This window comes from Pseudomonas citrullilanati (assembly GCF_030580855.1).
Classification (GTDB): Bacteria; Pseudomonadota; Gammaproteobacteria; order Pseudomonadales; family Pseudomonadaceae; genus Aquipseudomonas; species Aquipseudomonas citrulli.
On sequence record NZ_JAUQOP010000039.1, the window covers coordinates 1 to 46,483 of the forward strand.

Consider the following 46,483-nt stretch of genomic DNA (forward strand, 5'->3'; position numbering starts at 1 on the left):
CCCTGGAACTGCCGCAACTGCCGGCCCGCGACCAGGTGCGCCTGATCAACACCGTGCCCTCGGCCATCGCCGCGTTGCAGCGCAGCGGTGAAATCCCGGCCAGCGTGCGGATCATCAATCTGGCCGGTGAGCCGTTGAAGCAAAGCCTGGTGGATGCCTTGTACCTGGGTGGCATCGAGCATGTCTACGACCTCTACGGCCCGTCCGAAGACACCACCTATTCCACCTGGACCCGGCGCACCGCTGGCGGCACGGCGAACATCGGCCGACCCCTCGCGCACACCGCCAGCTACCTGCTGGACGCCGACCTGCAAGTCGTGCCCCAGGGCGTCTCGGCGGAGTTGTACCTGAGCGGCGCGGGGATCACCCGGGGCTACCTGGGGCGGGCCGCGCTGACGGCCGAGAAGTACGTGCCCAACCCGTTCACCACCACCGGCGAACGCTTGTACCGCACCGGCGACCTCTGCCGTTATCGCGCCGATGGCGTGCTCCAATACCAAGGCCGGATCGACCATCAGGTGAAGATCCGTGGCTTCCGCATCGAGCTGGGGGAAGTCGAGGCGCGGCTGCTGCAACAACCCCAGGTGCGTGACGTAGCGGTGCTGGCCCAGGACGCCCCGGGCGGCCAGCAACTGGTGGCCTACGTGGTCGCGCCAGCGCTCGACCGCGACGCCAGCGAGGATTCACGGCGCTTGCGCGAGCAACTCAAGGCCGGCCTCAAGGCGCATTTGCCCGACTACATGATCCCGGCCCACCTGCTGTTCCTCGACCAATTGCCGCTGACCCCCAACGGCAAGCTCGACCGCAAGGCGCTGCCGGCGCTGGACGCCGGTGTGTCCCAGGCCGGTTACGTCGCGCCGGCCAGCGAGCCGGAACGGCAGGTCGCGGCGATCTGGGCCGAGGTGCTCACGGTGGAACGCGTCGGCCGGGACGATCACTTCTTCGAGCTGGGCGGCCATTCGCTGCTGGCGGTCAATGCCGTCTCGCGCATGGCACTCGAACTGGGGCTGACGCTGACCCCGCAACTGATTTTCCAGCACCCCGTCCTCAAGGATTTTGTCGCGCAACTCGACACGTCGGACGGGCCAATCAATGAACAGAAACTGAACAAGCTGGAAGCCCTGCTTGATGAAATGGAGGAAGTCTGATGGACAAGAGTGTTGCTTTGAGGATTGCCAAGCGCTTTATCACTCTGCCGCTGGACAAACGCAGGCTGTACCTTGAGAAGATGCTCGAAGAGGGCGTCTCGCCGGCCAACCTGCCGATCCCCGAGGTGCGTTCCGGGTTCGAGCACATCGCGCTGTCCTACGCCCAGGAACGCCAATGGTTCCTCTGGCAGATGGACCCCCACAGCCCGGCGTACCACATTCCCAATGCCTTGCGCCTCAGGGGGCAGCTCGACGTGCCGGCCCTGGAGCGCAGCTTCAACGCCGTGATCAAGCGCCACGAAAGCCTGCGCACTACCTTCAGCGAACACGGCGAACAGGCCGTGCAGGTGATTCACCCGCACCTGCCGCTGCGCATCGCGGTCCACCCCCTGGCCGCCGGCGAGCCGGACAGCGAGGACGCACGCATCAAGGCGTTCGTCGAGGCTGAAACCGCGCGCCCCTTCGATTTGCGCCAGGGGCCGTTGCTGCGGGTTTCGCTGCTGGAAATCGCCGAGGATGACCACGTGCTGGTGCTGATCCAGCACCACATCATCGCCGATGGCTGGTCGATGCAGGTGCTGGTGGATGAACTGATGCGCCACTATGCCTGCCTGACGGCCGCCGACCCTGCCGGCGCAACGCTGGCGCTGCCGGAACTGAGCGTGCAATACGCCGACTATGCGATCTGGCAACGGCATTGGCTCGAAGCCGGTGAACGTGAACGGCAGCTGGCCTACTGGGTCCGGACCCTGGGCGGCGAACAGCCGGTACTCGAACTGCCCCTCGACCATCCGCGCCCGCCGGTACAAAGCTTTCGCGGCGCGCGCCTGGACCTGGCGCTGCCACCCGCCCTGGGAGCGGCACTCAAGCAATTGGCCCACCGCCAGGGGGCCAGCCTGTTCATGGTGTTGCTGGCTTCGTTCCAGGCGTTGCTGCACCGCTACAGCGGCCAGCCGCGGATCCGCGTCGGCGTGCCGGTGGCGAATCGCAACCGGGTCGAGACCGAAGGCCTGATCGGCTTTTTCGTCAACACCCAGGTACTCAGCGCCGACATCGATGGGCAGTTGCCGTTCGACCGCTTGCTCGACCAGGTCAAGCAAACGGCCCTGGCCGCCCAGGCGCATCAGGACTTGCCATTCGAGCAGTTGATCGAAGCCCTGCAACCGGAGCGCAGCCTGAGCCACAGCCCGATCTTCCAGGTCATGTTCAACCACCAGACCGCCAGCGCCGGAGCCGACCGGCAGCGCCAACTGCCGCGACTGAGCATCGAGGACCTGGTGTGGGAAGGGCGCACCGCCCAGTTCGACCTGACCCTGGGCACCTATGAAACCGAGCACGGCGTGGCCGCCGAACTGACCTACGCCACCGACCTGTTCGAGGCACGCACCATCGAGCGCCTGGCCGGGCATTGGCAGAACCTGCTGCAAGGCATCGTCGAGGCCCCTGGGCAACGCATTGGCGAGCTGCCGTTGCTCGATGCCGCCCAGCAGCGCCTGGCCCGGCAGGCCTGGTTCCGCGTGGTCGAGCCTGGCGCGGCTGCCACGTGCGTGCACCAGCGCATCGCCGCACAGGCCCGCAGCACGCCGGACGCCGTCGCCCTGATCGTCGAAGAGCAGGTCCTGACCTACGGGGAACTGGACGCGCGGGCCAACCAGCTCGCCCATCGCCTGGTTGCCTTGGGCGTGACACCTGACCAGCCGGTGGGCATTGCGGTGGAGCGCAGCGCCGAGATGATCATCGGCCTGCTGGCGATCCTCAAGGCCGGTGGTGCCTACGTGCCCCTGGACCCGGCGTACCCCGAAGACCGCCTGGCCTACATGATCGAGGACAGTGGCCTGCGGTTGCTGGTGACCCAGGCCCGCTTGCGCGGCGTGCTGCCGATTCCGGCCGGCCTGCCGACCTTGTTGCTCGACCAGCCCGACGCGGCGCTGCAGGACGCCCCGCGCACCTGCCCGGCGGTGGCGCTGGGCGCCGAGCACCTGGCCTACGTGATCTACACCTCCGGTTCCACCGGCAAGCCCAAGGGCGTGATGGTGCGCCATGGCGCGCTGGACAATTTCATCGGCAGCATGATCGCCCGGCCGGGCCTGGACGCCAGCGACCGCATGCTGTCGCTGACGACGTTTTCCTTCGACATCTTTGGCCTGGAGATCTATGGGCCGTTGTCCGCCGGTGCCTGCGTGGTGTTGACCGGGCAGAACGTTCACCAGGATCCGCAAGCGGTGCTGGCGCTGGTGGAGCGCCACGGGGTCAGCGTGCTGCAAGCCACGCCGTCGAGCTGGCGCATGTTGCTGGACCACGAGCACTCGGCGCGACTGGCCGGACGCACCTTCCTCTGCGGCGGCGAAGCCTTGCCCCTGGAACTGGCGCAACGGCTGCTGGCCCTGTCGCCGAACGTCTGGAACCTCTATGGCCCGACCGAGACCACCATCTGGTCGGCGTTGCACCCGCTGGGCCTGGAAAACAGCCGGCCGTTCCTCGGCACGCCGCTGGACAACACCGCGCTGTACGTCGTCGGCAGCGACCTGGCGCTCAACCCGCCCGGTGCCGCCGGCGAACTGTTGATCGGTGGCGACGGCCTGGCCCGTGGTTATTTCCAGCGTCCGGCCCTGACCGCCGAACGCTTCGTGCCGGACCCGTTCTCCGGCACCGGCGCGCGCCTGTACCGCACCGGCGACCTGACCCGCTACCGGGCCGAGGGCGTGGTCGAGTACATCGGTCGCATCGACCATCAGGTGAAGATCCGCGGTCTGCGGATCGAACTGGGGGAAATCGAGGCGGCGCTGCTGGCCCTCGCCCAGGTGCGTGAAACCGTGGTGGTGGCCCACGAAGGTGCGACCGGCGCGCGACTGGTGGGCTATGTGGTGCCCACCGAGCATCCGATGCCGGACGCGCAACACCCGCACGCGCTGCGCAACGACATCAAGGCCGCGCTGAAGGCGCAATTGCCGGAGTACATGGTCCCGGCGCACCTGGTGTTCCTCGCGCAGTTGCCGCTGACCCCCAACGGCAAGGTCGATCGCAAGGCGCTGCCGGCGCCGGAGGCCAGCCAGCCGCAGGGTGCCTACGCGGCACCACGCACCGCCACCCAGCACACGGTCGCCGGGATCTGGCAAGACGTGCTCAAGCTGGAACGCGTGGGCTTGGACGATCACTTCTTCGAACTCGGCGGCCACTCGTTGCTGGTTACCCAGGTGATGACCCGGGTGCGCCAGGCGCTGAAGGTCCAGGTGCCACTGCGCACCCTGTTCGAACACAGCGTGCTGGAGGACTTCGTCGCGGCCCTGGGCGTCGAGCAGGCTGATCGGGAACCGCCGTTGCTGGCATTGCCCCGAGCGCCGCTGATGCCGTTGTCGTACGCCCAGGAGCGCCAGTGGTTTCTCTGGCAACTGGCGCCTGACAGCACCGCCTATCACATCCCGGCGGCGTTGCGCCTGCGCGGGGCCCTGGATGTGCCGGCGCTGCGGCGCAGCTTCGATGCCCTGGTGGCCCGCCATGAATCCCTGCGCACGCGCTTCGTCGAGCAGGACGGGCAAGTGTGGCAAGCCATCGACCCGGCCGCCTCGCTGGACATCATCGTGCAAGCGCTGCCGGCCGACCTCGACGACACAGCCCTGGCGATGCGGGTGGCCGAAGAAACCCGCGGCCTGTTCGATTTGCACCAGGGCCCGCTGATGCGGATCAAGCTGATGCGCCTGGCGGCCGATGACCACGTGCTGGTGCTGACCCAGCACCACATCGTCTCCGATGGCTGGTCGATGCAGGTGATGGTCGACGAACTGATGGACACCTACGCTGCCTTCAGCACTGGCCAGGCACACGCCTGGGCCGCGCTGCCGGTGCAATACGCCGACTATGCCGCCTGGCAGCGGCAGTGGATGGACGCCGGTGAGCGCGATCGCCAGTTGAGCTACTGGACCCAGCGCCTGGGTGATCTTCCGCCGTTGCTGGAATTGCCCACCGACCGGCCTCGGCCGGCTGAACAAAGCCATCGCGGCGCGCGCCTGGAAATCCCCTTGGAGGCGTCCCTGGTCGCCGACCTCAAGCGCCTGGCCCAGCGGGAAAACGTCACCCTGTTCGTGCTGTTGCTGGCGGCGTTCCAGACCCTGTTGCATCGCTACAGCGGCCAGGCCGACATTCGCGTCGGCGTGCCGGTGGCCAACCGCAACCGGGTCGAGACCGAAGGGCTGATCGGCTTCTTCGTCAACACCCAGGTGCTCAAGGCCGACATCGACAGCCAGCAGAGCCTGCGCAGCCTGTTGCAGCAGGTGCGCGACAGCGTGCTCGGGGCCCAGGCCCACCAGGACCTGCCGTTCGAACAGTTGGTGGATGCCTTGCAACCGGAGCGCAGCCTCAGCCACGGCCCGCTGTTCCAAGTGATGCACAATCACCAGGCCCGTGCGCCGCGCGGGGCCGTGGCGCAATTGCCGGGCATCGATGTCCAGGCCCTGACCTGGGCCAGCGACACCGCCAAATTCGACCTGACCCTGGACACCTACGAGTCGACGGACCAGCTCTGGGCTGAACTGACCTACGCCACCGACCTGTTCGATGCTGCGACCGTCGAGCGCATGGGCCGGCACTGGACCCACCTGCTCCAGGCGCTGGTCGCCGACTGCGGGCAACGCATCAGCCAGGTGCCGCTGCTCGATGCCGCCGAACAGCAGGCCACGCTGCGCCGGTGGAACCCACGGCTGGCCGATTACCCGAGCCAGGCCTGCCTGCACCAGCGGATCGAAGCCCAGGCCTTGCGCGCCCCCGACGCCATCGCGCTGAGTCATCTGGATCGACATGTGAGCTACCAACAGCTCAACGCCCGGGCCAATCGCCTGGCCCATCGCTTGATCGAGGCCGGTGTCGGGCCGGACGTGCGCGTCGGGCTGGGCATGGAGCGCGGCGTGGAGCTGCTGGTGGGGCTGCTGGCCATTCTCAAGGCCGGTGGCGCCTATGTGCCGCTGGACCCGAGCTACCCCGAGGAACGCTTGGCCTACATGATCGCCGACAGCGGGATCGGGCTGCTGGTGACCCAGCGCCCGGTGCTCGCTCGCTTGCCAGTGCCGGACAGCGTGCGCTGCCTGCTGGTGGACGATGAACCGGGCGGCTACAGCGAGGCCAATCCAGGCGTCGCCATGTCCGCGGACAACCTCGCCTACGTGATCTACACCTCCGGTTCCACCGGGCAGCCGAAGGGCACGTTGCTCGCCCATCACAATGTGCTGCGCCTGTTCGAGGCCACTGCGCAATGGTTCGACTTCGGCGCCCACGACGTCTGGACGCTGTTCCATTCCTTTGCATTCGACTTCTCGGTCTGGGAGATCTTCGGCGCGCTGCTCCATGGCGGTCGGCTGGTGGTGGTGCCGTACGACACCAGCCGCTCGCCGGAAGACTTCCACGCCTTGCTCTGCCGCGAAAAAGTCACCGTGCTGAACCAGACGCCGTCGGCGTTCAAGCCGTTGATGCAAGTGGCTTGCGCGGCGGCCCCGGACGGGCCGGCCCTGGCGCTGCGGCAGGTGATCTTTGGCGGCGAGGCACTGGACGTCAAGCACCTGCGCCCCTGGTTCGAACGCTTCGGCGACCGCACGCCGCGACTGATCAACATGTATGGCATCACCGAGACCACGGTCCACGTGACCTACCGGCCGCTGGACGAGGCCGATTTGCAGAGCGAGGTCAGCAGTCCGATCGGCGAGCCGATTGGCGACCTGTCGTGGTACTTGCTCGACGGTGACTTGAACCCGGTCGCCGCCGGTTGCATCGGCGAGCTGTACATCGGCCGTGCCGGCCTGGCGCGGGGCTACCTGAACCGAGCCGACCTGACCGGCCTGCGCTTTGTCCCGGACCCGTTCGGCGAGGCCGGTGGCCGGCTGTATCGCACCGGCGACCTGGCGCGCTGCCGCGCCGATGGCGTGATCGAATACGTCGGGCGGATCGACCATCAGGTGAAGATCCGCGGGTTCCGCATCGAACTGGGGGAAATCGAAGCCCGGCTCCTGGCGCTGGCGTCGGTCCGCGCCGCGGCGGTGCTGGCGATACCCGGACTCAGCGGGCCGCAACTGGTGGCCTACCTGGTGCCGGTGGACGTCGACCTGCTGGGCGATCCAACGTTGCAGGGCCAGTGGCGCGATGCGGTGCGCAGCGAGCTTAGGGCGACCTTGCCCGAGCACATGCTGCCGGCGCACCTGTTGCTGCTGGAGCAGTTGCCGCTGACCGCCAACGGCAAGCTCAACCGCAACGCGCTGCCGGCCCCGGACAGCGGCGCCTTGACGCAGGCTTACCAAGCCCCGCAAAGCGAGCTGGAGCAGCGTCTGGCGAGCATCTGGCAGGATGTGTTGAAACGTCCGCAAGTGGGGCTGGACGACAACTTCTTCGAGCTCGGTGGCGACTCCATCATCTCGATCCAGGTGGTCAGCCGCGCCCGCCAGGCCGGTATTCGCCTGAGTCCCAAGGACCTGTTCCAGCACCAGACCGTCCAAAGCCTGGCGCGGGTGGCGACGCTGGAGGATGACCAGGCCCGGGTCGACCAGCGACCGGTCGAAGGGCCGGCCTTGATGCTGCCGATCCAGCGGCAGTTCTTTGAAGACGCGATCCCCACGCGCCACCACTGGAACCAGTCGGTGTTGCTCACGCCGCGCATTGCCCTGGACGCGGGCACGCTCGAACAGGTGCTGCGCGCATTGGTCAATCATCACGACGCCCTGCGCCTGGGCTTTACCCAGCAACCCTCCGGCTGGGTGGCGGCGTATCGACCTGTCGAGCAGCAAGCCGCCGACTGGCTGTGGCAGGCCGACCTGGCCGACAGCGCGGAGCTGGAAGCCCTGGGCAACCGTGCCCAACGCAGCCTGGACCTGCAAGACGGCCCGCTGTTGCGGGCCGTGCTGGCGAACCTCGCCGACGGCAGCCAGCGCCTGTTGCTGGTGATTCATCACCTGGTGGTGGACGGCGTGTCCTGGCGCATCCTGCTGGAAGACTTGCAGAACGCTTATCAACAGTTGCACCAAGGGCATGCCCTGAACCTGCCGGCCAAGACCAGCGCCTTCAAGGACTGGAGCGAGCGGCTGCAGGACTACGCCGCCAGCCCGGCGTTGCAGCAGGAGCGGGCGTATTGGCTGGACGCCCTGGAGGCTTGCGGCACCGACCTGCCATGCGAGCGCGCCGATGCCGGCCAGCAGAACCGTCTGCAAGCCACGGTCATGACCCGCCTCGATGCGAACCTGACCCGCCAGCTGCTGCAAGAAGCGCCAAGCGCCTATCGCACCCAGGTCAACGACCTGCTGCTGACCGCGCTGGCGCGGGTGATCGGGCGCTGGACCGGGCAGCCGTCGGTGCTGATCCAACTGGAGGGCCACGGTCGCGAAGCGCTGTTCGACGACGTCGACCTGACGCGCACCGTGGGCTGGTTCACCAGCCTGTTCCCGGTGCGCCTGACCCCGCTGCAAGGGCCGGGCGAATCGATCAAGCGGATCAAGGAGCAGTTGCGGGCGATCCCGAACAAGGGCATCGGCTTTGGCGTCTTGCGCCACTTCGGCGACGCCGCCACGCAGCGAGCCTTCGCCGACCTGCCCACGCCGCGTATCACCTTCAACTACCTGGGCCAGTTCGACGGCAGCTTCGAGGGCGATGACGCCGCGCTGTTCACCCCGGCCGGGGAAAACGCCGGCCTCGACCAGAGTGCCGAGGCACCGATGGGCAACTGGCTGACCCTCAACGGCCAGGTGTACGGCGGCGAACTGAGCGTCGCCTGGAATTTCAGCCGCGAGCGCTTCCACCCCGCGACCCTGGAGCGCCTGGCGGACGAATACGCCCAGGAGCTGGCGCTGTTGATCGGCCATTGTGTCGAGCCCGACAGTGTCGGCCTGACCCCTTCGGACTTCCCCCTGGCCGGCCTGACCCAGGCCCAGCTCGACGGGCTGCCGGTGCCGGCGCGGCAGATCGCCGACGTCTATCCGTTGTCGGCGATGCAGCAGGGCATGCTGTTCCACAGCCTCTATGAGCACGCGGCCGGCGACTACATCAACCAGGTGCGCCTGGACGTCGAGGGCCTCGACCCGCAGCGCTTCCAGCACGCCTGGCAGGCCGCCGTGGAGCGCCACGACATCCTGCGCACGAGTTTCGTCTGGCAAGGGCTGGCGCAGGCCGTGCAAGTGGTGCACAAGCAGCTCGCCATGCCCTTCACCGTGCTCGACTGGCGTGAGCGCAGCGACACCCGAGCCGGGCTCGATGCGCTGGCCGAGGCCGAGCAGGCCCGGGGTTTCGACCTGACCCAGGGGCCGCTGCTGCGCATGACGGTGGTGCGACTGGACGAGCGGCGTTGCCACCTGATCTACACCAACCACCACATCCTGATGGACGGTTGGAGCAACTCGCAGCTGCTGGGCGAAGTGCTGCAGCGCTACGCCGGCCAGCCGGTGCCGGCGATGGCGACGGCGGGGCGTTATCGCGACTATATCGATTGGTTGCAGCGCCAGGATCCACAGGCCAGCCAGGCCTGGTGGTCCGGCCAACTGGCCGACCTGCAAGAGCCGACGCGCTTGGCCCAGGCGATCCAGCGGCCCGCCGACGATCGGTCGCGCGGGGGCCACGGTGAGCACCAGCAATTGATCGACGCGGCGCAGACCCGCCGGCTGGGCGAGTTCGCCCGCCAGCAGAAAGTCACCCTCAACACCTTGGTCCAGGCCGCCTGGTTGCTATTGCTGCAACGCCTGACCGGCCAGCAGACCGTGGCGTTCGGCGCCACCGTCGCCGGCCGTCCGACCGAACTGGCCGGGGTCGAGCAGCAAATCGGCCTGTTCATCAACACCTTGCCGGTGATCGCCAGCCCGCTGCCGGCGCAGACCGTCGGCCAGTGGTTGCAGTGTGTCCAGGCGCAGAACCTGGCGCTGCGCGAGCACGAGCACACGCCGTTGTTCGATATCCAGCGCTGGGCCGGCCAGAACGGTGAAGCGCTGTTCGACAATATCCTGGTGTTCGAGAACTACCCGGTGTCCCAGGCGCTGGAGCAGGGCGCCCCCGGGCAACTGCGCTTCAGCCATATCCAGAATCATGAACAGACCAACTACCCGCTGACCGTGGTGGTCAACGCCGGTGAGACGCTGGCGTTGCAGTACAGCTATCGACGCGAGGCGTTTGCCGACGGTGCGGTCGAGCAGTTGAGCGGCCTGTTGGGCAACCTGCTGCGGCAGATGAGCCAGTCGGCGCAGACGACCCTGGGCGAGCTGGCGTTGCTGGATGCCGCGCAGGCACACGTGATCGAGCAGTGGAACGCCACCGCCGAACCGTTCGACCTGGAACAGGGCGTGCACCGCCTGATCGAAGCCCAGGCCCTGCGCACGCCAGATGCCGTGGCCCTGGTGTTCGCTGACCAGTCGTTGTCCTACCGCCAGCTCAACGAGCGGGCCAATCAACTGGCCCACGCCCTGATCGAGCGGCGGGTCGGGCCCGACATGCTGGTGGGCATCGCCATGGAGCGCAGCCTGGAAATGGTCATCGGCCTGCTGGCGATCCTCAAGGCCGGCGCTGCCTACGTGCCGCTGGACCCGGAATACCCGCGCGAACGCCTCGGCTACATGATCCAGGACAGCGGCATCGGCTGGCTGCTGACCCAGGCCCACCTGCTCGACGACTTGCCGCTGCCCCAAGGGTTGCCGAGCCTGTGCCTGACGCCAGCGGGGGAGGCCTTCGCCGCGTACCCGAGCGCGAACCCCCAGGTGCTCGGTCACCCGGACAACCTGGCCTACGTGATCTACACCTCCGGTTCCACCGGCCAGCCCAAGGGCGCCGGCAATGCCCATCGGGCGCTGGTCAATCGGTTGTCGTGGATGCAACAGGCCTACGGGTTGACGCCGGCGGACACGGTCTTGCAGAAGACCCCGTTCAGCTTCGACGTGTCGGTGTGGGAGTTCTTCTGGCCGCTGATGGTCGGTGCGCGACTGGTGGTCGCCGCGCCCGGGGATCATCGGGATCCGACCCGGTTGATCGCGCTGATCGAGCGCGAGCAGGTCAGCACGCTGCACTTCGTGCCGTCGATGCTCCAGGCGTTCCTTCAAGACGCCAACGTCCAGCGCTGCACCTGCCTGACGCGCATCGTCTGCAGCGGCGAGGCGCTGCCGGTGGAGGCGCAGGTGCAGGTGTTCGCCAAGCTGCCGGGCGCCGGGCTGTACAACCTGTACGGTCCGACCGAGGCGGCCATCGACGTCACCCACTGGACCTGCCGCGAGGAGGGCCGCGACAGCGTGCCCATCGGCCGGCCGATCGCCAACCTGTCGACCCACATCCTCGACAGTGGCCTGAACCCGTTGCCGGTCGGCGTGGCCGGTGAGTTGTACCTGGGCGGCGTCGGCCTGGCCCGGGGTTACCACCGCCGCCCGGGGCTGAGCGCCGAGCGTTTCGTCGCCAGCCCGTGGGGCGCCGGCCAGCGCCTGTACCGCACCGGGGATTTGGCGCGGTATCGCGCCGACGGAGTGATCGAGTACGTCGGCCGCATCGACCATCAGGTCAAGCTGCGCGGCCTGCGCATCGAGCTGGGGGAAATCGAGGCGCGCCTGATGGCCCATCCGGCGGTGCGCGAAGCGGTCGTCGTGGCCTGTGACGTGGCGGGCAGCCAGCAACTGGTGGCCTACCTGGTGGCGGTCGATCCGCACGAGCCGCAGCGCAATGGGCAACTCAACGGGCAACTCGACGCCTGGCTGGGCGAAAGCCTGCCGGACTACATGGTCCCGGCTCATCGCGTATGGCTGGCGCAAATGCCCCTGAGCCCCAACGGCAAGCTCGACCGCAAGCGCCTGCCGGCCCTGGAACTGGCCGCCGCCGAACACGTGGCGCCGGCCAACGCCCTAGAGCGCACGCTGGTGGAGATCTGGCAGGGCGTGCTGGGCGTCCAGGCCATTGGCACCACGGACAATTTCTTCAACCTCGGCGCCGACTCGATCATCTCGATCCAGGTGGTCAGCCGCGCCCGTGAACAGGGCATCGACCTGAGCCCGAAAGACATCTTCCAGTACCCCACCGTGCGCCAGCTGGCCGAGCGGGTCATGGCGGCCGGGCCGGCGACTGCACCGGCCAGCGCGCTGGTGGAGATGCCGCTGCACGGCCTGACGGCGCAGCAGGTGAGCCAACTGCCGCTGCCCCAAGGGCGACTGGACGGGCTGTACCGCCTGTCACCGATGCAGCAGGGCATGTTGTTCCTCGGCTTGAACGCGCCGGAGGCCGACCTGTACATCAACCAGTTGAGCATTGCGGTCCAGGGCCTCGACCCGGTGCGCTTCCAGGCCGCCTGGGAGGCGGCGAGCCGCCGCCACGACATCCTGCGCACCGGTTTTCTCTGGCAGGACATGGCCGAGCCGTTGCAGTTCGTCCTTGCCGAGGCGCCGTTGCCCATCAGCCTGCTGGACTGGCGCGGGCAAGACGTGTCGGCCCAAGCCCTGCAACAACTGGCCGACCGCGAACGGGCCAAGGGTTTCGACCTGGATCGCCCGCCATTGCAGCGCCTGTCGCTGGTGCGGATCGGCGCGGACAGCTATCAACTGATCTGGACCTATCACCACATCCTGATCGACGGCTGGAGCAGTTCGCAGTTGATCGGCGAGGTGTTGAGCCATTATTCGGGTCGCGCCGTGCCCGAGGCGGTGCCGTACCGCCGCTACATCAACTGGCTCGCCCAGCAGGATGCCGGCGCCGGGGAAAGCTTCTGGCGCCGGCACCTGGCCGACCTCGACGAGCCGACCTACCTGGCCGATGCCGTGCCGCGCCTGGTTGGGCAGGGCAGCGGGCATGAAGCACTCTACAGTCGCCTGGGCGCCGCCCGGACCGAACGGCTCCAGGCCTTCGCCAGGTCCCAGCAAGTCACCCTCAACACTCTGGTGCAAGGCGCCTGGCTGGTGCTGCTCAGTCGCTACAGCGGCCAGCGTTGCGTGGCGTTTGGCGCCACGGTGGCCGGTCGTCCCGCGAGCCTGCCGGCGTCGGAATCGATCCTGGGGCTGTTCATCAACACGCTGCCGGTGATCAAGGACGTGCGCGCCGAACAAGCGGTGGGGCCATGGTTGCGCGACTTGCAGGACTACAACCTGGACATGCGCGAGCGCGAATACACGCCACTGACCGACGTCCAGCGCTGGGCCGGGCGCGCCGGGCAGTCGCTGTTCGACAGCATCATCGTGTTCGAGAACCATCCCATCGACCAGGCGCTGCGGGAATGGCGCGATGACTCGCTGCGTTTTGGCGAAAGCAGCGCCGCCGGCCTGACCAACTTCCCGATGGATCTGATGGTCACCCTCGAAGACGGGCTGGTGATCGAATACATGTTCCTGCGCGAGCATTTCGACCGGGCCACCGTGGAAGGCATCCGCAGCAACCTGGAAGGGTTGCTGGCGGCGCTCTGCGAAGACCCCGCGCGGCCCCTGGGCGCTATCGGCCTGGTCACCGGCCAGGCACTGGCGGCACCGGCGGTCGAGCCGTTGCCTGCGCCGGTGCCGGTGCACGAGCGCATCGGCCAGTGGGCCGCTCGGGACAGTGAGCAGACGGCGGTCATCTTCGACGGCCAGCGATTCAGCTACGGCCAGATCGATGCCCGGGCCAATCGCCTGGCCCATGCCCTGGTCGCCGAAGGCGTCGGGCCCGAGGTGCGGGTGGGCGTCGCCTTGCCCCGTAGCGAGCAGATGATTGTCGCCCTGCTGGCGGTGCTCAAGGCGGGCGGTGCCTACGTGCCGCTGGACGCGAGCTATCCCCGGGAGCGCTTGAGCTACCTGATGGACGATTCGGGCATCGCCCTGTTGCTCAGCGATTCGTGCCTGGACGCGGTGCTGCCGACCCGGGCCAACCTCCATGTGCTGGCGCTGGATCGATTGGACCTGGATGCCCAGCCGAGCACCGCGCCCCAGGTGGCGGTGCAACCGGAGAACCTCGCCTACGTCATCTACACCTCCGGTTCCACCGGTTTGCCCAAGGGGGTGGGCGTGGCCCACGGCGCCCTGGCGATGCACTGCCAGGCCATCGGCCAGCGCTATGAAATGAGCGCGGCCGATTGCGAGTTGCACTTCATGTCGTTCGCCTTCGACGGCGCCCACGAGCGCTGGCTGACGCCGTTGACCCACGGCGCACGGCTGTTGATTCGCGACGACAGCCTGTGGACCGCCGAGCAAACCTTCAACGCCCTGCATGAACACGGCGTGACGGTGGCCGCGTTCCCGCCGGTGTACTTGCAGCAACTGGCCGAGCACGCCGAGCAACAGGGCAACCCACCGCCGGTGCGGGTCTATTGCTTCGGCGGGGATGCCGTGCCGGTGGCGAGTTTCGAGCTGGCCCGGCGCGCGCTCAAGCCGCGCTACATCATCAACGGCTACGGCCCGACCGAAACGGTGGTCACGCCGCTGATCTGGAAGGCCGGTGCCAAGCAGGCGTGCGGCGCGGCGTATGCCCCCATCGGCACACTCGTGGGGCAGCGTCGCGGCTACGTGCTGGATCGTGACCTCAACCCCTTGCCGGTCGGGGTGGCGGGCGAGTTGTACCTTGGCGGGGCGCTGGCCCGGGGTTACCTGGGGCGCGCCGGCGGCACGGCCGAGCGCTTCGTCGCCGACCCGTTCAGCGCCGACGGTGCTCGCCTGTACCGCACGGGCGACCTGGTGCGGCAGCGCGAGGATGGCACCCTCGATTACCTGGGCCGTATCGACCAGCAGGTGAAAATCCGAGGGTTCCGCATCGAGCCGGGGGAAATCGAGGCCCGCCTCAAGCAACTGCCGGGTGTCCGTGACGCGGCGGTGGTGGCGCGCGATGGCGCCAGCGGCAAGCAATTGATCGGCTATGTGCTGCCTGGCGCGACTATGCCGGACACCGGCTGCGAGGGCTTGCGCGAGCAACTCAAGGCGAGCCTGCCGGACTACATGGTGCCGGCCCACCTGATGCTGCTCGACCGCCTGCCACTGACCCCCAACGGCAAGCTCGACCGCAAGGCGCTGCCAGACCCGGGCGCCGAACAATCGCGCCAGGGCTACGTCGCACCGGACAGCGAGCTTGAAAAAGCCTTGGTGGACATCTGGCAGGAGGTGCTGAAGGTCGAGCGTGTGGGGGTGACCGATCACTTCTTCGAACTGGGCGGCGACTCGATCCTCAGCCTGCAAGTGGTGGCGCGCAGCCGGGGGCTCAAGGCCCAAGGGTTGAACCTGAAACTGCGCGACCTGATGCAGAAGCCGACCATCGCCCAATTGGTGGCAGGCCTGCAGGGCGGGGTGTCGTCGCCGTCCACGGTGTTGGCGATGAACGCCGAGGTGCGGGGCACGGCGCCGCTGTTCTGCATCCATGCCGGGTTCGGCACGGTGTTCGACTATGAGCCGCTGGCCCGGCGCTTGAGCGGTGTGCGCCAGGTACTGGCGGTGCAGTCGGCGATGCTGCTGGACCCGGCGTGGCGCGATGCGTCGCTGCCGGCGATGGCCAACGCCTACGTGGCCCAGATCCGCGCGCGGCAGCCCCAGGGGCCGTATTCGCTGCTGGGCTGGTCCCTGGGCGGCACCCTGGCGCTGCTGATGGCCGCGCAGTTGGAGCGGGAAGGGCAGCAGGTCGAGTTTGTCGGCCTGGTCGACAGCTTCGTGCCCTCGGCCGCAGCGGACCGCGATGCCGTGGATGACTGGCGCGCCGACCTGCGGGACTTCGTGCGGGTGACATTGCCCGACGCCCGCTTGCCGGAGCCGGTCGCGGGCGAGGAGACGGCGGCGAATCTGCGCAGCTTGCTGGCGGCAGCGATGACCGGCGATGGCGTTGGCTCCGCCTACCTGGCCTTGGGCGTCGATGAGCTGGCCCATGTCTTCAGCGTCGCCCGACGTCTCAAGCATTTGTCGCTGCAACTGGATCGTTGCCCGCCGGTGGCGGTGGAACCGACCTGCTGGTGGACGCCGGGGCGCGAAGCCGAAGGGCTGGCGCTGGCGGCGCAACTGGGGCAGCCGGTGGAGGGGGAGCGGATCGATTGCGGTCACTTCCAGATTCCCCGGGATGAACGGTTCCTCGCCAGGGCTGAAGAAATCCTTGCCCAGCTCGTTGAATCAGAAGTCTTGTCCTGAACCTGTCGCCGGTCGGGCGTGGTGCCCGGCCGGCGTGGAGAGTGTGCCCCATGTCGTTGAACCCTGATATCGCTGCATTCCTGGAACTGGTCGGCCATGGTCGCGCCAGCGGAAAACAGGTGCCCATGCACCAGATGAGCCCGGACCAGGCCCGAGAACAATTCGACCAGTCGTCGCGGTTGATGGACGCCGGTGGCGAGGCGCTGGAGGTCGTCGAGCCCGTGCAGGTCCCGACCCGCGACGGCGCCCGGCTGGCGGCCCGGCTGTACAGCGATCGACCGCTGGGGCCGGGGCCGGCCCGACCGGCGCTGCTGTATTTCCACGGCGGCGGCTATGTGGTGGGGAGTCTCGACTCCCATGATTCGCTGTGCCGCAACCTGGCGGCGATGGCCGACTGCGTAGTGGTGTCGGTGGCCTATCGGCGGGCGCCGGAGTTTCGTTTTCCCACCGCTGTCGAGGATGCCCTGGACGCCTGGACGTGGCTGGTGGCCGAGTCAGGCAGGCTCGGCATCGATCCCCGGCGCCTGGCCGTGGGCGGCGACAGCGTCGGCGGCAGCCTGGCCACGGTGCTGGCGGCGCAACCGTTGGCGAATGCGCCGCTGTTGCAGGTGCTGATCTATCCGGTGACGGATGCCAGTCGCGGCAGGCCGTCCATCGAACGCTACGGCGAGGGGCATCTGCTGGAAAAGGCCTCGCTGGAATGGTTCTACAGCCATTACCAGCGCACCCCCGGCGACCGCCACGACCCGCGCTTCTCGCCGCTGCTGGGCGACCTCCCGGCCGACCTGCCGCCGGTGCTGTTGATCCTCGCCGAATGCGATCCGCTGCATGACGAAGGTGTGGCGTATGCGCAGCATCTGCAACAGGCCGGGGTGGCGGTTGAACTCAAGGTGTATGCCGGCATGACCCATGACTTTCTGCGCATGGGCGCCATCGTCGACGACGCCGAAGCAGCCCAGCAACACATCGCCCAGCGATTGAGGGCGGTGTTCGCCCCCTGACCAGACGCCCCGGCATCCAGTGTGGGAGCGAGCCTGCTCGCGAAGGCGGCGATACAGTCGACATCACGGGTTCAGGCACACCGCTATCGCGAGCAGGCTCGCTCCCACAAGGGGATCTGGTGTGGCCCGGGAAATTGTGTCCTGGCCAGATCCCCTGTGGGAGCGAGCTTGCTCGCGAAGGCGGCGGCACAGTCGACATCACTGGATCAGGGGGCACGAACCCTCGGCCACCCCCAGGTCCCCCTGGGGGGCAGCCTGGAGGGGTCAGAGCACCGAGGCGGTCTGGGGCAGTTTTGGTTGGCGGTACAGGTCCAGCAGGACCTGGTCCAGGACGGACGAAGCGCCCCAGGGTTTCGGGTCGTTGAGGATGGCCACCACGGCCCAGGTGTTGCCATTGACGTCGCGGCTGAAGCCGGCGATGGCGCGGACGGTGTTCAGGGTGCCGGTCTTGATGTGGGCTTCGCCGGCCATGGCGGTGGTCTTGAGGCGCTTGCGCATGGTGCCGTCGGTGCCGGCAATCGGCATCGAGCTGATGTACTCGGCGGCATATGGGCTGCGCCAGGCGGCCTGCAGCATCGCCGCCATCTCCCGGGCGCTGACCCGTTCGGCGCGGGACAGGCCGGAGCCGTTCTCCATCACCAGGTGCGGCGCGGTGATCCCTTTCTTGGCCAGCCACTGGCGCACGACCCGCTGCGCGGCCTTGGCGTCGTCACCGTCGGCTTCGTTGCGAAACTGTGCGCCCAGGCTCAGGAACAGCTGCTGGGCCATGGTGTTGTTACTGTATTTGTTGATGTCACGGATGATCTCCGCGAGGTCCGGCGAAAATGCCCGGGCCAGCAGCTTGGCGCTGCTCGGGGTCGCGGCGAGGCGATCCTTGCCCTGGATGCTGCCGCCCAGTTCCTTCCAGATGGCTCGCACGGCGCCGGCGGTGTAGGTGGCGTGGTCCAGCAGCGACAGGTAGGTCTGGGAACTGCACCCCTCGCCGAGCTGGCCGCCGACGGTCACGGTCACGCTGCCGTCCGCCTGGGGCACCGGGTTGTAGCGCACGCCGCCGGTGCATTGCTTGCCGTTGATCGCCTTGACCTGGTTGTCGATGCGAATGCTGGCGATCGGCGGTTCTACCGAGACCAGCACCCGGCCGGCGTCATTGCGGGCGACGAAACGCAACGCCTTGAGGTTGACCAGCAGGGCGTCGGGCTTGACCAGGAACGGCTTGTTCTCGTCGTTGCCGTCGTCGTTGAACTCGGGCAACTGCGGCTGGATGAAGAAGCCGCGGTCCAGCACCAGGTCGCCGGTGACCTGTTGCACGCCATTGGCCCGCAGGTCGCGCATCAGCAGCCAGAGCTTTTCCATGTTCAGCTTGGGGTCACCGCCGCCCTTGAGGTACAGGTTGCCGTTGAGGATCCCGCCGTTGAGGGTGCCATCGGTGTAGAACTCGGTTTTCCACTGGTGATTGGGGCCGAGCATCTCCAGGGCCGCGTAGGTGGTCACCAGTTTCATGGTGGACGCCGGGTTGACCGAGACGTCGGCGTTGTACACGGTCGGGGTGCCGGGGCCGTTGAGCGGCAGCATCACCAGGGACAAGGCATTGTCTTGCAGTTTGCTGGTCTTGAGGGCCTTCTGCACGTTGGGCGACAAGGCGGTGTTGATCGTGGCGGCGCTGGTGGAAGCGGGGAGGGCCAGGGGAAGAAGAAGGCTGGCCAGAAGCAGTGGACGCAAAGATTTGATCATTGAAATAAAACCCTACAGGCGAGGGGGAAAAGACGAGGGCATGAAAATGAACGCCCTCAACGGTCATGAAAGTGTCGGCATTATGCCCCAAGCCGCAGCGACTTGGCCCGTACCCGAGCCCTTCGACACGCTATTTTTTTCCGATGGTCGACCCATACGCCCGAACAGTCGGGCAATTGCCGCACCAAGCTGGTAAAGTGCCGGCCGTTATTACTTATGAGGATTGTTCCAATGGCGACTAACCGTTCCCGGCGTCTGCGCAAAAAGCTGTGCGTGGATGAATTTCAAGAGCTGGGTTTCGAATTGAACCTGGATTTCAAGGACGATCTGGCCGACGAAGCCATCGACACTTTCCTCGACGACTTCCTCAAGCAAGCCATGGAAGCCAATGGCCTGGGCTATGTCGGCGGTGACGACTACGGCCTGGTTTGCCTGCAGAAGCGTGGCTCGGTTTCCGAAGAGCAGCGTGCGGCCGTCGAGGCCTGGCTCAAGGCCCGTCCTGAGCTGACCAGCGTCGAAGTCAGCCCGCTGATGGACGTGTGGTACCCGGAAAAGCCGATCAACGCCAAGGCGTGATGATCCAAGCCGGCAGCCCCTGGGGGCGCCGGCTTTTTTGTGCCTGGCGGTTGGGTTTCCGGTGGCCTTCAGGCCGTTATCGCGAGCAGGCTCGCTCCCACAAGGGGAGATGAATCGCATCCTTCTACTGTGGGAGCGAGCTTGCTCGCGATGCTTTTCAAAGCGTTCAAGCGTTGCGCCAGTTCAGGACCAGCAAGGTCAGCACCCCCGCCACGATCCCCCAGAACGCCGAACCGATGGAGAACAGCGTCATCCCCGACGCCGTGACCATGAAGGTGATCAGCGCCGCTTCTCGTTCCTTCACTTCGCTCATGGCGATACTCAAGCCATTGATGATCGAGCCGAACAGCGCCAGGGCCGCGATGGACAGCACCAGTTCCTTGGGCAGCGCCGCGAACAACGCCGCCAGCGTGGCGCCGAACACCCCGGCGATGCCGTAGAAGATCCCGCACCAGACGGCGGCGGTGTAGCGCTTGTTGCGATCCTCGTGGGCGTGGGGGCCGGTGCAGATGGCGGCGCTGATGGCCGCCAGGTTGATGCCATGGGAGCCGAACGGCGCCAGCAGCAATGAGGCGATGCCGGTGCTGGTGATCAGCGGCGAGGCGGGGACGGTGTAGCCGTCGGCCCGCAACACGGCGATGCCGGGCATGTTCTGCGAGGTCATCGCCACGACGAACAGCGGGATGCCGATGCTGATGGTGGCGGCCAGGGAAAAGTGCGGCGTGGTCCAGACCGGCGTGGCGACTTCCAGGGCAAACCCGCTGAAGTCCAAGAGCCCGAGCAGGCCGGACAGCGCCGTGCCCACCAGCAGCGCCGCCAGCACCGCGTAGCGTGGCGACAGGCGCTTGACGATCAGGTAAGTGAAAAACATCCCCAGTACCAGGCCGGTGCGATGCTGGGTGGCGACGAAGATTTCGCTGCCGATCTTGAACAGGATGCCCGCCAGCAACGCCGCCGCCAGCGACGCCGGGATGCGCTTGACCAGGCGCTCGAAACTGCCGGTCAGGCCGCAGATCGTCACCAGCACCGCGCAGGTGATGTAGGCGCCGATGGCCTCGCCATAGCTCACGCCACCCAGGCTGGTGATCAACAGTGCCGCGCCGGGTGTCGACCAGGCGATGGTGATCGGCGTGCGGTAGCGCAGCGACAAGCCGATGGAGCACACGGCCATGCCGATGGAAATCGCCCAGATCCACGATGAAATCTGCCCGCTGGTCAGCCCCGCTGCCTGCCCGGCCTGGAACATCAGCACCAGGGAGCTGGTGTAGCCGGTCATCATCGCGATGAACCCGGCGACGATGGCCGAAGGCGAGGTGTCGGCGAGCGGACGAAGTGGCGTGGTCGTGACTTCGGTCATGGTGGGCGGCGGTCCTTGTTATAGATTGACTGGGCTGGGCGGCGCCACAGGTGTTCGGTTTAAAGCCTAAACTCAACGCGCTGGCCGATTGCAATACAGCCATGCCCGCAAACAGCCGTACAGTCGTGTTGCCATCAGAGGTTGTGTACAATCGAGGTGTTTTTTACGCGATACTTGCCAGCGACCTGCTGTGCCGTATTACAGTCACGGTCAATTCGCCGCAGTTTTCCCGACTCGAGTGCCCATGAACGAACAGTTGCAGCCCCTCAAGAAACAACCGCGAGCCGGTAAAGCCGGTCGCAGCGGTACCCAGGACGATATCGTCTATGCGCATATCTTCGAGGCCATTCTCGAACAGCGCCTGGCGCCCGGCACGAAGTTGAGCGAAGAGGCACTGGGGGAGATTTTCGGGGTCAGCCGCACGATCATTCGTCGGGCGCTGTCACGCCTGGCCCATGAAGGGGTGGTGCTGCTGCGGCCCAATCGCGGCGCCGTGGTCGCCAGCCCGAGTGTCGAGGAGGCGCGCCAGGTGTTCATGGCCCGGCGCTTGGTGGAGCGGGCCATCACCGAGCTGGCGGTGCAACACGCCACCGCCGAGCAGTTGGCCGAGCTGCGGCAGATGGTCAACGACGAGCGCGACAGCTTCTCCCGTGGCGACCGTGGCGCCGGCATCCGCCTGTCGGGCGAATTCCACCTCAAGCTGGCCGAAGCGGCGAAGAATGCGCCGCTGATCAGTTTCCAGCGCAGCCTGGTGTCCCAGACCTCGCTGATCATCGCCCAGTACGAAAGCGGCAACCGTTCCCACTGTTCCTATGATGAACACACCCAGTTGATCGACGCCATCGAGGCGCGCGACGCGACGCTGGCGGTGGACCTGATGATGCACCACATGGACCACATCGACAGCAAGCTCAACCTCGACGAGGAAAGTGCCTCGGATGATCTGCATGCGGTGTTCTCGCATTTGCTGCAGAGCAAGAAGCCGGGGCGGTCGACGGCCAAGCTGTGAGGGGTTGAATCAGTCATACCGCTAATCGCGAGCAAGCTCGCTCCCACAGGGGCTATGTGAACGACACACATCCACTGTGGGAGCGAGCTTGCTCGCGATAGCGATTCAACAGCCAATAAGCCTCTAGCGCTGATGCACCAACCGGCCAGCCGCATACGTCTGCGCCACCGTCCGGTCATCCCCCAGGGTCATCAGCACGAACAACCGCTCGGCAATGTCCTTGGCCTGCTTGAGACGATAGCCCAGCAGCGGCGTCGCGTTGTAGTCGAGCACCAGGAAATCCGCGTCGGTGCCCGGTTGCAAAGTCCCGATCCTGTCCTCCAGGCGCAGGGCCCTGGCGCCGCCGAGCGTGGCCAGGTACAGCGACTTGAACGGGCTCAAGCGGGCGCCCTGCAACTGCATCACCTTGTACGCTTCATTCAGCGTCTGCAGCAGTGAAAAACTGGTGCCTCCCCCTACGTCCGTGCCCAGGCCGACGTTCACCTTGTGCTTCTCGGCCATGGGCAGGTTGAACAGGCCGCTGCCCAGGAAGAAGTTCGAGGTCGGGCAGAAGGCGATGGCCGAGCCGGTTTCGGCCAGTCGCGCGCATTCGTCATCGCACAAATGCACGCCATGGGCGAACACCGAGCGCTCGCCGAGCAGTTGGTAGTGGTCGTAGACGTCCAGGTAACCCTTGCGCTCGGGAAACAGCTCCTTGACCCACTGCACTTCCTGCAGGTTTTCACTGATGTGGGTCTGCATGTACAAATCCGGGTATTCGCCCAGCAACTGGCCGGCCAGGGTCAATTGTTCCGGGGTGCTGGTGGGGGCGAAGCGGGGCGTCACGGCGTAATGCAGGCGGCCCTTGCCGTGCCAGCGCTCGATCAGCGCCTTGCTCTGGGTGTAGCTGGATTCGGCGGTGTCGACCAGGTAGTCCGGGGCATTGCGGTCCATCATCACTTTGCCGGCGATCATCCGCAGGTCGAGCTGCTCGGCCACTTCGAAAAATGAATTCACCGATTGCGGGTGCACACTGCCGAACACCAGCGCCGTGGTGGTGCCATTGCGCAGCAGTTCCTTGACGAAAATATCGGCCACCTTATCGGCGTGGGCCTTGTCGGCGAACTGGCTTTCGCAAGGGAACGTATAGGTATTGAGCCAATCCAGCAGTTGCTCGCCGTAGGCCCCCACCATGCCGGTCTGCGGCAGATGGATGTGCGTATCGATGAAGCCCGGGGTGATCAGGGCGTCCGGGAAATGGTTGATGTCGATGTCCGCCGCCAGGGTCGGCAGCAGGTCGCTGGCGTGGCCGATGGCGCTGATCTGGCCGTTTTCCACCACCAGCAAGCCGTCCTCGAAGTATTCATAGGAGGCCTCGATGCCGACTTCGGCGGGGTCGGCGAGGCTGTGGAGCAGGGCGGAGCGGTAGGCTTTGCGTGTCAGGGGCATGGGGGTTCTCAACGAGGGTTCAACGGTTCGCCTGGCTGCGGCGCGAGGCCGGCAGCAGCTTGGCAATCGGTTCGGCGCGGGCGGTGTGCTGGCCGAAGTCGGCGTTATAGGTGGCGATGATTTCGCCGGCGATGGAGATGGCGATTTCCACAGGCAACTTGCCTTTGACCTCACCAATGCCCATCGGGCAACGCAGGCGTTGCAAGGTGGCGCTGTCGAAGCCGCGATCGCGCAGGCGATGTTCGAACTTGACCCGCTTGGTCTTCGAACCGATCAGGCCGAAGTAGGCGAAGTCGTTGCGCTTGAGGATCGCGGCGCTCAATTCCAGGTCGAGCTGGTGGTTGTGGGTCATGACGATGCAATAACTGTCGGCGGGCAGCTCGTCGACTTCATCCAGCGGCTCGTCGGTGACGATCTTGCGCACGCCGTGGGGCAGGTGCTCGGGAAACTCGGCTTCCCGCGAGTCGATCCAGTGGACCTTGCAGGGCAGGCTCGCCAGCAACGGCACCAGGGCGCGGCCGACATGGCCGGCGCCGAACACGGCAATCTGCGCCTGCACCTGGCCCATGGGTTCGAACAGCAACACCGTCACGCCGCCGCAGCACTGGCCGAGGCTGGCGCCGAGGCTGAAGCGCTCCAGGTGGGTGGCCTGCTGGCCGCTGGCAAGCATCTGCCGGGCGATCTCCATGGCCTTGTATTCCAGGTGCCCACCGCCGATGGTGTCGAACGTCTGGCTGGCACTGATGACCATCTTCGAACCGGCGTTGCGCGGGGTGGAGCCCAGCTCTTCGATGATCGTTACCAGCACGCAGGGTTCGCCGCGGGTTTGCAGGTCGGCGAGGGCGCTGATCCAGTTGTACATATTTCACCTCAACATTTCTGTTGTCTGTTCGGGCCTCATCGCGAGCAAGCTCAGCTCCCACAGGGATCTTGTTAACCCTGAGATCCCTTGTGGGAGCCGAGCTTGCTCGCGATAGCCGCGCCGCGGTCTTAGAGCGCAGCCAACTCGGTTTCAACAGGCTCAGCCGCAACCGCCCTCAACCCCCGCATCTGCTCACACCCCCACAACACCCGCTCCGGTGTCGCCGGGGCGTCGATCCGCGGTTGGTGCCGGTAATCCCCCAGGCTGGCCACCGCGTCCTTGATGGCGCACCACGCGGCGATGCCGAGCATGAACGGCGGTTCGCCCACGGCCTTGGAGTGGAACACGGTGTCTTCGGGGTTCTTGCGGTTTTCCACCAGCTTGACCCGCAGGTCCAGCGGCATGTCGGCCACGGCCGGGATCTTGTAGCTGGCCGGGCCGTTGGTCATCAGCTTGCCCTTGTCGTTCCACACCAGCTCTTCCATGGTCAGCCAGCCCATGCCCTGGATGAAACCGCCTTCGACCTGGCCGATGTCGATGGCCGGGTTCAGCGAGGCGCCGACGTCGTGGAGGATGTCGGTGCGCAGCATCTTGTACTCGCCGGTGAGGGTATCGACGATCACCTCGGCACACGCCGCGCCATAGGCGTAGTAATAGAACGGCCGGCCCCGGGCCTGGCTGCGGTCGTAGTAGATTTTCGGGGTCTTGTAGAAGCCGGTGCTCGACAACGAGACCTGGGCGAAATACGCCTGCTGGACCAGCGCTTCGAAGGTCAGGATGTGATCGCGCACCCGCACATGGCCGTTGTGGAAGACCACGTCCTCCTCGCTGACCTTGTACTGCCGCGCGGCGAACTCCACCAGGCGCCGCTTGATGATCTCGGCGGCATTCTGCGCCGCCTTGCCGTTGAGGTCGGCACCGCTGGAGGCGGCGGTGGGCGAGGTGTTCGGTACCTTGTCGGTGTTGGTCGCGGTGATCTGCACCCGGTCCATTTCCACCTGGAACACCTCGGCCACCACTTGGGCGACCTTGGTGTTCAGGCCCTGGCCCATTTCGGTGCCGCCGTGGTTCAAGTGAATGCTGCCGTCGGTGTAGACATGGATCAACGCACCTGCCTGGTTGAGAAAGCTGGCGGTGAACGAGATGCCAAACTTCACTGGCGTCAACGCCAGGCCCTTTTTCAGGATCGGGCTGCCTGCGTTATAGCGGCGGATCGCTTCGCGGCGCTCGGCGTACTGGCTGCTGTGTTCAAGCTCGGCGGTCATTTCCTCGAGCATGTTGTGCTCGACGGTCTGGTAGTAGTGGGTGACGTTGCGCTCGGTTTTGCCGTAGTAGTTGGCCTTGCGCACGGCCAGCGGATCGAGCCCCAGGTGCCGGGCGATGGCGTCCATGACTTCCTCGATGGCCACCATGCCCTGGGGGCCGCCGAAACCGCGATAGGCGGTATTGGACGCGGTGTTGGTCTTGCACCGATGGCCGTTGATGGTGGCGTCGCCCAGGTAGTAGGCATTGTCGGCGTGGAACATCGCCCGGTCGACGATCGAGGCCGACAGGTCCGGCGAGCAGCCGCAGTTGCCGGCCAGTTCCAGGGCGATGCCGTGCAGGCGCCCGGTGCTGTCGAAGCCCACGTCGTATTCGATGTAGAAGGGGTGGCGCTTGCCGGTCATCAGCATGTCCTCGACCCGGGGCAGGCGCATCTTGGTCGGCTGGCCGGTGAGGTGCGCGACCACGGCGCACAGGCACGCCGGGCTGGCGGCCTGGGTTTCCTTGCCTCCGAAGCCGCCGCCCATGCGACGCATGTCCACCACGACTTTGTTCATCGACACGCCCAGCACTTCGGCCACCAGTTTCTGCACTTCGGTGGGGTTCTGGGTCGAGCAGTAGACGAGCATGCCGCCGTCTTCGGTGGGCATCACCGAAGAGATCTGGGTCTCCAGGTAGAAGTGTTCCTGGCCGCCAATGTGCAACGAGCCCTGGATGCGATGATCGGCGCTTGCCAGGGCCGTGGCCGAATCACCGCGCTGGTGGGTGTGGCTGTCGAGCACGAAGTGGCGCTTGCGCAGGGCTTCGACCACGTCCAGCACCGGTTCCAGGGCCTCGTACTCGACAATGGCCGCCATCGCCGCCCGGCGCGCGGTGTCCAGGTCCCTGGCGGCGACGGCCAGCACCGGTTGGCCGACGAACTGCACATCGTCGATCGCCAGCAGTGGGTCGCCGGGTAGCAAGGGACCGATGTCCTTGAGGCCCGGGATGTCTGCGTGGGTGATCACGATGCGCACGCCTTCGAAGGCGTAGCAGGGCGCGGTATCGATCTTCAGGATGCGCGCGTGGGCACGGTCCGAGAGCCGCGCATAGACGTGCAACTGGTTGGGGAATTCGAGACGGTCGTCGATGTACTGTGCCTCGCCGGACACATGCTTGGCGGCGCTGTCGTGCTTGACGCTGCGGCCCACCCCGGTAGCCAGGTCGCGGGCGAACAGCTCGGCCAGTTCGGCTTGGGTCTTCTCTACGGCGTGATGGTTAGACATAAGCGGTCACCCGGGTCTCGATGTGCGGCGTTTGCAGTTCGATGAAGTATTTACGCAGCAGGTTGCGGGCGCTGAGCAGGCGGTATTCCTTGCTGGCGCGGAAGTCCGACAGCGGCGTGAAGTCTTCGGCCAGGGCTGCGCAGGCGCGCTCGACGGTGCTGTCGTTCCACTGGGCGCCGATCAGGGCCGCTTCACAGTGCTTGGCACGCTTGGGTGTCGCAGCCATGCCGCCGAAGGCCACCCGGGCATCGCGGACCACGCCGTTGTCGATGCGCAGGTTGAACGCCGCGCAGACCGCGGAAATGTCGTCGTCCAGGCGCTTGGACACCTTGTAGGCGCGAAACGCCTGCTCGGCGCTGGCCCGGGGCACGATGATCTTCTCGATGAATTCGCTTTCCTGGCGGGCGGTCACCCGGTAGTCGATGAAATAGTCTTCCAACGCCAGGGTCCGGCGGACCTGGCCCTTGCACAGGACGAGCTGCGCGCCGAGGGCGATCAGCAGGGGCGGCGAGTCGCCAATCGGCGAGGCGTTGCCGATGTTGCCGCCCAGGGTGCCCTGGTTGCGTATCTGCAACGAGGCGAAGCGCTGCAGCAGGTCGCCGAAGTCCGGGTACTCGGCGTTCAGCGCTTCGTAGCAGTCGGACAGCGAGGTGGCCGCGCCGATTTCCAGGCGATCGTCGAAGCGTTCGACGCGCTTGAGCTCGGCGACGTTGCCGACGTAGATCATCACCGGCAAGGTGCGGTGGAACTGGGTGACTTCCAGGGCCAGGTCGGTGCCGCCGGCCAGCAGGCGCGCCTGGGGGTAGGCGTCGTAGAGCTCGGCCAGGTCGGCCACGGTCAGCGGCACCAGGCAGCGCTTGTCGCCGCTGTTGAGCTCGCCGGTTTGCGTCGGGGCGATGGCCTTGAGGTGGGCGATGGTCTGCGCCTGGCGAGCGTCGAACTGGTCCGGTTGCTTGCCGCAGCAGGCCTGTTCGGCGGCGGCCAGGATCGGCCGGTAGCCGGTGCAGCGGCACAGGTTGCCGGCCAGGGCTTCATGGGCCTTGTGGGCGTCGGGATGTTCGCTGTTCTTTTGCAGGGCGAACAGCGACATGACGAAGCCCGGCGTGCAGAAGCCGCACTGCGAGCCGTGGCAGTCGACCATCGCCTGCTGGACGCTGTGCAACTGGCCCTGGTGCTTGAGGTCTTCGACGCTGATCAACTGCTTGCCATGCAGCGACGAGACGAAGGTCAGGCAGGAATTGAGGCTGCGATAGCGAAGGCTCTCGCCACCGTTGGCGTCGGTGTGCAACTCGCCTACCACCACGGTGCACGCGCCACAATCGCCACTGGCGCAGCCTTCCTTGGTACCGGATTTGCCGAGGTGTTCGCGCAGGTATTCGAGCACGGTCAGGTTCGGGTCCAGGACGTGCTCGCTACGGAGTTCCTGGTTGAGTAAAAACTGGATCACGGAAGGCCTCGCAGACTCATTATTGTTGTATCGACGTGGGCCGAATTTAGCAGGTCTGACTTTTCGGTCAATGATTTTCTGACTTAAAGGTCAGGAAAAATTCGCTTTGTCGATAAGCAACGCTCTATGGACACTGTAGAACCCTGTGGGAGCCGAGCTTGCTCGCGATGACGGCGGTACATTCAGTATGGATGCAAGCTGACAGACCGCTATCGCGAGCAAGCTCGCTCCCACAGGTTCTTCCACGGGTTCTGTTTCAGGATGAGGCTCAAACTTTTTGCTTATATCGTGCCAAAAACCCGGTGCAGGCCCTGCGCCATGACGTAGCGAGTGCGCTACACTGCGCCGCTTGTGCAAATCGAAGAGTTTGAAGGACAACCATGACGTTCAAGGCCCCGGACAGCCTCGCCGAGCAAATCGCCCACCATCTCGCCGAGCGCATCATTCGCGGTGAAATGAAGCCGGGAGAGCGCATCCAGGAGCAGAAGGTCACGCTGGCGCTCAACGTCAGCCGCGGTTCGGTCCGCGAGGCCTTGCTGATCCTGGAACGGCGCCACCTGGTCGCGATCCTGCCGCGCCGTGGCGCCCACGTCACCGAACTCACCGAACACAAGGTGCGCAGCCTCTGCACCCTGATGAGCGAGCTGTACATCCTGCTGGGCAACGCCGTGGCCCACGGCTGGCAGCAACCGGCCGACATGGCGCCCTTCGTGGCGATCCAGCAGCGCCTGACGGACGCCTTCCAGCGCCAGGACATCCGCACTTTCGTCGATGAAAGCTTCAGCGTGATGCGCGCGGCGTACCCGTTCGCCAACAACCCGTACTTGCAGGAAACCGTCGAGAACCTGCAGCCGGCCATGAGCCGTGCCTATTTCCTGGCGCTGGACCAGCGCAAGGCCGAGATGAGCGAGTTCCTCGACCTGTTCCAGCGCCTGCTCGTCGCCGTGCTCGCCCGTGATTTGCCGCAGATCCGCATCGTGCTGACGGCCTATGCCCAGCGCAGCTGCGACCTGGTGGTTTCTGCCCTGACGGCGGCCTGACGTGCGACTCAAGTGCATCAAGTTGGCGGGGTTCAAGTCCTTCGTCGACCCGACCACGGTGAACTTCCCCAGCAACATGGCGGCGGTGGTCGGGCCCAATGGCTGCGGCAAGTCGAACATCATCGACGCCGTGCGCTGGGTGATGGGCGAGAGCTCGGCCAAGAACCTGCGTGGCGAGTCGATGACCGACGTCATCTTCAACGGCTCCACCAGTCGCAAGCCGGTCAGCCAGGCCAGCATCGAGCTGGTCTTCGATAACTCCGACAGCACCCTGGTGGGCGAATACGCGGCCTATGCGGAGATTTCCATTCGTCGCAAAGTGACCCGCGACAGCCAGAACAGCTATTTCCTCAATGGTGCCAAGTGCCGGCGCCGGGACATCACCGATATCTTCCTGGGTACCGGCCTGGGCCCGCGCAGCTACTCGATCATCGAGCAAGGCATGATCTCCAAGCTGATCGAGGCCAAGCCCGAGGACCTGCGCAACTTCATCGAAGAAGCCGCGGGCATTTCCAAATACAAGGAGCGGCGCCGCGAAACGGAAAACCGTATCCGCCGTACCCACGAAAACCTCGCCCGCCTGACCGACCTGCGCGAAGAGCTCGAACGCCAGCTCGAACGCCTGCACCGCCAGGCCGAGGCGGCCAGGAAGTACCAGGAATACAAGGGCGAGGAGCGCCAGCTCAAGGCCCAGCTCTCGGCCCTGCGCTGGCAGGCGTTGAACGAACAGGTTGGCCAGCGCGAGGCGGTCATCGGCAACCAGGAGGTCAGCTTCGAAGCGCTGGTGGCCGAGCAGCGCAACGCCGACGCGGCCATCGAACGGCTGCGGGACGGGCACCATGATCTGTCCGAGCGCTTCAATCTGGTGCAAGGGCGTTTCTATTCCGTAGGCGGCGACATCGCCCGGGTCGAGCAGAGCATCCAGCACGGCCAGCAGCGGCTGCGCCAGTTGCAGGATGATCTGAAGGAGGCCGAGCGCGCGCGCCTGGAAACCGAATCCCACCTGGGCCACGACCGTACGCTGTTGTTGACCCTCGGCGAAGAGCTGGAGCGGCTTACCCCTGAGCAGGAAATCACCAGCGCCGCCGCCGAGGAAGCCGCCGCGGCCCTGGAGGAAGCCGAACTGACCATGCACGGCTGGCAGGAGCAGTGGGACAGTTTCAACCTGGCCTCGGCCGAGCCGCGGCGCCAGGCGGAGGTTCAGCAGTCGCGCATCCAGCAACTGGAAACCAGCATGGAGCGCCTGGCCGAGCGCCAGCGCCGTCTCGCCGAGGAGCGTGCCTTGCTGGCGGCGGACCCGGAAGACGCGGCGATCCTGGACTTGAGCGAGCAACTGGCGACCAGCGAAGCCACCCTCGAAGACTTGCAGGCCAGCGAGGACGCCCAGGTCGAGCGGCTCGAACAACTGCGCCAGGCCTTGCAACTGGCCTTGCACAACCAGCAGCAGGCCCAGGGCGAGCTGCAGCGCCTCAACGGCCGGCTCGCCTCGCTGGAGGCCTTGCAGCAGGCCGCGCTGGATCCCGGCACGGGCACCGCCGAATGGCTGCGCGACCAGCACCTGGCCGAGCGCCCGCGCCTGGCCGAAGGTTTGAAAGTCGATGCCGGCTGGGAACTGGCGGTGGAAACCGTGCTCGGCGCCGACCTGCAAGCGGTGTTGGTGGACGACTTCGCCGGCTTCGACCTGTCGGGTTTCAGCCAGGGCGACCTGCGCCTGCTGAGCCCGGCGGCCGATGGCGTGCGCGTGCCCGGCAGCTTGCTGGACAAGGTCGAGGCCTTGGTCGATCTGTCGCCGTGGCTGGGCCAGGTCAAGCCGGTGGACAGCCTCGAACAGGCCTTGGCCCTGCGCGGGCAATTGGCGCCCGGCGAGACCTTGATCAGCCGCGACGGGTATTGGGTTGGCCGGCATTTCCTGCGGGTGCGCCGGGCCAGCGAAGCCGAGAGCGGGATGCTCGCCCGGGGCCAGGAAATCCAGCGCCTGGGCGAAGAGCGCGAAGAGCGCGAGGCCAACGTCGAGGCCCTGGAAAGCGAATTGCAGAACTTGCGGGCGCAACAGCGCCAGCAGGAAAATGGCCGCGAACACCTGCGCCGGCTGTTGCAGGACGAAGCCCGCCAGCAGGGCGAGTTGAAGGCACAGCTGTCGGCGGGCAAGGCCAAGGTCGAACAATTGGCCCTGCGCCGCACGCGCCTGGAAGAAGAGATCGCCGAACTGAGCGAGCAACGCGCCCTGGAACATGAACAGGTCGGCGAGGCACGCCTGCAATTGCAGGAAGCCCTCGATGCCATGGCCCAGGACACCGAGCAGCGCGAATTACTGCTGGCCCAGCGCGACAGCCTGCGCGAGCGCCTGGACCGGGTGCGGCAAGAGGCGCGCCAGCACAAGGATCACGCTCATCAACTGGCCGTGCGCCTGGGCTCGCTCAAGGCCCAATACGATTCCACCCGCCAGGCGCTGGAACGCCTGGAAATGCAGTCCGAGCGCCTGACCGAAAAACGTGAGCAACTGAGCCTCAATCTGGAGGAGGGCGAGGCGCCGCTGGAAGAGCTGCGCCTCAAGCTCGAGGAGTTGCTCGACAAGCGCATGACCGTCGACGAGGAACTCAAGACCGCGCAGATTGCCCTGGAAGACGCCGACCGCGAGCTGCGCGATGCCGAGAAGCGCCGCAGCCAGGCCGAGCAGCAATCGCAGTTGATCCGCACCCAGATGGAACAGCAGCGCCTGGAGTGGCAAGCCCTGACCGTGCGTCGCAAAGCCTTGCAGGACCAATTGCAGGAAGACGGCTACGACCTCGACGGCGTGCTCGCCACGCTGGTGGCCGGTGCGAATGAAAAAGACGCCGAGGAAGAACTGGAGCGCATTGCCCTGCGCATCCAGCGCCTGGGGGCCATCAACCTGGCGGCCATCGACGAATACCAGCAACAGTCCGAACGCAAGCGCTACCTGGATGCGCAGAACGACGACCTGGTGGAAGCGCTGGAAACCCTGGAAAACGTCATCCGCAAGATCGACAAGGAAACCCGTAACCGCTTCAAGGATACCTTTGATCAGATCAACGGCGGTTTGCAGGCCCTTTTCCCAAAAGTTTTCGGTGGCGGCAGCGCCTACTTGGAACTGACGGGCGAAGATCTACTCGATACAGGGGTGACAATCATGGCGCGTCCTCCTGGCAAGAAGAACAGCACCATCCATTTGCTCTCCGGTGGTGAGAAGGCGTTGACTGCCCTGGCGCTGGTCTTTGCCATTTTCAAGCTGAACCCGGCGCCGTTCTGCATGCTCGACGAAGTCGACGCACCTTTGGATGACGCTAACGTAGGCCGTTACGCACGGCTGGTGAAGGAGATGTCCGAAACGGTGCAGTTCATCTACATCACCCACAACAAGATCGCCATGGAAATGGCCGACCAGTTGATGGGCGTGACCATGCACGAGCCCGGTTGCTCGCGGCTGGTGGCGGTGGATGTGGAGGAGGCCATGGCAATGGTGGATGCCTGAAGGAGCAGCCTGTAGGGCATTTACTTGGAGTGCTGTAGGTATTTTTTACCCTACGCCCTTCACAGATTGGCACGAGGCCATGCGACAGACGGTGTAAAGTTATCTTTGGTCGTGCTAGTTTAATGTCAATTTTTCGTGTGCGTGGGCAAAACGCCAGTCAGAACATAGAGTTGGCGCCACGTTTTAAAGCGGTTTGCGATTAGCTAAGCCCCTTATTTTTCAGCATTTTTATAGAGGCACGGGATTACATGGAAATCGGTCTGCGCGAGTGGCTGATCGTCATCGGCATCATTGTCATTGCCGGTATTCTTTTCGACGGCTGGCGCCGCATGCGCGGTGGCAAGGGGAAACTGAAGTTTCGCCTGGACCGCAGCCTGTCGAACCTGCCGGATGACGATGGCAATGCCGAACTGCTGGGCCCGCCCCGGGTGCTGGACACCCACAAGGAGCCGCAGCTGGATGAGCACGACCTGCCGTCGATGAGCGCCCCTGCGCGCGAGCCCCGGGAGCCCGGCTCCAAGCGTGGCAAGCGCAACAGCGAGCCGTCCCAGGGCGACCTGAACCTCAACCTGGACCTGGACGGCGGGCCGAGCCTGAATAGCCGCGACGATGATTTCCCGGACGAAAGCAAGGCCTCCAGCACCGACAAGGACCAGGCCCAGGCCGAGGAAGTGCTGGTGATCAGCGTGATTTGCCGCGACCCGGCCGGCTTCAAGGGCCCGGCGCTGCTGCAGAACATCCTGGAAAGCGGCCTGCGTTTCGGCGAGATGGACATTTTCCACCGGCACGAAAGCATGGCTGGCAACGGTGAAGTGCTGTTCTCCATGGCCAACGCCGTCAAGCCAGGCGTGTTCGACCTGGACGACATCGATCATTTCAGCACGCCGGCGGTGAGCTTCTTCCTCGGCCTGCCCGGTCCGCGGCATCCCAAGCAGGCCTTCGACGTGATGGTGGCCGCGGCCCGCAAGTTGTCCCAGGAGCTCAACGGCGAGCTGAAGGATGACCAGCGCAGCGTGCTGACCGCCCAGACCATCGAGCATTACCGCCAGCGCATCGTCGAGTTCGAGCGTCGGGCGTTGACCCAGAAGCGCTGAATGATGACCTCGGCTCTCCCTGCACAGAGAGAGCCTCGTCTGGCGAGGGCGCTGGCTCCCGCCGGGGATGCAACGCATCCCACCCCAATCCCCAGCCTTGCACCAGTGAAAAGATCGAGCAGCCCAGGCTGCTCTTTTGCTTTATGAGAGAACACCTATGAAAGCTGCTGAAACCCGCATCCTAGAGCTGCGCACCGAACTGGATCAGCACAATTACCGCTACCACGTCCTCGACGAACCGAGCATTCCGGACGCCGAGTATGACCGTTTGTTCCACGAGCTCAAGGCCCTGGAGGCGCAACACCCGGAGCTGGTGACCAGCGACTCGCCGACCCAGCGGGTTGGCAGCGTGGCGTTGTCCGCGTTCAGCCAGGTGCGTCATGAGATCCCGATGCTCAGCCTGGGCAACGCCTTCGATGAAACCACGATGCGCGAATTCGACCGCCGGGTGACCGAAGGCCTCGACCTGCCGATGGGTGATCTGCTGGGCGGCGGGGCGGCGGTGGAGTACAGCTGCGAACCCAAGCTCGATGGCCTGGCGGTCAGCCTGTTGTACCAGGACGGCGTGCTGGTGCGCGGTGCCACACGCGGTGACGGCACCACCGGCGAAGACATCAGCGTCAACGTGCGCACCGTGCGCAACATTCCCCTCAAGTTGCAGGGCAGCGGCTGGCCGCCCGTGCTGGAAGTGCGGGGCGAGGTGTACATGTCCAAGGCCGGTTTCGAGCGCCTCAACGCCTCGCAATTGGAAGTGGGTGGCAAGACCTTCGCCAACCCGCGCAACGCGGCGGCGGGCAGCCTGCGGCAGCTGGACTCGAAAATCACCGCCAACCGGCCCCTGGAATTCTGCTGCTACGGCATCGGCCAGGTGACCCATGACATCGCCGATACGCACATCGGCAATCTCAAGCAGCTCAAGGCCTGGGGCATGCCCGTCAGTCGCGAGCTGAAGCTGGCCCATGGCATCGAGGAATGCCTGGATTACTACCGCGACATCGGCGAGCGTCGTAACGCGCTGCCGTATGAAATCGACGGCGTGGTGTTCAAGGTCAACAGCATCGCCTCCCAACGCGAACTCGGTTTCCGCGCCCGCGAGCCGCGCTGGGCCATCGCCCATAAGTTCCCGGCCAGCGAAGAGCTCACCGAACTGCTGGACGTCGAGTTCCAGGTCGGTCGCACCGGCGCCGTCACGCCCGTGGCCCGGCTCAAGCCAGTGAAGGTCGCCGGCGTGACCGTGGCCAACGCCACGCTGCACAACATGGACGAAGTGGCGCGCCTGGGCCTGATGATCGGCGATACGGTGATCATTCGCCGCGCCGGGGACGTGATCCCGCAAGTGGTGCAGGTCGTCACCGAGCGCCGTCCGGAGAATGCCCGTCCGGTGGAAATCCCCCAGCAATGCCCGGTGTGCGGTTCCCACGTGGAGCGCACCCAACTGATCAAGCGCAGCAAGGGCCGCGAGACCATCAGCGAAGGCGCGGTGTACCGTTGCGTCGGCCGGCTGGCCTGCGGCGCGCAGCTCAAGCAGGCGATCATCCATTTCGTGTCGCGCCGGGCCATGGACATCGAGGGCCTGGGGGAGAAGAGCGTCGAACAATTGGTGGATGAAGGCCTGGTGGGTTCGCCGGCGGACCTGTATGCCCTGACGTTCGAGCAGGTGGTCGACCTGGAAGGCTTCGCCGAGCTGTCGAGCAAGAACCTGCTGGCGGCGATCACCGACAGCAAGCGCCCGAGCCTGGCGCGGTTCGTCTACGCCCTGGGCATCCCGGACGTCGGCGAGGAAACCGCCAAGGTCCTGGCACGTTCCCTCGGCTCGCTGGAGCGCATCCAGGCGGCCTTGCCGCAGGTGCTCACCTACCTGCCGGACATCGGGTTGGAAGTGGCCCATGAGATCCACAGCTTCTTCGAAGACCCGCACAACCGCCAGGTGATCAAGGACCTGCTGCGCCACGGCCTGGAGATCCAGGACCAGGGCGAACTGGGCGCCGAGTTCTCCGCCAGCACCACCCTTGGCGGTTTCCTGGACAAGCTGCACGTGCCGTCGGTCGGCCCGGGTGGGGCGCAGAAGCTGGCGGACAGGTTCGGTTCGCTTGAAGCGGTCATGGACGCCGACTGGCTGGACATGCGCCAGGCGCTGCCGGAAAAGCAGGCCAACGCCGTGCGCGAGTTCTTCGCGATCGCCGGCAACCGCCAGCAAGCGCAAGCCGCCGAGCAACAGCTACGGGACTTCGGCATGCATTGGCAGAGCGAGAAGAAAGTCGTCGAAGGCTTGCCCGAGGCGGGGCACACCTGGGTATTGACCGGTTCGCTGGAGCTGATGAGCCGCGATGTCGCCAAGGACAAGCTGGAGAGCCTGGGGGCCAAGGTCGCCGGCTCCGTGTCGGCGAAGACCCATTGCGTGGTGGCCGGGCCGGGTGCCGGTTCGAAGTTGACCAAGGCCAATGAACTGGGGATTAAAGTCCTGGACGAACAAGCTTTCGCCAAGTTCCTAACGGATCATGGCATCTCTGTCTGAGTGGACACCCGCTTTTGTGGCGAGGGGATTTATCCCCGCTGGGCTGCGCAGCAGCCCTGGATCTGTCGCTGTATGTGCAGGTGGAGAGTGTCCAGCTTCTTTGGGGCCGCTGCGCGACCCAGCGGGGATAAATCCCCTCGCTACGGTTTTATCGGGGGCTAGCGGCGGATGACGTGGAACGATCAGGGGCGAGGGGGGATCTAGTGTCCTGTCTTGCAGGCTCCAGGGAGAGATCGCCATGTACCGCTTCTTCGAACAACTGAGTTCGCGCATCGCCGCGCCGTTCCTGGGCGATCGCTCCCGTAACAGCAAGGTCTGGCCGTGCCGGTGCGGGCAATCACTGTTTTTTCGCAACAGCCAATGCCTGGCCTGCCTGGCGGTGCTGGGCTATCACCCGGAACAGAGCCTGCTCTCGTCCCTGCAACCGGGCGAGCAGCCCGGCACCTGGAGCCTGGATGCCGACCCCCAGGCCGGACTGTTCCGCCGTTGCGCCAACCTGGACACCCCGGCCGGGTGCAATTGGCTGCTGCCCGCCAACGGACAGGACACCTTGTGCATCGCCTGTCGCCTGAACCGCACCATCCCCGACCTGTCGATCCCGGAAAACCCCGAGCGCTGGCGCAAGGTCGAGATCGCCAAGCGCCGCCTGGTGGCGCAGCTGATTACCCTCGGCTTGCCGGTCATTGCGAAAACCGTCGACGAAAACGCCGGCCTGGCCTTCGACTTCATTGGCGTCGACCCTGACGGCCAGCCGCCGATGACCGGTCATGCCAGTGGGCTGATCACCCTCGACATCAAGGAGGCCGACGACGCCCATCGCGAGTACGTGCGCCAGCAGATGCGCGAGCCCTATCGCACCTTGCTCGGGCATTTCCGCCACGAGGTGGGGCACTATTACTGGGATCGGCTGGTTGCCAGCAGCCATTGGCTCGACGCCTTCCGCACGTTGTTCGGCGACGAACGCGCCAGCTATTCCGACGCCCTGGACCGCCATTACCAGCAGGGCGCGCCGCTGGACTGGCAAACGCACTACGTCAGCGCCTACGCCACCATGCACCCCTGGGAAGACTGGGCCGAGACCTGGGCGCATTACCTGCACATGATGGACGCCGTGGACACCGCGCTGGGCTTCGGCATGAGTGCCCGGGAGATGGACTTCGACTACCAACCGTTCCCGCCCGAGACCTTGTACGACCCGTGGCACCCCGGCGGCGCCGCGTTTCTATCGTTCGTCAACGCCTGGATCGAACTGGCCGGCATGCTCAACGAACTGTCACGCAGCATGGGCCAGCCGGATTTCTACCCGTTCGTCGTGCCTGCGGCGGTGGTCACGAAACTGCACTTCGTCCACCTGGTGATCCAGGAGGCGGGTGGACGGGCGGATGAGGTGTTGTTGTAGCGATGCCCGCAAGCAATGGCGCAATCGACAATCGGTATTGGATCGGGGGAACGGCCTGTTCATTAAAGGACCGACGCGTCAATTGATTCCATTTGTTCAATAGCGCCTGCGCGCGCAAATTTTCCTCTAGGATAAAAAGCCCGCCATGGACGATGGCCTTTTATCAAGGAAGATGCGATGAAAAATCATGAAATGGATGCGATATCAACCATTCCCAACGCGCCCAGGCGACTCTCCCAGGCCGGGCAAAGCAAGTACACGATCATATTGGCGTGGCAGATCCCGGATAACGTCCGGGCTGACCAAGTGGCCGCACACGCATTCAAGGTGACGGCGCTGAGCAGCGGGCAGGGGCAATTTGTCCCTGCGACCACCGTGCGACCGGATCACCGGGGTTGGTACCGACATGAAATACGTGTCAGCGGGGCTGCGCAGCCGGTGTATTTCAATGTCCAAGTCCGAGCCCAGGCCCTTAACGGGCAGTATGGTCCCTATAGCCCGGTGCTGGTTTGCCATACCTCGTCGTGATCGATGGTTGGATATCCGACTCGCCTGGAGGGGTGATTGATTGCGCCGCCGTCATCACGCGCAATTTTTTCCGCGCCAACTGCTTGAACCTCTTGGGTTTTTAATCCGTCGCGAACGGTTGTAACTTCCCGCCAGATAGGTACAATGGCGCGGCTCGCCGTCAGGCGGCGTCGTTATGGTGACCCCATCGGTCCCCCCGCAACGATTACCCGTGAACCTGGTCAGATCCGGAAGGAAGCAGCCACAGCGGGAACATTGTGTGCCGGGGTGTGGCTGGTGGGGTTGCCTCCATAACGCTCCAGGCCTTCGTTCGCAAGGCTTTGCAAACTCCCTTTTTTATTGCCTGATCGACAGATTGTCGTGTCTTGCCGTCCGTACGTTGGTCGGCAGGGTGACAGGCTGCCCGCGCAAGAGCCTGTCGCCTTGTCGGCAACCAGGCTCCTGCGTTTCATGACTGTCTCAAGGCTTGGACAAGGCCTGGTCAACCGCTGCGATCAGCTTTCCCAGATCCTTCGGGGTGGCTTTGTGTATGACACCGAACAGGTACGCCCGCTGTTCTTCTTCATCGGCCATGTCGGTAAAAAAGGCTTTGGGCTGCACATCCAGGACGTCGGCAAGCATGAACAAGGCTTCGACGCTGGGGGTGTAGGTGCCGGTTTCGAAACGGCTGATGGTCTTGGGGTCAAAACCGGTTTTTTCGCCAAGTTCAGCCTGAGTTAGCCCCGCTACTTTGCGATAGCGCCTGATGGCTGGACCCAAACTTGAAATTTGCATCGCTTAATTCCCATTTAGAATCAAGAACTTAACGATAGATTTTCACATTAGGCAACCGCATGATCCATCACCTTGCTTTGCAAAATGTGATGTGTTTCGTAGAATCGGCCTTTGGTATGGGCATTTGGTGACCGGCTTCCGAGGTCGGCATGGGCGAAAAGAAGGCGCCGTGCACGTCAATTTGCGACCAATGACGCGAGGGCGGTCCCTCGGATCGTGCCGCCGGAGCCCGGATCCAGCTTACCTCAAGGTCTTTGAGCCTAGTTGATTTTCGCCTCTGCGAGGGCGGCAACCGCGCGCGCCAAATGAGCCTGACTCATGGATGACTGCTTCGATGGATAAGAAGTACCGCAGAGCCGTTGACGCCGCCGCGATTTTCTCCGAAACCGATTTGAGCGGGCGCATCACCTACGTCAACGACCCGTTCTGCCAGCTGTTCGGTTACTCGCGCGAAGAATTGCTGGGGGCGAATCATCGCCTGCTCAATTCCGGCCAGCACCCGGAGGCGTTCTTCAGTGCCATGTGGCGCACCATTACCCTGGGGCAGGTCTGGAAAGGCGAGATCTGCAACCGGGCCAAGGACGGCACGCTGCATTGGGTCGACACCACCCTGGTGCCGGTGGTCGACGACGATACAGGGCAGATCGAGCGCTACCTGGCGATTCGCTTCGACGTCAGCGAAAAGCGCCGGCTCCTGCATTCATTGCAGTGGCGGGTCAGGCATGACGTGCTGACGGGCCTGCCCAATCGCACCTACCTCTCTGACCTGCTGGACCAGGCACTGGTGTTTTCCCGCTCGGAAAACCTGCCCCTGGCGGTCTGCATGCTCGATCTCGATGGGTTCAAGGCGGTCAACGACGGGCATGGCCATGCCAGTGGCGATCAACTGTTGGTGGAGGTCGCCAGGCGCCTGCGCAGCATTGTGCGGGGCGAGGACGTGGTCGCGCGGCTGGCCGGGGACGAATTCGTGCTGGTGTTGCGCCATGTGCGTGGCCTCGACGAACTGAACGCGGCGTTGAACCGGGTATTGATCGCTGTCTCCATGCCGTATGCCATTGATGGCAAGAGCGCCAAGGTCTTCGCCAGCATCGGCGTCACGCTGTTTCCCTGGGATAACGAAGACGCCGAGACCTTGTTGCGCCACGCCGACCAGGCGATGTACGTGGCCAAGCAAAGCGGCCGTAACCGTTTCCATATGTTCGACGTGTCCCGGGACAAGGAAGTGCGCGCCACCTATCAAACCGTCGAACGGGTGCGCCAGGCGCTTCTGGGCGACGAGTTGCGCCTGCATTTCCAGCCCAAGGTCAACATGCGCAGCGGCAGCGTGGTCGGCCTGGAGGCGTTGTTGCGCTGGAAACACCCACAACGGGGCCTGGTGCCACCCGGGGAATTCCTGCCGCTGGTCGAGGAGACCGACCTGATCGTCGAGATCGGCGAATGGGTCATGGAGCAGGTCCTGAGCCAACTGCAACGATGGCAGCAGGCGGGGCAGGGATGGCCGGTGAGCATCAACATCTCGGCACGGCATTTCCAGCGGGCGGACTTCGTCGAGCGGCTGCGGCAGGTACTGGAGCGCCACCCGGAGGTGTCGCCGCGGCTGCTGGACCTGCAGATCGTCGAGTCCGTCGCCGTGGAAAACCTCGTTCATGTCAGCGCTTGCCTCCAGGCCTGCCAGGCGCTGGGCGTGCGGTTTTCGCTGGGGGGCTTCGGCACGGGGTTCTGCTCGCTCAACGACCTCAAGCACCTGCGCACACAGACCATCAAGATCGACAAGGCGTTCGTCCGCGACATCCTCCACGACCAGGATGACCTGGCGCTGACCGAAGCGGTGATCGGCCTGGCCCGGGCATTTGGTCGCGACGTCGTTGCCGAGGGCCTTGACAGCCTCGAACACGGGCAACTGCTGCTGCGCCTGGGCTGCGAGGTCGCCCAGGGCTATTTCATTGCCCGGCCCATGCCGGCCGCCCAGGTGCCGGGGTGGGTGGCGGGCTTCATTGCGCCGGTGCAATGGCGGCAGCGCGCGGATGTTCAGCGCGAGGGGGGCTCGCTGGCCGACTCCACGTTGCGGCCGGTATAGAGCTGGATGATCGCGTCGATTTCCCCTGACATCTTCATTTTCAGCAGGGTGCGCAGGATGCGTTGGGCGGGGATGTTCGGATCGTTGCGCACATAGCAACTCAGTTCCCGCTCCTGGAGCACCGCTACGTCGTGTAACTGCCGGTCGGCGGTGTGCCGCTGGTTGAACCAGTCCAGCGCCCATTGATTGCTCACCCCATAGCGATAGCGCCCGGCCAGCAGCTTCGCCAGCACCTGGTCCTGGCTGCGGGCATCGTCACGTCGTAATTGGCCGCTGTCGAACAGCGGCTGCAGGGTCGGGTAGGCATAACCGAGCACGGTGCCGATCGGCTGTTGTTCCAGCCGGGCCGGCACCACGCTGCCAGGAGCCCCCTCCATGCCGACGAGCAGGTCGCGCTGGAAGAACAACGGGATGCTCCAGAAGTAATTGCGGCTCTCGTCATGCACCCATTCGGGGGTGACATAGCAGCGCAGGTCGGTCTCGCCGTTCTTCATGGCGCTGTCGAGCCGGGCGCGGGACAGCACGTGGAACTCGGCCGGCAAGCCGACCTGGGTGGCCAGGCTGACCATGATATCGAGCATGATGCCCTGGGTCGGCCGGCCTTGTTCGATCTGCACCATGGGCATGGCCCAGCTGTCGGTCATGGCGAAACGCAAGGGTACTTCTTCTGCCAGACAACTGGTCCCCAGTAACAGCAAAGCCCCCATGGCTGTGCGCATACACTCTCCTGACCAAGCCAAACCGCGGCGACAACCGAGCCCCTGACCCAAGCTTAGACATATTAGACGAGCGCACCGGATGCAATTTCGCCCCTGCTCCGCTAGCATTAGCCGCTTATGTTCCTTCGTTGCGACGGTTTTCGATGAGTTATCAGGTTCTTGCACGTAAATGGCGTCCGCGCTCGTTCCGCGAAATGGTCGGCCAGACCCATGTGCTCAAGGCTCTGATCAATGCCTTGGACAGCCAGCGGCTGCACCACGCCTATCTGTTTACCGGAACCCGGGGCGTGGGCAAGACCACGATCGCGCGAATCATCGCCAAATGCCTGAACTGTGAAGTCGGTATCACTTCCACGCCCTGTGGCGAGTGTTCGGTCTGCCGGGAAATCGACGAAGGACGTTTCGTCGACCTGATCGAGATCGACGCCGCCAGTCGCACCAAGGTCGAGGACACCCGCGAACTGCTCGACAATGTGCAGTACGCCCCGAGCCGTGGGCGCTTCAAGGTTTACCTGATCGACGAAGTGCACATGCTCTCCAGCCACTCCTTCAATGCGCTGCTCAAGACCCTCGAGGAGCCGCCGCCCTACGTCAAGTTCATCCTGGCGACCACCGATCCGCAGAAACTTCCCGCAACGATCCTGTCCCGTTGCCTGCAGTTTTCCTTGAAGAACATGACCCCGGAGCGGGTGGTCGAGCACCTGACCCACGTCCTGGGCGTCGAGAACGTTCCTTTCGAAGACGATGCCCTCTGGCTGCTGGGCCGCGCCGCCGATGGTTCGATGCGCGATGCCATGAGCCTGACCGACCAGGCCATCGCGTTCGGCGAAGGCAAGGTCATGGCGGCCGATGTGCGAGCCATGCTCGGCACCCTCGACCACGGCCAGGTCTATGACGTGTTGCAGGCGCTGATCGAGGGCGACGCCAAGGCATTGCTCGAGGCCGTGCGCCACCTCGCCGAGCAGGGGCCGGACTGGAATGGCGTGCTCTCGGAAATCCTCAACGTGCTGCACCGGGTCGCCATCGCCCAGGCCTTGCCCGAGGGCGTCGACAACGGCCATGGCGACCGCGACCGGGTGTTGGCCCTGGCCCAGGCGCTGCCGGCCGAAGACGTGCAGTTCTATTACCAGATGGGCCTGATCGGCCGCCGCGACCTGCCCCTGGCACCCGATCCGCGGGGCGGTTTCGAAATGGTGCTGCTGCGAATGCTCGCGTTCCGCCCGGCCGACACGGCGGACGCCCCGAGGCAACCCCTAAAGCCAGTGGGGATCAGCCAGGCCACAGCTGATTCCGCCAAGCCAGTGGCTGCCGCGCCTGTCGTTGCGCCGGCAGTGGTCAACGCCCCGCAGGCACCGGTGGCGGAACCGGCCCCGACACCCGTCGTCGCGCCTGCTGCGCCCGCACCTGAGCCTGCACCTGAGCCCGAGCCCGTCGCCGAAACGGTGATCGACTTGCCCTGGAATGACCCGGTCGAGCCACCAGTCGTCCAACAGCCGGCGGTGGAGCCCGTGCTGGAAACCGTCGCCGAGCAGCCCGAATTGCCGCCGATGCCCTTGCCGACGCCCGACAGCGTGGTACCCGAGGCCCCTGAGTGGGTGGCCGCGCCGGTGCCTGAGCCGACCGTGGCCGATGTTGCGATGGCCACGCCGGGCATGGACCTGGATGACGAGCCGCCGCTGGACGAAGACTACATCGAGCCGGACCTGGACTCGGCCTACAGCTACCTGGACGAGCTGGCCAGCGAGCATGCCGCCGAGCCAGCCCCGGAGCCTGAGCCGGAACCGGCGGCAATGCCGGCCACCGGACTGGCCCTGCAATGGCTGGAACTGTTCCCGAAACTGCCGATCACCGGCATGACCGGCAGCATCGCCGCCAACTGCACGTTGATTTCCGTGGAGGGGGACCATTGGCTGCTGCACCTGGACCCGGCCCACAGCGCATTGTTCAACGCCACCCAGCAGCGTCGCCTGAACGAGGCATTGAACCAGTACCACCAACGCACCCTGACGCTGAGCATCGAGCTGATCAAGCCGGAGCAGGAAACCCCGGCCCAGGCCGCGTCCCGCCGCCGGGCCGATCGCCAGCGTGAAGCCGAGGAATCGATCCACGGTGATCCGTTCATCCAGCAGATGATGCAACAGTTCGGCGCGGTGGTGCGTCACGATACTATCGAACCTGTCGAGGCCCCGGTCACCCAGGGCTCATAACTGAGGGCGCCGGGCCGAACGGGCCGGCGCTTTGTTTACCCAAGTACTTTCGAGGTGATTCCCATGATGAAAGGTGGCATGGCCGGCCTGATGAAGCAGGCACAGCAGATGCAGGAAAAAATGGCCAAGATGCAGGAAGAGCTGGCCAACGCCGAAGTCACCGGCAAGTCCGGCGGCGACATGGTGACCGTGGTCATGACCGGTCGCCATGACATCAAGCGCGTCAGCATCGACCCGAGCGTGGTCGAAGGCCTGAGCGAAGATGACAAGGAAATGCTCGAGGCGCTGTTCGCCGCCGCCGTGAACGACGCGGTGCGCAAGATCGAAGCCAACAGCCAGGACAAGATGTCCGGCATGACCGCTGGCATGCAACTGCCACCGGGCATGAAACTGCCGTTCTGATTCGCCATCCCCATCGGGATGGGCTACACACAATGCCAGGCATCGCGCCTGGCATTTTTGTTTCTGTCATAGGAGCGAGCGGTGGCAGGAAATCTTATCTGTGCGAGCAAGGCTCTGTGGGAGCAAGGCTTGCCCGCGATGCAGACGCCTCGGTTCGTCGGAACTGCGCGCCATCGTTCATCGCGGGCAAGCCTTGCTCCCACAAGCACCCACTGAACAAACATCGAACGCCACGCCCTCGGCAGTGGTCTGCTCCCTATACGTGCCACTCAACGATCAAGGAGACGCTTCCATGTCACAAGCATCGACCTCCAACCAGCGCATCGTCCTTGCGTCCCGCCCCAAGGGCGCTCCCACCGCAGACAATTTTCGTATCGAACAGGTGACGTTGCCTGACCTGGCGGACGGGCAAATCCTGCTCAAGACCCTGTTCCTGTCACTGGACCCGTACATGCGTGGGCGAATGAGCGATGCGCCTTCCTACGCGGCGCCGGTGCAGATCGACGAAGTCATGACGGGTGGGGCGGTCAGTCGCGTTGAGCGTTCGAGGCATCCGAAATTCCAGGAGGGTGACCTGGTGGTGGGGGCCACGGGTTGGCAGACCCACAGCATCAGCGACGGGCGCAATGTGATTCCCGTTCCGTCCGGGCTGCCCAGCCCGTCGATGGCCCTGGGCGTGCTGGGCATGCCGGGCATGACCGCCTACATGGGGCTGATGGACATCGGCCAGCCCAAGGCTGGGGAAACCCTGGTGGTGGCCGCAGCCTCGGGCGCCGTTGGCTCGGTGGTCGGCCAGGTGGCGAAGATCAAGGGCCTGCGTGTCGTCGGCGTGGCCGGCGGGGATGAGAAGTGCAAGTACGTGGTCGACGAACTCGGCTTCGACGCCTGCGTCGATCACCACAGCGAGCACTTCGCCGAGGCGTTGGCCCAAGCCTGCGACAAGGGCATCGACATCTATTACGAGAACGTCGGGGGCAAGGTGTTCGACGCCGTGGTGCCGCTGCTCAACGCCAAGGCGCGGATTCCACTCTGCGGCCTGATCGCGTCCTACAACGAACACCAGCCGCCCAGTGGCCCGGATCGCTTGCCGCAATTGCAGCGAACCTTGCTCACCAAGCGCGTGCGAATGCAGGGCTTCATCGTGTTCGACGACTACGGTGACCGGCAGCCGGAGTTCATCAGCGCCATGGCGCCCTGGGTGCGCGATGGCAAGGTCAAGTTCCGCGAAGACGTGGTCGATGGCCTTGAAAACGCGCCGCAAGCCTTCATCGGCCTGCTGGAAGGGCGCAACTTCGGCAAGTTGGTGGTACGGGTGGCGCAGGATTGAGTATTTGACGCTAATCGGAGGCGCGGGTATAAACCGCGTCTCGTTGTCATGTCGGACATTTCCTCGATGAGCTTCAGCCCTTTGATTCGCCAACTGATCGATGCCCTGCGAACCTTGCCGGGTGTGGGTCAGAAAACTGCCCAGCGCATGGCGTTGCAATTGCTCGAGCGTGATCGCAGCGGCGGTTTGCGCCTGGCCCAGGCCATGGCCCAGGCCATGGAGGGGGTCGGGCATTGCCGTTTGTGCCGCACCCTTACCGAAGATGACCTCTGCCCGCAATGCGCGGATACCCGCCGGGACGACAGTTTGCTGTGCGTCGTGGAAGGGCCGATGGATGTGTACGCGGTAGAGCAGACCGGGTTTCGTGGGCGCTATTTCGTGCTCAAGGGACATTTGTCGCCGCTCGACGGCCTGGGCCCTGAAGCCATTGGCATTCCCCAGTTGATCGCACGGATCGACGAGGCGGGCACGTTCACCGAAGTCATCCTCGCCACCAACCCGACGGTCGAAGGCGAGGCCACCGCCCACTACATCGCCCAATTGCTGCACAACAAGGGCCTGGTCGCCTCGCGCATCGCCCATGGCGTACCGCTGGGCGGGGAACTTGAGCTGGTGGATGGCGGGACCCTGGCGCACTCGTTCGCTGGGCGCAAGCCGATCGCGTTGTAATCGACGCGCAAAAACTAATGTGGGAGCGGGGGGGGGGGGGGGGGGGGGGGGGGGGGGGGGGGGGGGGGGGGGGGGGGGGGGGGGGGGGGGGGGGGGGGGGGGGGGGGGGGCGCG

At 65.2% G+C, this 46,483-nt stretch carries 24 protein-coding genes and 1 other RNA gene; 17 read left to right on the top strand and 8 right to left on the bottom strand.

All coding sequences use genetic code 11. The features are described from left to right. The 3 genes from Q6A48_RS21140 to Q6A48_RS21150 all read left to right on the top strand — a co-directional run. A partial coding sequence (locus Q6A48_RS21140; protein ID WP_304556178.1) for an AMP-binding protein occupies positions 1–1,148 on the top strand: 1,148 nt, incomplete at its 5' end. Further along, a complete protein-coding gene (locus Q6A48_RS21145; RefSeq protein ID WP_304556179.1) occupies positions 1,148–16,189 on the top strand; it encodes a non-ribosomal peptide synthase/polyketide synthase in 15,042 nt (5,013 codons plus the stop codon). The genes Q6A48_RS21140 and Q6A48_RS21145, both read left to right, overlap by 1 nt. A gap of 50 nt (positions 16,190–16,239) precedes the next feature. Then, positions 16,240–17,190 (top strand): alpha/beta hydrolase, encoded by a 951-nt coding sequence (locus Q6A48_RS21150; protein WP_304556180.1) that lies wholly within the window; start codon positions 16,240–16,242, stop codon positions 17,188–17,190. Between the two features lie 264 nt (positions 17,191–17,454). Here Q6A48_RS21150 and dacB read toward each other — a convergent pair whose 3' ends face one another. Continuing rightward, a complete protein-coding gene (dacB, locus tag Q6A48_RS21155; RefSeq protein WP_304556181.1) occupies positions 17,455–18,921 on the bottom strand; it encodes a D-alanyl-D-alanine carboxypeptidase/D-alanyl-D-alanine endopeptidase in 1,467 nt (488 codons plus the stop codon). 231 nt (positions 18,922–19,152) lie between these two features. On the opposite strand from dacB, the gene Q6A48_RS21160 reads away from it, so the two are divergent. Further along, positions 19,153–19,497: a YggL family protein gene (locus tag Q6A48_RS21160; protein WP_304556182.1), complete on the top strand. Its 345-nt coding sequence runs from the start codon at positions 19,153–19,155 to the stop codon at positions 19,495–19,497. A 166-nt stretch (positions 19,498–19,663) separates the two neighbouring features. On the opposite strand, the gene Q6A48_RS21165 is transcribed toward Q6A48_RS21160, so the two are convergent. Continuing rightward, complete coding sequence (locus Q6A48_RS21165) at positions 19,664–20,854, bottom strand: benzoate/H(+) symporter BenE family transporter (protein ID WP_304556183.1); 1,191 nt, start codon at positions 20,852–20,854, stop codon at positions 19,664–19,666. A gap of 244 nt (positions 20,855–21,098) precedes the next feature. Between Q6A48_RS21165 and Q6A48_RS21170 the strand changes: the two genes are divergently transcribed. Continuing rightward, positions 21,099–21,863: a GntR family transcriptional regulator gene (locus tag Q6A48_RS21170; protein WP_042728046.1), complete on the top strand. Its 765-nt coding sequence runs from the start codon at positions 21,099–21,101 to the stop codon at positions 21,861–21,863. A gap of 123 nt (positions 21,864–21,986) precedes the next feature. Here the strand turns inward: Q6A48_RS21170 and guaD are convergent, their stop codons facing one another. The 4 genes from guaD to xdhA form a co-directional block, all read right to left on the bottom strand. Next, the gene (gene guaD, locus Q6A48_RS21175) at positions 21,987–23,291 is read right to left on the bottom strand and encodes a guanine deaminase (protein ID WP_304556184.1); all 1,305 of its coding nucleotides are present in this window, start codon (positions 23,289–23,291) and stop codon (positions 21,987–21,989) included. 19 nt (positions 23,292–23,310) lie between these two features. Then, positions 23,311–24,153 (bottom strand): xanthine dehydrogenase accessory protein XdhC, encoded by an 843-nt coding sequence (xdhC, locus tag Q6A48_RS21180; protein WP_304556185.1) that lies wholly within the window; start codon positions 24,151–24,153, stop codon positions 23,311–23,313. 128 nt (positions 24,154–24,281) lie between these two features. Beyond that, positions 24,282–26,681, bottom strand: coding sequence for a xanthine dehydrogenase molybdopterin binding subunit (gene xdhB, locus Q6A48_RS21185; protein ID WP_304556186.1), 2,400 nt, complete (start codon positions 26,679–26,681; stop codon positions 24,282–24,284). Continuing rightward, positions 26,674–28,128: a xanthine dehydrogenase small subunit gene (gene xdhA, locus Q6A48_RS21190; protein WP_304556187.1), complete on the bottom strand. Its 1,455-nt coding sequence runs from the start codon at positions 28,126–28,128 to the stop codon at positions 26,674–26,676. Before xdhA ends, xdhB begins: the two co-directional genes overlap by 8 nt. Before the next feature lie 380 nt (positions 28,129–28,508). On the opposite strand from xdhA, the gene Q6A48_RS21195 reads away from it, so the two are divergent. From Q6A48_RS21195 to ffs, 7 genes are all read left to right on the top strand, one after another. After that, positions 28,509–29,168, top strand: a complete 660-nt coding sequence (locus tag Q6A48_RS21195) for a GntR family transcriptional regulator (protein WP_042728042.1) — start codon at positions 28,509–28,511, stop codon at positions 29,166–29,168. A gap of 1 nt (position 29,169) precedes the next feature. Continuing rightward, positions 29,170–32,658: a chromosome segregation protein SMC gene (gene smc, locus Q6A48_RS21200; protein WP_304556188.1), complete on the top strand. Its 3,489-nt coding sequence runs from the start codon at positions 29,170–29,172 to the stop codon at positions 32,656–32,658. Between the two features lie 248 nt (positions 32,659–32,906). After that, positions 32,907–33,752 (top strand): cell division protein ZipA, encoded by an 846-nt coding sequence (gene zipA / locus Q6A48_RS21205; protein ID WP_304556189.1) that lies wholly within the window; start codon positions 32,907–32,909, stop codon positions 33,750–33,752. A gap of 157 nt (positions 33,753–33,909) precedes the next feature. Next, entirely contained in the window at positions 33,910–36,267 is a 2,358-nt protein-coding gene (ligA, locus tag Q6A48_RS21210) for an NAD-dependent DNA ligase LigA (RefSeq protein WP_304556190.1), read from the top strand. A gap of 238 nt (positions 36,268–36,505) precedes the next feature. Continuing rightward, positions 36,506–37,666 carry a zinc-binding metallopeptidase family protein gene (locus Q6A48_RS21215; RefSeq protein ID WP_304556191.1) on the top strand — a complete coding sequence of 387 codons (1,161 nt, stop codon included), beginning with the start codon at positions 36,506–36,508 and terminating at the stop codon, positions 37,664–37,666. Between the two features lie 177 nt (positions 37,667–37,843). Continuing rightward, positions 37,844–38,194, top strand: a complete 351-nt coding sequence (locus Q6A48_RS21220) for a hypothetical protein (protein ID WP_304556192.1) — start codon at positions 37,844–37,846, stop codon at positions 38,192–38,194. Positions 38,195–38,379: 185 nt separating this feature from the next. Continuing rightward, positions 38,380–38,476, top strand: an RNA gene (gene ffs, locus Q6A48_RS21225) — signal recognition particle sRNA small type. A gap of 177 nt (positions 38,477–38,653) precedes the next feature. On the opposite strand, the gene Q6A48_RS21230 is transcribed toward ffs, so the two are convergent. After that, a complete protein-coding gene (locus Q6A48_RS21230) occupies positions 38,654–38,968 on the bottom strand; it encodes a helix-turn-helix domain-containing protein (RefSeq protein WP_304556193.1) in 315 nt (104 codons plus the stop codon). A 334-nt stretch (positions 38,969–39,302) separates the two neighbouring features. Between Q6A48_RS21230 and Q6A48_RS21235 the strand changes: the two genes are divergently transcribed. Continuing rightward, complete coding sequence (locus Q6A48_RS21235; protein WP_304556194.1) at positions 39,303–41,045, top strand: putative bifunctional diguanylate cyclase/phosphodiesterase; 1,743 nt, start codon at positions 39,303–39,305, stop codon at positions 41,043–41,045. Here the strand turns inward: Q6A48_RS21235 and Q6A48_RS21240 are convergent. After that, positions 40,997–41,764 carry a substrate-binding periplasmic protein gene (locus Q6A48_RS21240; RefSeq protein WP_304556195.1) on the bottom strand — a complete coding sequence of 256 codons (768 nt, stop codon included), beginning with the start codon at positions 41,762–41,764 and terminating at the stop codon, positions 40,997–40,999. The genes Q6A48_RS21235 and Q6A48_RS21240 overlap by 49 nt on opposite strands. A gap of 143 nt (positions 41,765–41,907) precedes the next feature. Here Q6A48_RS21240 and dnaX point away from each other — a divergent pair, with 143 nt between their 5' ends. The 4 genes from dnaX (at position 41,908) to recR (ending at position 46,369) form a co-directional block, all read left to right on the top strand. Continuing rightward, positions 41,908–43,971, top strand: a complete 2,064-nt coding sequence (dnaX, locus tag Q6A48_RS21245; protein ID WP_304556196.1) for a DNA polymerase III subunit gamma/tau — start codon at positions 41,908–41,910, stop codon at positions 43,969–43,971. Between the two features lie 63 nt (positions 43,972–44,034). Further along, positions 44,035–44,373, top strand: coding sequence for a YbaB/EbfC family nucleoid-associated protein (locus tag Q6A48_RS21250; protein WP_003183512.1), 339 nt, complete (start codon positions 44,035–44,037; stop codon positions 44,371–44,373). Positions 44,374–44,665: 292 nt separating this feature from the next. Continuing rightward, on the top strand, positions 44,666–45,700 hold the full coding sequence (curA, locus tag Q6A48_RS21255; RefSeq protein WP_304556197.1) for an NADPH-dependent curcumin/dihydrocurcumin reductase: 1,035 nt from the start codon (positions 44,666–44,668) through the stop codon (positions 45,698–45,700). Between the two features lie 66 nt (positions 45,701–45,766). Next, the gene (gene recR / locus Q6A48_RS21260) at positions 45,767–46,369 is read left to right on the top strand and encodes a recombination mediator RecR (RefSeq protein WP_304556198.1); all 603 of its coding nucleotides are present in this window, start codon (positions 45,767–45,769) and stop codon (positions 46,367–46,369) included. Positions 46,370–46,483 lie beyond the last annotated feature (114 nt).

Excerpts from the sequence above, each read along its gene's own strand:
- Q6A48_RS21165 (WP_304556183.1), bottom strand. The coding sequence starts at position 20,854 with ATGACCGAAGTCACGACCACGCCACTTCGTCCGCTCGCCGACACCTCG.
- Q6A48_RS21230 (WP_304556193.1), bottom strand. The coding sequence starts at position 38,968 with ATGCAAATTTCAAGTTTGGGTCCAGCCATCAGGCGCTATCGCAAAGTA.
- Q6A48_RS21160 (WP_304556182.1), top strand. The coding sequence starts at position 19,153 with ATGGCGACTAACCGTTCCCGGCGTCTGCGCAAAAAGCTGTGCGTGGAT.
- Q6A48_RS21235 (WP_304556194.1), top strand. The coding sequence starts at position 39,303 with ATGGATAAGAAGTACCGCAGAGCCGTTGACGCCGCCGCGATTTTCTCC.
- guaD (WP_304556184.1), bottom strand. The coding sequence starts at position 23,291 with ATGCCCCTGACACGCAAAGCCTACCGCTCCGCCCTGCTCCACAGCCTC.
- xdhC (WP_304556185.1), bottom strand. The coding sequence starts at position 24,153 with ATGTACAACTGGATCAGCGCCCTCGCCGACCTGCAAACCCGCGGCGAA.
- zipA (WP_304556189.1), top strand. The coding sequence starts at position 32,907 with ATGGAAATCGGTCTGCGCGAGTGGCTGATCGTCATCGGCATCATTGTC.
- Q6A48_RS21150 (WP_304556180.1), top strand. The coding sequence starts at position 16,240 with ATGTCGTTGAACCCTGATATCGCTGCATTCCTGGAACTGGTCGGCCAT.
- Q6A48_RS21240 (WP_304556195.1), bottom strand. The coding sequence starts at position 41,764 with ATGCGCACAGCCATGGGGGCTTTGCTGTTACTGGGGACCAGTTGTCTG.
- Q6A48_RS21195 (WP_042728042.1), top strand. The coding sequence starts at position 28,509 with ATGACGTTCAAGGCCCCGGACAGCCTCGCCGAGCAAATCGCCCACCAT.
- Q6A48_RS21145 (WP_304556179.1), top strand. The coding sequence starts at position 1,148 with ATGGACAAGAGTGTTGCTTTGAGGATTGCCAAGCGCTTTATCACTCTG.
- xdhB (WP_304556186.1), bottom strand. The coding sequence starts at position 26,681 with ATGTCTAACCATCACGCCGTAGAGAAGACCCAAGCCGAACTGGCCGAG.
- dnaX (WP_304556196.1), top strand. The coding sequence starts at position 41,908 with ATGAGTTATCAGGTTCTTGCACGTAAATGGCGTCCGCGCTCGTTCCGC.
- curA (WP_304556197.1), top strand. The coding sequence starts at position 44,666 with ATGTCACAAGCATCGACCTCCAACCAGCGCATCGTCCTTGCGTCCCGC.
- Q6A48_RS21215 (WP_304556191.1), top strand. The coding sequence starts at position 36,506 with ATGTACCGCTTCTTCGAACAACTGAGTTCGCGCATCGCCGCGCCGTTC.
- ligA (WP_304556190.1), top strand. The coding sequence starts at position 33,910 with ATGAAAGCTGCTGAAACCCGCATCCTAGAGCTGCGCACCGAACTGGAT.
- Q6A48_RS21170 (WP_042728046.1), top strand. The coding sequence starts at position 21,099 with ATGAACGAACAGTTGCAGCCCCTCAAGAAACAACCGCGAGCCGGTAAA.
- Q6A48_RS21220 (WP_304556192.1), top strand. The coding sequence starts at position 37,844 with ATGAAAAATCATGAAATGGATGCGATATCAACCATTCCCAACGCGCCC.
- Q6A48_RS21250 (WP_003183512.1), top strand. The coding sequence starts at position 44,035 with ATGATGAAAGGTGGCATGGCCGGCCTGATGAAGCAGGCACAGCAGATG.
- dacB (WP_304556181.1), bottom strand. The coding sequence starts at position 18,921 with ATGATCAAATCTTTGCGTCCACTGCTTCTGGCCAGCCTTCTTCTTCCC.
- recR (WP_304556198.1), top strand. The coding sequence starts at position 45,767 with ATGAGCTTCAGCCCTTTGATTCGCCAACTGATCGATGCCCTGCGAACC.